The 55163-nt window shown below is 70.7% G+C and carries 57 protein-coding genes and 2 tRNA genes (2 of these 59 only partly in view); 34 read left to right on the forward strand and 25 right to left on the reverse strand.

Annotated elements, in window-relative coordinates:
* A protein-coding gene (locus ACFYPR_RS29040; protein ID WP_354854578.1) for a hypothetical protein crosses the window boundary here: on the reverse strand, window positions 1-305 show its 5' portion. It extends 109 nt beyond the left edge of the window; only the first 305 of its 414 coding nucleotides appear in the window; it begins with the start codon at window positions 303-305; its stop codon lies off the left edge, out of view.
* A gap of 293 nt (window positions 306-598) precedes the next feature.
* Between ACFYPR_RS29040 and ACFYPR_RS29045 the strand changes: the two genes are divergently transcribed.
* The 7 genes from ACFYPR_RS29045 to ACFYPR_RS29075 all read left to right on the forward strand — a co-directional run bounded on the left by ACFYPR_RS29045 (window position 599) and on the right by ACFYPR_RS29075 (window position 7729).
* Window positions 599-671: transfer RNA gene (locus ACFYPR_RS29045), tRNA-Asn, on the forward strand.
* A 362-nt stretch (window positions 672-1033) separates the two neighbouring features.
* A complete protein-coding gene (locus ACFYPR_RS29050) occupies window positions 1034-3157 on the forward strand; it encodes an MMPL family transporter (RefSeq protein ID WP_387263561.1) in 2124 nt (707 codons plus the stop codon).
* Window positions 3147-4385, forward strand: coding sequence for an FAD-dependent oxidoreductase (locus tag ACFYPR_RS29055; RefSeq protein WP_387263563.1), 1239 nt, complete (start codon window positions 3147-3149; stop codon window positions 4383-4385). The genes ACFYPR_RS29050 and ACFYPR_RS29055 overlap by 11 nt, the downstream gene beginning before the upstream one ends.
* 54 nt (window positions 4386-4439) lie before the next feature.
* Window positions 4440-5387: a hypothetical protein gene (locus tag ACFYPR_RS29060; RefSeq protein ID WP_355135250.1), complete on the forward strand. Its 948-nt coding sequence runs from the start codon at window positions 4440-4442 to the stop codon at window positions 5385-5387.
* Window positions 5384-7072 (forward strand): insulinase family protein, encoded by a 1689-nt coding sequence (locus ACFYPR_RS29065; protein ID WP_387263566.1) that lies wholly within the window; start codon window positions 5384-5386, stop codon window positions 7070-7072. The genes ACFYPR_RS29060 and ACFYPR_RS29065 overlap by 4 nt, the downstream gene beginning before the upstream one ends.
* A 61-nt stretch (window positions 7073-7133) precedes the next feature.
* Window positions 7134-7210: transfer RNA gene (locus ACFYPR_RS29070), tRNA-Ile, on the forward strand.
* Between the two features lie 279 nt (window positions 7211-7489).
* The gene (locus tag ACFYPR_RS29075; RefSeq protein ID WP_363940420.1) at window positions 7490-7729 is read left to right on the forward strand and encodes a hypothetical protein; all 240 of its coding nucleotides are present in this window, start codon (window positions 7490-7492) and stop codon (window positions 7727-7729) included.
* Between the two features lie 1366 nt (window positions 7730-9095).
* Here the strand turns inward: ACFYPR_RS29075 and ACFYPR_RS29080 are convergent.
* On the reverse strand, window positions 9096-9251 hold the full coding sequence (locus ACFYPR_RS29080; protein WP_355064096.1) for a hypothetical protein: 156 nt from the start codon (window positions 9249-9251) through the stop codon (window positions 9096-9098).
* 570 nt (window positions 9252-9821) lie between these two features.
* On the opposite strand from ACFYPR_RS29080, the gene ACFYPR_RS29085 reads away from it, so the two are divergent.
* Entirely contained in the window at window positions 9822-10064 is a 243-nt protein-coding gene (locus ACFYPR_RS29085; RefSeq protein ID WP_387263569.1) for a hypothetical protein, read from the forward strand.
* Window positions 10065-10309: 245 nt separating this feature from the next.
* On the opposite strand, the gene ACFYPR_RS29090 is transcribed toward ACFYPR_RS29085, so the two are convergent.
* The 3 genes from ACFYPR_RS29090 to ACFYPR_RS29100 are packed head-to-tail and all read right to left on the reverse strand — an operon-like array spanning window position 10310 to window position 11852.
* Complete coding sequence (locus ACFYPR_RS29090) at window positions 10310-10660, reverse strand: hypothetical protein (protein WP_387263570.1); 351 nt, start codon at window positions 10658-10660, stop codon at window positions 10310-10312.
* On the reverse strand, window positions 10648-10980 hold the full coding sequence (locus ACFYPR_RS29095) for an SUKH-3 domain-containing protein (RefSeq protein WP_363939752.1): 333 nt from the start codon (window positions 10978-10980) through the stop codon (window positions 10648-10650). The genes ACFYPR_RS29090 and ACFYPR_RS29095 overlap by 13 nt, the downstream gene beginning before the upstream one ends.
* Complete coding sequence (locus ACFYPR_RS29100; protein WP_387263573.1) at window positions 10980-11852, reverse strand: PhzF family phenazine biosynthesis protein; 873 nt, start codon at window positions 11850-11852, stop codon at window positions 10980-10982. The genes ACFYPR_RS29095 and ACFYPR_RS29100 overlap by 1 nt, the downstream gene beginning before the upstream one ends.
* Before the next feature lie 253 nt (window positions 11853-12105).
* Here ACFYPR_RS29100 and ACFYPR_RS29105 point away from each other — a divergent pair, with 253 nt between their 5' ends.
* From ACFYPR_RS29105 to ACFYPR_RS29130, 6 genes are all read left to right on the forward strand, one after another.
* Window positions 12106-12498, forward strand: a complete 393-nt coding sequence (locus ACFYPR_RS29105; RefSeq protein ID WP_387263575.1) for a YciI family protein — start codon at window positions 12106-12108, stop codon at window positions 12496-12498.
* 139 nt (window positions 12499-12637) lie between these two features.
* Window positions 12638-15418 carry a BTAD domain-containing putative transcriptional regulator gene (locus ACFYPR_RS29110; protein ID WP_387263673.1) on the forward strand — a complete coding sequence of 927 codons (2781 nt, stop codon included), beginning with the start codon at window positions 12638-12640 and terminating at the stop codon, window positions 15416-15418.
* Between the two features lie 92 nt (window positions 15419-15510).
* Entirely contained in the window at window positions 15511-16233 is a 723-nt protein-coding gene (locus ACFYPR_RS29115; RefSeq protein ID WP_387263577.1) for a hypothetical protein, read from the forward strand.
* Between the two features lie 43 nt (window positions 16234-16276).
* The gene (locus ACFYPR_RS29120) at window positions 16277-17158 is read left to right on the forward strand and encodes a hypothetical protein (protein ID WP_387263579.1); all 882 of its coding nucleotides are present in this window, start codon (window positions 16277-16279) and stop codon (window positions 17156-17158) included.
* Window positions 17159-17372: 214 nt separating this feature from the next.
* Window positions 17373-17897 (forward strand): orotate phosphoribosyltransferase, encoded by a 525-nt coding sequence (pyrE, locus tag ACFYPR_RS29125; RefSeq protein WP_387263582.1) that lies wholly within the window; start codon window positions 17373-17375, stop codon window positions 17895-17897.
* Between the two features lie 126 nt (window positions 17898-18023).
* Window positions 18024-19214, forward strand: coding sequence for a serine hydrolase domain-containing protein (locus ACFYPR_RS29130; protein ID WP_387263585.1), 1191 nt, complete (start codon window positions 18024-18026; stop codon window positions 19212-19214).
* 99 nt (window positions 19215-19313) lie between these two features.
* Here the strand turns inward: ACFYPR_RS29130 and ACFYPR_RS29135 are convergent, their stop codons facing one another.
* Complete coding sequence (locus ACFYPR_RS29135) at window positions 19314-20453, reverse strand: helix-turn-helix domain-containing protein (RefSeq protein WP_387263586.1); 1140 nt, start codon at window positions 20451-20453, stop codon at window positions 19314-19316.
* 312 nt (window positions 20454-20765) lie between these two features.
* On the opposite strand from ACFYPR_RS29135, the gene ACFYPR_RS29140 reads away from it, so the two are divergent.
* A complete protein-coding gene (locus tag ACFYPR_RS29140) occupies window positions 20766-21635 on the forward strand; it encodes a helix-turn-helix domain-containing protein (protein WP_387263676.1) in 870 nt (289 codons plus the stop codon).
* Window positions 21625-21804 (forward strand): DUF397 domain-containing protein, encoded by a 180-nt coding sequence (locus tag ACFYPR_RS29145; protein WP_387180415.1) that lies wholly within the window; start codon window positions 21625-21627, stop codon window positions 21802-21804. Before ACFYPR_RS29140 ends, ACFYPR_RS29145 begins: the two co-directional genes overlap by 11 nt.
* An 87-nt stretch (window positions 21805-21891) precedes the next feature.
* On the opposite strand, the gene ACFYPR_RS29150 is transcribed toward ACFYPR_RS29145, so the two are convergent.
* From ACFYPR_RS29150 to ACFYPR_RS29185, 8 genes are all read right to left on the reverse strand, one after another.
* A complete protein-coding gene (locus ACFYPR_RS29150; protein ID WP_387180412.1) occupies window positions 21892-22320 on the reverse strand; it encodes a hypothetical protein in 429 nt (142 codons plus the stop codon).
* Window positions 22310-22975: a hypothetical protein gene (locus tag ACFYPR_RS29155; RefSeq protein ID WP_387263588.1), complete on the reverse strand. Its 666-nt coding sequence runs from the start codon at window positions 22973-22975 to the stop codon at window positions 22310-22312. The genes ACFYPR_RS29150 and ACFYPR_RS29155 overlap by 11 nt, the downstream gene beginning before the upstream one ends.
* Complete coding sequence (locus tag ACFYPR_RS29160; protein ID WP_387180407.1) at window positions 22972-23232, reverse strand: hypothetical protein; 261 nt, start codon at window positions 23230-23232, stop codon at window positions 22972-22974. Before ACFYPR_RS29160 ends, ACFYPR_RS29155 begins: the two co-directional genes overlap by 4 nt.
* Window positions 23233-23234: 2 nt before the next feature.
* The gene (locus ACFYPR_RS29165; RefSeq protein ID WP_387263591.1) at window positions 23235-23396 is read right to left on the reverse strand and encodes a hypothetical protein; all 162 of its coding nucleotides are present in this window, start codon (window positions 23394-23396) and stop codon (window positions 23235-23237) included.
* A 211-nt stretch (window positions 23397-23607) separates the two neighbouring features.
* Window positions 23608-24105, reverse strand: coding sequence for a hypothetical protein (locus tag ACFYPR_RS29170; protein ID WP_387263594.1), 498 nt, complete (start codon window positions 24103-24105; stop codon window positions 23608-23610).
* A gap of 101 nt (window positions 24106-24206) precedes the next feature.
* Window positions 24207-25394: an NAD(P)/FAD-dependent oxidoreductase gene (locus ACFYPR_RS29175; protein ID WP_387263597.1), complete on the reverse strand. Its 1188-nt coding sequence runs from the start codon at window positions 25392-25394 to the stop codon at window positions 24207-24209.
* Window positions 25395-25476: 82 nt separating this feature from the next.
* Window positions 25477-26421, reverse strand: coding sequence for an RNA polymerase sigma-70 factor (locus tag ACFYPR_RS29180; RefSeq protein WP_387263600.1), 945 nt, complete (start codon window positions 26419-26421; stop codon window positions 25477-25479).
* Window positions 26422-26468: 47 nt separating this feature from the next.
* The gene (locus ACFYPR_RS29185; protein ID WP_387263603.1) at window positions 26469-27137 is read right to left on the reverse strand and encodes a hypothetical protein; all 669 of its coding nucleotides are present in this window, start codon (window positions 27135-27137) and stop codon (window positions 26469-26471) included.
* A 74-nt stretch (window positions 27138-27211) separates the two neighbouring features.
* Between ACFYPR_RS29185 and ACFYPR_RS29190 the strand changes: the two genes are divergently transcribed.
* From ACFYPR_RS29190 to ACFYPR_RS29200, 3 genes are all read left to right on the forward strand, one after another.
* Entirely contained in the window at window positions 27212-28003 is a 792-nt protein-coding gene (locus ACFYPR_RS29190) for a class I SAM-dependent methyltransferase (protein ID WP_387263605.1), read from the forward strand.
* A gap of 535 nt (window positions 28004-28538) precedes the next feature.
* Window positions 28539-28808 carry a hypothetical protein gene (locus ACFYPR_RS29195; RefSeq protein ID WP_354856293.1) on the forward strand — a complete coding sequence of 90 codons (270 nt, stop codon included), beginning with the start codon at window positions 28539-28541 and terminating at the stop codon, window positions 28806-28808.
* On the forward strand, window positions 28808-29845 hold the full coding sequence (locus ACFYPR_RS29200; protein WP_387263607.1) for a hypothetical protein: 1038 nt from the start codon (window positions 28808-28810) through the stop codon (window positions 29843-29845). The genes ACFYPR_RS29195 and ACFYPR_RS29200 overlap by 1 nt, the downstream gene beginning before the upstream one ends.
* 13 nt (window positions 29846-29858) lie before the next feature.
* Here the strand turns inward: ACFYPR_RS29200 and ACFYPR_RS29205 are convergent, their stop codons facing one another.
* Both ACFYPR_RS29205 and ACFYPR_RS29210 read right to left on the reverse strand, forming a co-directional pair.
* The gene (locus ACFYPR_RS29205; protein WP_354856290.1) at window positions 29859-30389 is read right to left on the reverse strand and encodes an SRPBCC family protein; all 531 of its coding nucleotides are present in this window, start codon (window positions 30387-30389) and stop codon (window positions 29859-29861) included.
* Complete coding sequence (locus ACFYPR_RS29210; RefSeq protein ID WP_354856288.1) at window positions 30390-30701, reverse strand: metalloregulator ArsR/SmtB family transcription factor; 312 nt, start codon at window positions 30699-30701, stop codon at window positions 30390-30392.
* Window positions 30702-30788: 87 nt separating this feature from the next.
* On the opposite strand from ACFYPR_RS29210, the gene ACFYPR_RS29215 reads away from it, so the two are divergent.
* Window positions 30789-31718 (forward strand): LLM class F420-dependent oxidoreductase, encoded by a 930-nt coding sequence (locus ACFYPR_RS29215; protein ID WP_387263609.1) that lies wholly within the window; start codon window positions 30789-30791, stop codon window positions 31716-31718.
* Between the two features lie 13 nt (window positions 31719-31731).
* Here the strand turns inward: ACFYPR_RS29215 and ACFYPR_RS29220 are convergent, their stop codons facing one another.
* Window positions 31732-32157 carry a hypothetical protein gene (locus ACFYPR_RS29220; RefSeq protein WP_387180380.1) on the reverse strand — a complete coding sequence of 142 codons (426 nt, stop codon included), beginning with the start codon at window positions 32155-32157 and terminating at the stop codon, window positions 31732-31734.
* Window positions 32158-32258: 101 nt separating this feature from the next.
* Here ACFYPR_RS29220 and ACFYPR_RS29225 point away from each other — a divergent pair, with 101 nt between their 5' ends.
* Both ACFYPR_RS29225 and ACFYPR_RS29230 read left to right on the forward strand, forming a co-directional pair.
* A complete protein-coding gene (locus ACFYPR_RS29225; RefSeq protein WP_387263612.1) occupies window positions 32259-33029 on the forward strand; it encodes a hypothetical protein in 771 nt (256 codons plus the stop codon).
* Complete coding sequence (locus ACFYPR_RS29230; RefSeq protein WP_387263615.1) at window positions 33026-34303, forward strand: FAD-binding protein; 1278 nt, start codon at window positions 33026-33028, stop codon at window positions 34301-34303. Before ACFYPR_RS29225 ends, ACFYPR_RS29230 begins: the two co-directional genes overlap by 4 nt.
* Here the strand turns inward: ACFYPR_RS29230 and ACFYPR_RS29235 are convergent.
* The 3 genes from ACFYPR_RS29235 to ACFYPR_RS29245 are packed head-to-tail and all read right to left on the reverse strand — an operon-like array spanning window position 34288 to window position 37527.
* On the reverse strand, window positions 34288-35433 hold the full coding sequence (locus tag ACFYPR_RS29235; protein ID WP_387263618.1) for a site-2 protease family protein: 1146 nt from the start codon (window positions 35431-35433) through the stop codon (window positions 34288-34290). The genes ACFYPR_RS29230 and ACFYPR_RS29235 overlap by 16 nt on opposite strands.
* 19 nt (window positions 35434-35452) lie before the next feature.
* Window positions 35453-36766, reverse strand: a complete 1314-nt coding sequence (locus tag ACFYPR_RS29240) for a 7-cyano-7-deazaguanine synthase (RefSeq protein ID WP_387263620.1) — start codon at window positions 36764-36766, stop codon at window positions 35453-35455.
* Window positions 36763-37527: a hypothetical protein gene (locus tag ACFYPR_RS29245; RefSeq protein WP_387263623.1), complete on the reverse strand. Its 765-nt coding sequence runs from the start codon at window positions 37525-37527 to the stop codon at window positions 36763-36765. The genes ACFYPR_RS29240 and ACFYPR_RS29245 overlap by 4 nt, the downstream gene beginning before the upstream one ends.
* 172 nt (window positions 37528-37699) lie before the next feature.
* Here ACFYPR_RS29245 and pglW point away from each other — a divergent pair, with 172 nt between their 5' ends.
* The 6 genes from pglW (at window position 37700) to ACFYPR_RS29275 (ending at window position 48622) form a co-directional block, all read left to right on the forward strand.
* Window positions 37700-41830, forward strand: a complete 4131-nt coding sequence (gene pglW, locus ACFYPR_RS29250; protein WP_387263626.1) for a BREX system serine/threonine kinase PglW — start codon at window positions 37700-37702, stop codon at window positions 41828-41830.
* A gap of 93 nt (window positions 41831-41923) precedes the next feature.
* A complete protein-coding gene (locus tag ACFYPR_RS29255) occupies window positions 41924-45196 on the forward strand; it encodes an SNF2-related protein (protein WP_387263629.1) in 3273 nt (1090 codons plus the stop codon).
* Window positions 45197-45260: 64 nt separating this feature from the next.
* The gene (locus tag ACFYPR_RS29260; protein WP_354856274.1) at window positions 45261-45542 is read left to right on the forward strand and encodes a hypothetical protein; all 282 of its coding nucleotides are present in this window, start codon (window positions 45261-45263) and stop codon (window positions 45540-45542) included.
* Window positions 45539-45949 (forward strand): hypothetical protein, encoded by a 411-nt coding sequence (locus tag ACFYPR_RS29265; RefSeq protein WP_387263633.1) that lies wholly within the window; start codon window positions 45539-45541, stop codon window positions 45947-45949. The genes ACFYPR_RS29260 and ACFYPR_RS29265 overlap by 4 nt, the downstream gene beginning before the upstream one ends.
* A 116-nt stretch (window positions 45950-46065) precedes the next feature.
* Window positions 46066-48273: a prolyl oligopeptidase family protein gene (locus ACFYPR_RS29270; protein ID WP_387263635.1), complete on the forward strand. Its 2208-nt coding sequence runs from the start codon at window positions 46066-46068 to the stop codon at window positions 48271-48273.
* Window positions 48164-48622 (forward strand): DUF7008 domain-containing protein, encoded by a 459-nt coding sequence (locus ACFYPR_RS29275; protein ID WP_387263638.1) that lies wholly within the window; start codon window positions 48164-48166, stop codon window positions 48620-48622. The genes ACFYPR_RS29270 and ACFYPR_RS29275 overlap by 110 nt, the downstream gene beginning before the upstream one ends.
* A 3-nt stretch (window positions 48623-48625) precedes the next feature.
* Here the strand turns inward: ACFYPR_RS29275 and ACFYPR_RS29280 are convergent, their stop codons facing one another.
* Genes ACFYPR_RS29280 through ACFYPR_RS29295 form a run of 4 tightly spaced genes read right to left on the reverse strand, consistent with a single transcriptional unit; the run spans window position 48626 to window position 50800 of the window.
* Window positions 48626-48892, reverse strand: a complete 267-nt coding sequence (locus tag ACFYPR_RS29280; protein ID WP_355135192.1) for a hypothetical protein — start codon at window positions 48890-48892, stop codon at window positions 48626-48628.
* A gap of 13 nt (window positions 48893-48905) precedes the next feature.
* The gene (locus ACFYPR_RS29285) at window positions 48906-49310 is read right to left on the reverse strand and encodes a hypothetical protein (protein ID WP_387263641.1); all 405 of its coding nucleotides are present in this window, start codon (window positions 49308-49310) and stop codon (window positions 48906-48908) included.
* A gap of 31 nt (window positions 49311-49341) precedes the next feature.
* Window positions 49342-50289 carry a hypothetical protein gene (locus ACFYPR_RS29290; RefSeq protein ID WP_355135188.1) on the reverse strand — a complete coding sequence of 316 codons (948 nt, stop codon included), beginning with the start codon at window positions 50287-50289 and terminating at the stop codon, window positions 49342-49344.
* Between the two features lie 43 nt (window positions 50290-50332).
* Window positions 50333-50800 (reverse strand): hypothetical protein, encoded by a 468-nt coding sequence (locus tag ACFYPR_RS29295; RefSeq protein WP_387263644.1) that lies wholly within the window; start codon window positions 50798-50800, stop codon window positions 50333-50335.
* A 314-nt stretch (window positions 50801-51114) separates the two neighbouring features.
* Between ACFYPR_RS29295 and ACFYPR_RS29300 the strand changes: the two genes are divergently transcribed.
* From ACFYPR_RS29300 to ACFYPR_RS29325, 6 genes are all read left to right on the forward strand, one after another.
* Window positions 51115-51693 carry a DUF7008 domain-containing protein gene (locus tag ACFYPR_RS29300; protein ID WP_387263647.1) on the forward strand — a complete coding sequence of 193 codons (579 nt, stop codon included), beginning with the start codon at window positions 51115-51117 and terminating at the stop codon, window positions 51691-51693.
* 120 nt (window positions 51694-51813) lie between these two features.
* Window positions 51814-52152, forward strand: a complete 339-nt coding sequence (locus tag ACFYPR_RS29305; RefSeq protein WP_354856267.1) for a helix-turn-helix transcriptional regulator — start codon at window positions 51814-51816, stop codon at window positions 52150-52152.
* Window positions 52153-52167: 15 nt separating this feature from the next.
* Window positions 52168-53034, forward strand: a complete 867-nt coding sequence (locus tag ACFYPR_RS29310; RefSeq protein WP_354856266.1) for an ImmA/IrrE family metallo-endopeptidase — start codon at window positions 52168-52170, stop codon at window positions 53032-53034.
* A 119-nt stretch (window positions 53035-53153) separates the two neighbouring features.
* Window positions 53154-53339, forward strand: coding sequence for a hypothetical protein (locus ACFYPR_RS29315; RefSeq protein ID WP_387263650.1), 186 nt, complete (start codon window positions 53154-53156; stop codon window positions 53337-53339).
* Window positions 53340-53491: 152 nt separating this feature from the next.
* Window positions 53492-53647: a hypothetical protein gene (locus tag ACFYPR_RS29320; RefSeq protein ID WP_387263653.1), complete on the forward strand. Its 156-nt coding sequence runs from the start codon at window positions 53492-53494 to the stop codon at window positions 53645-53647.
* A 335-nt stretch (window positions 53648-53982) separates the two neighbouring features.
* On the forward strand, window positions 53983-54816 hold the full coding sequence (locus ACFYPR_RS29325; RefSeq protein WP_354856263.1) for an exonuclease domain-containing protein: 834 nt from the start codon (window positions 53983-53985) through the stop codon (window positions 54814-54816).
* A 43-nt stretch (window positions 54817-54859) separates the two neighbouring features.
* On the opposite strand, the gene ACFYPR_RS29330 is transcribed toward ACFYPR_RS29325, so the two are convergent.
* On the reverse strand, window positions 54860-55163 hold the 3' portion of the coding sequence (locus tag ACFYPR_RS29330) for a hypothetical protein (protein WP_354856262.1). The gene runs 155 nt beyond the window's last position; the window shows 304 of its 459 coding nt (coding positions 156-459); its start codon lies off the right edge, out of view; the stop codon is at window positions 54860-54862.

Genomic DNA, 55163 nt, shown 5'->3' on the forward strand with positions numbered 1-55163 from the left:
CCCGCCTTGGCGCCCACCGTGGCGGGCGTGCCGGCGAACGCGTCGTCGGCGGCGGTCAGCTCCTGCTTGCCGGTGCTGCCGTTGCCCAGCTTCTCGCCCAGCTTGGACTGGCCGAGCTTGTCCTTGCCCTCGCTGTAGAGCCGGTTGGCCTGGGCCTGCGCGACCCCGGCCGCCTCCTGGACGGTCGGGTGGTCGAGCACCTTGCGGCCCCGAACCACGAGCTCTTCGTACTTCTCCCGGCCGGCACGGGCGCCCAGGACGAATCCCGCAGCCAGCCCGCCAAGAAACATGATCTTTCCGCGCATGGCGGCTCCTTCCGTACCTGACGCGCCGTCGCCCCCGGCGGGTTGCCCCGTCGGGCGCGACAAATTCGCGCCTGCGTCCTCTGTCCGCAGCTAACTACCCATCCTGCTCCCCGCTCAAGCCTGCTTGTGCCGGGATGGCGATTTGCCCCGATTGCGATCAGGCCGTGGCGCTGACCTGCGAATCTGGATCAAGGCGGCTGCGGGTGCAACCCACTGGACCACCACCGGGGGATGTCCTGTACTCTTGTCCCGTCGCAGGGCACCGGCGAGATCCGGTTCCAGGCGGTGCACGATCCCCTGTAGCTCAATTGGCAGAGCAGCCGGCTGTTAACCGGCAGGTTATTGGTTCGAGTCCAATCGGGGGAGCTTCTCCACCAACGCCCGTCGGCAGCATGCCGACGGGCGTTTCTGCTGTCCCCACGTCCCGCGCCCTCCGGCCCCGGCAACTCCTCTCGGCAGGCCCGAACCCCTGCCCGCGCGATCGTGGCAGCAACTTCGGGGATGTTGCTGCCTCCCGCGTGCCTGAGGCAGCAACATCCCCGTTGTTGTGACGATCTTGGGGGCGCGGGGCGCGGGGCGCGGGGCGCGGGGCGCGGGGCGCGGGGCGCGGGGCGCGGGGCGGAATGGGAGGTTTGGGCCGCTTGCGGCTCCCGTGCCCGGCAGGATGGTCGATGTCGACCTAGACTCCAGCTGCGTCGATTGATGCGTCGATTCTTGGGGTGAGCGCAATGTCCGGACGAGGCGGCTTCGGCCGGGCCACACTGGTCGCGGTGGCGGTCGTGCTGGCCTGGCTGGTGATCGGCGGTTTGGCCGGCCCGTACGCCGGGCGTCTCAGCGAGGTCGCCACCAACGACAACGCCGCCTTCCTGCCCACCGACGCCGAGGCGACCCGCGCCCAGGACCTCGCCGGCGGCTTCGTCGACCGGCAGACCGTGCCGGCGCTTGTCGTCTACGAGCGGCCGGCGGGGATCACCGACGCGGACCGGCAGCGGGTGAGCGCCGACGCTGCCCGCTTCGCCCAGGTGCCCGGCGTGGTCAACCCGCTGCCCCCGCCGATTCCCAGCGAGGACGGCCAGGCACTCCAGGTCGTCGTGCCGGTGGACGACGCCGAGGGCGAGGAGATCGGCTCGGTCGTCGAACAGTTGCGCGACATCGCCGGCGGCGACCGGGACGGGCTCACCGTGGACGTCGCCGGCCCGGCCGGCCTGCTCGCCGACCTGATCGAGGTCTTCTCCGCCATCGACGGGCCACTGCTGCTCGTCACGCTCGTGGTGGTGCTGATCATCCTGCTGATCGTCTACCGCAGCCCGGTCCTGTGGATCTTTCCGCTGCTGGCCGCCGGAATGTCGTACGCGCTGGCCTCGGTCTTCGTCTACCTGCTCGCCGACGCCGACATCGTCAAGCTCAACGGCCAGGCACAGGGCATCCTCACCGTGCTGGTCTTCGGCGCCGGCACCGACTACGCGCTGCTGATGATCGCCCGCTACCGCGAGGAGCTGCACCGGCACGACCGCCCGTGGGACGCGATGCGCACCGCGTGGAGGGGCGCCGCTCCGGCCATCATCGCGTCCGGCGGCACGGTCATCGTCAGCCTGCTCTGCCTGCTGCTGTCCAGCCTCAACTCGAACCGGGCGCTCGGCCCGGTCGCCGCCATCGGCATCGCCGCCACCCTGCTGGTGATGCTCACCTTCCTGCCGGCGTTGCTGGTGCTGGGCGGCCGGTGGGCGTTCTGGCCCCGACGTCCCCGAGCCGACCAGGCCGACCCGCGGGCCGAGCACGGCATCTGGAGTCGCATCGCCGGTTTCGTGGCCCGGCACGCCCGACCGATCTGGCTGAGCACCGCCGTCGTCCTGGCTCTCCTCACGCTCGGCCTGACCCAGCTCGGCGCCACCACCCTCGGTCAGTCCGACCTGTTCACCCAGCGCACCGACTCGGTGGACGGTCAGGACGTGATCGCCCGGCACTACCCGGCCGGCACCGGCAGCCCGGCAACCATCTTCACCACCGAGCAGAGCGCACGGCAGGTGGCGCAGGTGGCCCAGGGCGTACGCGGCGTCGCCGACGTCCGTCCGCTCTCCAGCGGCCCGCAGACCGGCCCGCCCGAGGAGAACGCCGCCCCGAAGGTCGTCGACGGGCGGGTGCAGTTGGAGGCGACGCTCGCCGACCCGCCCGACAGCGACGGCGCCGAGCAGACCATCCGCGACCTGCGGGTGGCCGTACACCAGGTGCCCGGCGCGGACGCCGTGGTGGGCGGCTTCACCGCGATCAACGTGGACACCTCGGACGCCGCGAAGCGCGACCAGAACGTCATCATCCCGGTGGTGCTGGTGGTCATCGCGGTCATCCTGGCCCTGCTGCTGCGGGCCCTCCTCGCTCCGGTGCTGCTCATCGGCACGGTGCTGCTCAGCTTCGCGGCGACCCTCGGTCTCTGCGCGCTGCTGTTCCGCCACGTCTTCGACTTCCCCGGCGTGGACTCGTCGTTCCCGCTGTTCGCGTTCGTCTTCCTGGTCGCCCTCGGGATCGACTACAACATCTTCCTGATGAGCCGGGTCCGCGAGGAGTCGGTCAAGCGGGGCACCCGCGCCGGTGTGCTCGCCGGCCTCGCCGTCACCGGCGGGGTGATCACCTCCGCCGGCATCGTGCTCGCCGCGACCTTCTCCGCCCTGGCCGTCCTGCCGCTGGTGGTGCTCGTCGAGCTGGGTACCGCCGTCGCGATCGGGGTACTGATCGACACGATCATCGTCCGGTCGCTGCTGGTGCCCGCGCTCGCGTACGACATCGGGCCGAAGATCTGGTGGCCGGGCCGCTTGTCCCGGGCGAACGGCGAGCGGGAGGCGCGCGATGCTGGCTGAGACCGACGTGGTCGTCGTCGGCGGGGGCCTGGCCGGCCTCGCCGCCGCCCGCCGGCTGCACCGCGCCGGCGTGCCCTGGCGGCTGCTGGAGGCCGGCGGCCGGCTCGGCGGCCGGGTCGCCACCGACGTCGTCGACGGCTACCTGATCGACCGCGGTTTCCAGGTGCTCAACACGGCCTACCCGCGGCTCGGCACGCTGCTCGACACCGACCGGCTCAACCTCGGCTACTTCACGTCCGGGGTGCTGGTGCGCCGGGGCGACGACCTGCTACGGCTGGTCAACCCGCTGCGCGAACCGGCCTGCGGGCCGCGTACCGCGCTGGCCGGCGTGGGCTCGCTGCTCGACCGGCTGCGCTTCGCCGCGCTCGCCACCGGCTGCGCCACGCTGCCGGTGTCCCGGCTGCTCTCCGCGCCGGAGACCAGCGCCGAGACGGCGCTGCGCCGCGCCGGTCTCTCCGACGCGATCATCGAGGAGCTGCTGCGGCCGTTCCTGTCCGGCGTGTTCATCGACCGGGAGCTGGCCACCTCCAGCCACGTGCTCGCGATGGTGCTGCGCTCGTTCGCCCGCGGCCGGATCGGTCTGCCCGCCGAGGGGATGGCCGCGCTGCCCCGGGCCATCGCCGACCCGCTCCCCGCCGACCTGCTCGACCGGGACACCCCGGTCGCGCAGGTCGCGCCCGGCCGGGTCCGCACCCAGGCCGGCGACATCCGCTGCCGAGCCGTCGTGGTCGCCGTCGACCCGCCCGCCGCGGCCGCGCTGCTGCCGGCCCTGGCGGCGGTACGCATGCACAGCTACACCACGTACTACCACAGCGCGCCCGAGCCGCCGCTCGCCGAGCCGATCCTGCTCGTCGACGGCGACCGCCGGGAGATCGTCGCGAACACGGTGGTGCTCAGCAACGCCGTCAGCACGTACGCGCCCGCCGGACGGCACCTCGTGGCCACGTCGGTGGTGGGTCCGACGGCCCCGCCCGAGTCGACCATCCGGGCCGAGTTGACCCGGCTGTACGGTCGATCCACCGCCGACTGGACCCACCTCACCACAGTGGTCGTCCCGGACGCGCTGCCCGCCGCGCCGCCGCCGCAGGGGCGGCTGCGCAAGCCCGTGTCGATGGGGGAGGGGCTGTTCGTGGCCGGTGACCACCGCGACAGTCCATCGATCCAGGGCGCTCTCGCCAGCGGCTGGCGTGCCGCCGGGGCGGTGCTGAAGGAGCTGCGCGCCGGCTGAGCCCGCCTCGAACGAGGGCCCCGCGGCCGTAGTTGATCACCTATGATCGCCGCCATGCCCGCCCCCCTCCCGGCGCCCACCTTCGATGCCGCTGCCGCGTACCCCGAGGTCAACGACCTGCGCAAGGCGCTCGACGCCGCCGACTGGCCCGCCGTCCGGGCCGTGTTCGCCGACCGGGACCCCGCCTTTCACACACTGCTCGTCAGGGAGGCCGGCGACCACGCCGGGTCCGCGGCGTTCCTGCACCGCGTGTACGACGACGACCCCACCGACAGGCTGGCGGGCACCCTGCACGGCACTCACCTCATCTGCGACGGCTGGCGGATCCGCAGCTCCTACCGGGCCCGACACGTCAGCCGGTCGCAGTTCGAACAGTTCCATGAACACCTGCGTCGCGCCGAGCGGGTGCTCATCGACGTCACCGCCCGGTACCCCGACGACGCGGCCGCCTGGACTGAACGGATCATCATCGCCCGGGGTCTGCAACTGGGCCAGAACGAGGCACGCCGCCGCTACGACCGACTCGCCCAGCACCACCCCCACCACGCCCCCGCACAGGCGGCCCTGCTCCAGCAGCTCTGCCCGAAGTGGAGCGGCGACTGGGACCGGGCCTTCGCCTTCGCCCGCGAGTGCGCGCAGGCCGCTCCCGCCGGGGCGCCCAACGCCGTGCTGGTCGCCGAGGCGCACCTGGAACGCTGGCTGGACTTCGACACCGACCGGGAGCGCACCGCGTACGTGCGCAGCACGCCCGTCGTGGACGAGGTGATGCAGGCCGGGCAGCGATCCGTGCTGCACGCGGACTTCGTCGACCGGCCGGGCTGGGTCTGGATCCGCTCGACGTTCGCGCTGATGTTCAGCCTCACCGAGCAGTGGCCCGCCGCCGCCAGCCAGTTCACCGCCCTGGGCAACCTGGGCACCGAATACCCCTGGGCCTACGTCGACGACGCCGAGGGCTTCACGAAGTACCGCGCGAAGGCGTACGCGAAGGGTGGCCAGTCATGATCCAGCACCTGGACGTGGACGGGGTGCCCACGCTGCTCGCCCCCACCGGCGGGCCGATGCGCGCCGGACTGACCTTCCGGGTCGGCACCGCCGACGAGACGCTCAGCCGCGCCGGCATCACCCACCTCATCGAGCACCTCGCGCTCGCACCGCTCGGCCTGGCCGACTACCACGTCAACGGCGTGACCGCCCCGGCGTTCACCATGTTCCACACCCAGGGCTCCGAGGCGGACATCGCGGCGTTCATGACCGCCGTCTGCGGGCACCTGTCCGACCTGCCGGTGGCGCGGCTGGACGTGGAGAAGGACATCCTGCGCACCGAGTGGAGCAGCCGGGGCGCCGCCGCGATCGACGACATCCCGCTGTGGCGACACGGCGCGCGGGACTTCGGGCTGAGCAGCTACCCGGAGTGGGGCCTGGGCGCGCTCACCGCGGACCACCTGCGCGAGTGGGCGGCCCGCTCGTTCACCCGGGAGAACGCGGTGCTCTGGATCGCCGGCGACCGGGTGCCCGCCGGGCTACGCCTCGCGCTGCCCAGCGGCGTCCGTCAGCCGGTGCCGGCGGTCTCGTCGGCGCTGCCGCAGACCCCGGCGTACTTCGTCAACGGCGCCCGCGCCGTGGTGCTCGACTCGGTGGTGCGGCGCAGCACCGCTGCGGCCGTCTTCTCCGGCGTGCTGGAGCGGGAGCTGTACCGGTCGCTGCGCCAGGAGTCCGGGCTCTCCTACACCACCACGACGGGGTACGAGCCGCGCGGCGACGGGTACGCCACGCTGCGGGCGCTCGCCGACGCGCTGGCGGAGAAGCAGGACGCCGTGCTCGGCGGCTTCGTCGACGTGCTCGCGAAGCTGCGGGTCGGGCGGATCGAGCAGGCCGACCTGGACGCGACCATCGCCAAGCGGGAGGACGTGCTCGGCACCGCCGAGATCGACGCCGCGCGACTGCCGGGGTACGCCCTCAACGTGTTGACCGGCGAGCCGAACCTCAGCATCGACGAGCACCGGGCCGAGCTGAAGGCCGTCAGCCTCGCCGACCTGCGCCAGGTGGCCGGTGAGGTGACGTCGTCCGCGCTGCTCATGGTGCCGGGCGGGCTCCGCGCCGACTGGGCCGGCTTCGTCGCGGCGCCCACCCACTCCAGCGACACGGTCGACGGCACCACGTACGCGGCGAAGCAGGGTGCCGGCGCGCTCCGCATCGGCGTGGACGGGGTGACCTACCTGGGCACCGACGGGCCGCTGACCGTCCGGTACGCCGACTGCTCCGCGATGCTCGCCTGGCCCGACGGGGCGCGGCAACTGATCGGCTCGGACGCCATCGTGCTGCACGTCGAGCCGACGATGTTCAACCTGCACCCGGCGGCGCTTCCGGTCATCGACGCCCAGGTGCCCGCCGACCGGCACATCGCCATGCCGGCCCGCACACCGGACTCCATCCCGCAGCCGTCGGCCGCCGAACGACCGGCCGCGACGCCCGCCGACCGCCCCTGGTGGGAGATCGCGGCCATCGTGGTCAGCGGCGTGGCCGTCCTGTTGGCGGGCGCGGTGAGCCTGCTGCTGACGTACGTCATGGTCGCCGCCGGCACCGAGCCGGGCGAGGAATGGCTCTGGGGCGTCGTCGTGGCGGCCTGGCTGCTCACTGTTATCCTCGCGTTGCCCATCGTGCTGCTGTGGCGACGGCGGCGGGGATGAGGCGGGGCCACACCGGTGCTGGCCCGTGATCCACCGAGCGGGATAAGATCCGCGCGGTGTCGGGGCGGTAGCTCAGCCGGTTAGAGCAGGGGACTCATAATCCCTCGGTCGCGGGTTCGAGTCCCGCCCGCCCCACCAGCGGTTTCCCAGGTCAGTCGTGCTGCCGACGACCCGGACGGACCGCGTCGAGGTCCGGACCGACGCCCTCAGTCCGCACTGAGTCCGCAGCAGCCCGACCCGCCGCCCGATCAAGGCGGCCCGCAAGCGGGCCGCGCCGACCGCGCTCGGCCTGCTGGCGGCGCAAGCGTCGGCAATCGGCCGGCGCCCCGGCCGATTGCAGACCGCGCCAAGCACCGGGATCCGACGCCTCCGACGGGGATCTTCGACAGAGATGGGCTTGAGGGGGAGGCGTGGTACGTGCCAGATGAGGTGTTCCCCAGCGATCTCTCCGGCCACTTCTGGGCAACGCTGGAACGCCGGCCGGAACTCGATCGATGGCGCTTCGAGATCCTCGACTATCAGAACAACGTCCTGCTCAGCGGCTTGGCCCGAAGCGAGCGGCAGGCCGCAGCCATCGTCAACGCATGGGACCAGGTGATCGCAACGTCGCACGACGAAGAGGATCCCAGCATGGGTTGGGTTGATGATCCGGAATGACGGGTAACCCGTCGTCCCAGGGACGTGCGGTCCGCATCTGGTCCACAAGAGGCCGGGGCTCGGCTCGGCGGCGGCGGTGTTCGCCGCTACGCTGGCGCGTTTCGAGCGGCACGAGAGGTACCAGCAGTTCCTCCGGAACCCGACGCAGATTGTCAGATTTACGGGATGGACCAATCGAACATCCGCACCGGCAGGAGTACAAGAACGACGGTCGCGGCGACGGCGAGCAGAACGCGCACGGTGCGAAGACCTCGCCACCACGGGATGATCCAGAGCAGCAACCAGTCTGCCGGGCCGGCCGGCCATGCTTATGGAGCACCAGGTCCTAGAAGACCTCGGGGCTCCGCCCCGAACCCCGACCCTCCTCAGCGACCCCGCCGCGAATCACCTCGCCGGGCACCACAAGGGCTACCAGCCTCTCCGGTCGGGGACAAGGTCGTTCGTCCGGTAGGGCGCTCCACCTTGTCCCCGACCGGGGAGGCTGGACGGTCTACGACTGCCCGACGAGGAGATTCGCTCCACCGGTTCCGGTTGATCGCTTGTTGCCCTCGGGTTTGTCGACGGCGGATGGCAGTGGTGAGGCATCCCGAGTGCTCTACTGACGGCATGGCAGAAGATCAACGCTGGAGCGAGTGGCAGCGTGCGAACCGCATGCTGCTCGTGGAGGAGCTAAGGGGCGGCGGTTGCTACTGGCTCGTTCCGCAACCCCCAGTATTCATTCAGGCAGGCGAGCGCTACCGCACCGAGCCAAGCGGACTAAGGATCGAGCACGGCGACGGGAGCCGGACCGTCCACCCGGGGAACTGGGAAACGCGGCTCACGGCGTGGACGCTGGAGGGCGACCCGCCGTAGGGCCAGTGGCCGGCGTGCCATCTGCGTGCCAGTAGCCGCGGCCGCCGGCGGTCACGAGCGGGATCAACGGGTCCACACACCCAGCGCCGTATGCAGGCGTTCTGGGCATCTCACGGCCATGAACCTCGATCTTCCAAACTGACGCTCCGAACCGCGCAGTCCGCATCTAGTCCGCAAGAGGCCGACCGACAGCGGGGAGTGGTGGGAGATGTCGAGAAGGGTTTCCGCTGCTAGACGCCCATCTGCCCAGGTCGGCGGGGCGGGTATTTTGATCTCATAATCGCTCGGTCACCGGTTCGAGTCCCGCCCGCCCCAGCAGCACAACACTGGTTCGCCGATCTTCCGTAGTGCTACTCGTGGTGCGAGCGCTACGGTCGGCCCCAACGCCCCCACCCGGTGGCGCAATTACCGCCTGCCTCGGTCGGCCGCCGCTGCAACGGCATCCGCGCCGAGGTCTCGGACCTGAACACAACCCGCGCGTCGTCCACTGGCACCCGCCGGCCCCGCCGTGCCGTCACCGCCTGCCGCCCTTGGCTGCGTCCAACAACGTGGCCAACCGGTAGCGCAACACCCGGACCTGCCCGATCGACAACACCACACGGTCAGACGCCGTGCCGTCGGTGGCCGTCAACGCCACCACCGGTTCCACCGCCGGGTGGATTACCTGCACCAGACCGACGGTCAGGATCGACGCCTCGGGTCGGTTGGTGTCGACGTCCGAGATCCGTGACCGGTGCTCGCCGCGCCGGACGCACCCGTTCCGGTCACACCACCGAGGGTGACGGTCCGGGGCCGCCAACATGCCAGTGGGAAACACGTGGACACTCCCGCATCCTCGGGTGACCGCCCGCCCTGAGACCGGCGCGACGGACGCCGTGAACCCAGCCGATGCGATCGCACGGGTCGCCGGATCGGGGTGGGTGGGGCAGACGTAGGCCACCGCGTCTGACGACCTGCGGTCCGCCGCGCCGCTGTAGACCTCGATTCGGTGGGTCGCTCGTTCTCCGCAGTCCTTCAGGGTGAAAGGTAGATCCCGCATGGGTCGCACCTCCGATGTGCGATCAAGTCCCCCGGTGAGCGTGCGCAGCGCGAACCGAGGGATGTCGATCAACGCTGCCAACTCACTACGGTATTCGACTTGGCCTTATCTGTAAACAGACAAGTTGGCCTACTGTACCCCCCGGCATGGTTGGCCTGTGCCGTTGCGGGCGAAGATGGCCAAGTGGATCTCGACGGGGCTATGCGTGCGCTGAAGGCCGCCGAGGAGGCGTTGCCACAGGCAGACGAACATGCCGTGCAGGCCGCCCGGCAGATCAAGGCCGATGCCCGTGCTCGGGTCGAGACCGCCCGCACCGAGCTGCACCGCGCCATGGTCGCGGAGTACCGGGCTGGCGCGCGACAGGTGGACCTAGTCAAGCGGACCGGCTACAGCCGTGAGCGCGTCCGCCAGATCCTGCGGGCCGCCGGCATCGGGGCAGAGTAGGTTCCGGCTGGACCAGACTGACCGTCGTGTGGGAGACCGGAGCAGGCCTGACTGGCCTGTTCCGGATCGAGCCGAGAGACCGGGTGCTCCGGCGACCCTACGACGCGACCGACGGGGCCGACCGGACTCCTCCTTGCGTCAAGCGTCTCCTGCCTGCCGGCTGCGCTCAACAGCTCAAACTCCGCGTTTCGAGCGGCGCGAGAGGTACCAGCAGTTCCTCCGGAACGCGACGCAGGCTGTCAGATTTACGGGATGGACCAGTCGAACATCCGCACCGGCAGGAGTACAAGAACAACGGTCGCGGCGACGGCGAGCAGAACGCGCACGGTGCGAAGACCTCGCCACCACGGGATGATCCAGAGCAGCAACCACATGGCACCCGAGATCGCCAGATGCGTGCCGATCACCCCGAGGCTCGTCTCCTCGCACATGTTGTCGGCCACGGCCTTCTTGCACAGGGCCGGCGGGCCGTTGTGGTCCCCGAAGTTTCCCAACACGCCGACGATGCCGGCCAACACTGGAGCCGCCACGAGGGTGAACAGCGGCGTCACCAACCATCCGGCGAGGTCCCGGCGCCGGTTCGCTAGCCGTTCCACTCGCGAAACGGTACAGCCGGGTAGGCGGGTGGCGCAGCCCGTGAGATCAGCTGGGCGGTACGCGGACCGCCTCCGGCGAGGTGTGCCGTGACGGCGAGCCGTACTCCAATGCGGGCGGAGTCCCGACCGGGACCGCTCACCAGCACGACCAGCCCGCGGAACTCGGTCAGGAAGGCACGAGCCGGAGCGTGCATGGCAAAGCCCTCCGGGGCGAGCCCTTGCTTCCGCTCGCCGACGTCCACCCGGCGGCGTGGCGTCCAACCCGCCATCCCGAGTATCTGAGCCGCGCGGTCCGGCAGCGGGCGGTCGTCCCCCCGCATCACCGCACCTCCCTCAGGTCGAACGCGTTGCGCTGGGCCCTCGGGTGGTGGACCAGGCCGCCGATTCTGGCCACGATGCCGTCTCGGGTCTGTGTCGCGGTGGCGAAGACGGCTGACGGACGACCGAGCGCGTCGCCCTGGTGGACTTCAATGTCGCTGGTGCGGGATGTGTCGAGCAGGTGGGCGGCGAGGCAGCCGACGCTGTTGGCGTTGACGATGTCTTCGTCGACACCGATCGCGGGGGCGAACATGCGGGCGCTGGCTGGTCCCGCGGTCGGCGCGAGCACGTAGGCGAAGCAGCCGAGATAGCCGAGCCGGCGACACTCGGCTGCCAGCCGGGCCGGATCAGGCCGCATCGCTGACAGCGTCCGGCGTTCGCGGACACGGACGAGAAGCCGGGGCGTGCCGGGCGAGGCGACCCGCAGGTCGTCGGCGACGATGTCGCTCGGCGTCAGACCGAGGGCCGCGATGATGGCGCTGCTGGCAGGGTCGGTGCGGTCCGACAGGGTGATGATGCCTTGTTCGAACCAGACCTCGATGCCGTCGCGCCGGCGGGTGGCGGTCACGGCGACGAGTCGGTTGCCGGTGCTCTGGAGGCCGTGGTGCTGGGTGCCGCCGGCACGGTGCAGCAGGACGGCCTGCGCGGCGATGGTGCCGTGGCCGCAGTTCTGGAGTTCTCCCTCGGTGGTGAAGAACCGTACGCGGGGCAGGGCCTCGCTGCTGCTGTCGACGAATGCGGTGTGGGAGGTGCCGACCGTCGATGCGACAGCGCGCCGCTCCTCGTCGGTGCGGGTGGCGTCGTCGATCACGACCGCGGTAGGGCTACCGCCTCGTCCGTCGCGAGTGCAGGCATCCACCACGATCAACCCCATGGGGCAACTCCCAGATGATCCGGAGGTTCCAGCGGCACCCGAACAGGTCGAGGGCGGCCAGCAGTGGCCTCTCGATGCTTCGATTCCCGACACGGTAACCAGTAGCCGGGACAGCGCCGGGCACGACCGTCGGGAGCGGCTCGGTGGGACCCCTCGATCCGGCCGCGCGGCGTAGCGTCGAATCCGTGCCGAGCCGTTCGTAGTACAGACAGGAGGCGGTCGGAGGAGACCGCCGGGACGAGGGAGTCGTGTTATGCCGCGGTACCTGATCTCGTTCAACGAGGGCGCGATGGACCACATCCCCGCCGAGGACTGGCCCGACGTGGGCAAGGCCTCGCACGCGGTGGTCGAGGAGGCCGTGAACGCTGGCGTGTGGGTGTTCGGCGCCGGACTGGAGAGGCAGCAGGCGAGCATCGTGGCCACGGACGGAACGGTCACCGACGGTCCCTACCCGGAGACCAGGGAGGTCGTCGGCGGCTTCGCGGTCGTCGACGTGGCCACACGCGGGGACGCGCTGGCGTGGGCTGCCAAGGTCGCGGCCTCGTGCCGTTGCGCGCAGGACGTCCGGGAGCTCATGCCCGATCCCGAGACGGACGAGATGATCCGCCAGGCCGCCAGTCGGGGGCGACGGCCCGACGGGGTCTGATCGAGGACCCGCGTGACCCGCTACGACGGCACGTCAGGCGACACCCGCAACGGCCCGTACACCGGGCAGATCCGGCGTCGTGTCCATTGCGCGACGAACAGATCGAGCCTGCGGGCTGCGGATTTAGCCTGATTCGGTGATGTCGATGGCTGGCGCGGGCGTACGCGTCCGGCTGCTCGGCCCGGTGGAGGTGGTCGCCGCCGACGGCCCGCAGGCGGTGAACGGGTTGCGCCGCAAGGCGGTACTGGCGACATTGGCGCTGCACGCGGGCCGGGTCGTGAGCGTCGACCGGCTCATCGACGTGGTCTGGGGCGAGCGCCTGCCGGCCACCGCGGAGAACACGCTCCAGCGCCACGTCTCCTATTTGCGCGGGGTGCTCGGCGAGCCCGGATCGATCGTGGCACGTCGACCCGGTTATGTGCTCAACACCGGGCCGGAGTCCACGGACGTCCAGGTCGCCGAGCACCTCCTGGAACTGGCCCGCCGCGCGACGGACCGGGCGGAACAGGTGACCCACCTGACGGAGGTGGTGGCACTGTGGCGCGGACCGCCGCTGGCCGACGTGGCCGGGTCCGCCTGGCTCGAGGAGCAGGCGGAACACCTGGCACGCCTGCGGTTGGAGGCCGAACGAGCGCTCGCCGAGGCCCGGCTGTCGGTCGGCGAGCATGCTCGGCTCGTCCCCGGGTTGGAACGGCTCGTCCGGCAGCATCCCTTCGACGAGCACCTGCACGCGCAGCTGATGCTCGCCCTGTACCGGGACGGCCGACAGGGCGAAGCGGTCACCACGTACCGGCGGTTGCGCGACGCCCTGCGGGACAACCTCGGCATCGACCCCAGTCCGCGGCTACGGGATCTGGAGCGCGCCATCCTGCGCCAGGACACCGCGATCGCCGCGCCCGCCCCGACGCCGACGGCACGGCCGGTGGCGGTGGCGGTGCAACTGCCTCCTCCCGTACCGACGTTCACCGGGCGCGAGGCGGAACTCGCCGCCCTGGACGCGCTCGTCGACCGGGGCGGCGCCGTGGTGGTGTCCGGCACCGCGGGCGTCGGCAAGACCGCGCTCGCCGTGCACTGGGCGCACCGCGCGGCCGGGCGCTTCCCCGACGGCCAGCTCTACGTCAACCTGCGTGGCTTCGACCCGGCGGCCACACCGACCGAACCGGCGCGAGCGCTGCACGGATTCCTGGAGGCGCTCGGCGTTGCGGCGGCGCGGATGCCCAGCGAACCGGACCTGATGGTGAGCTTGTACCGCACGGCGGTGGCCGGCAAGCGTCTGCTGGTGGTGTTGGACAACGCGCGCGACGCGGAACAGGTCCGACCGCTGCTGCCCGGCTCACCCGACTGCCTCGCGATCATCACCAGCCGGGACCAGCTCACCCCGCTGGTCGTCACCGAGAGCGCCCAACCGGTGATGCTCGACCTGCTGAGCCCCGACGAAGCCCGCCACCTGCTGGTCCGCCGGCTCGGGGCGCACCAGGTCGCCGCCGAACCCGCCGCGGCCGACGACATCGCCGACCGCTGCGCGCGGCTGCCCCTCGCGCTGGCCATCGTCGCGGCCCGAGCCGCCACCAACCGGCGCCTCTCACTGGCCGCGGTGGCCGGTGAACTGGGCGACCTGAACGCCTTCCACGGAGGCGACGAGGCCACCGACGTCCGTGCGGTGTTCTCCTGGTCGTGCCGAACGCTCAGCCCGCCCGCGGTCCGACTGTTCCGGCTGCTGAGCCTGCATCCCGGCCCGGACGTGTCCGCCCCGGCCGTGGCCAGCCTCGCCGGCGTCACCCCGACGGCGACCGGTCCGCTGCTCACCGAGCTGACCCGGGCGAACCTCCTCACCGAGCACACCCACGGGCGGTACGCGTTCCACGACCTGCTGCGCGCGTACGCCGCCAGCCTCGCCGACGACGCGGAGTCACCGGCCGACCGACAGGACGCCGTGCACCGGTTGCTGGACCACTGCCTGCGCACGGCACACGCCGCGGACCTCGCACTGCACCCGCACTTCAGCGAGATCAGCCTTCCGCCGCCCCGGCCCGGCGTGACGGCGGAGTACCCCAGGAACAAGTCGGCCGCCACGGCGTGGTTCACCGCCGAGGTCCCCGTTCTGCTCGCCGCCGTACCGCTCGCCGCGCGGTCCGGGTTCGAGGGACACGCCTGGCGGCTCGCCTGGGCCATGGCCGGCTTCCTGCACCGGCAGGGGCACTGGCAGGACTGGCTCGGCACGCAGCGGATCGCTCTCGCCGCCGCGTCCCGCATCGGCGACCAGGCCGGGCAGGCCCATGCCCACCGCAGCCTCGGTCTCGCCTGCTCCCGGCTCCGGCGGTACGACGAGGCGGACGACCACCTGCGGCGCGCGCTCGACCTGTTCACCGAGGTCGGCGACGACGCCGGACGGGCACACACCTGCCTCAACCTCGGTCAGCTGGCCGAGCGGCAGGGGCGGCACCACCAGGCGCTCAGCCACTCCCGGCGGGCGCTGACGCTGTTCCGGCGGGCCGGAAACCGGGCCGGGCAGGGGTACACCCTCAACGCCGTCGGTTGGCAGGAGGGGCTGCTCGGCAACTACCACAGTGCCCTCACGTCGTGCGGCGAGGCGCTGCGGATGTTGCAGGAGGTGGACGACGTGCAGGGACAGGCCGACACGTGGGACAGCCTCGGCCACGCCCATCACCAGCTTGGGGACGACCGACGGGCGGTCGCCTGCTACGAGCACGCCCTCGAACTCTTCGCGCAGGTCCACGACCGGTACGCGGTGGCGAGCACGTACGTCAATCTGGGCGGCAGCCACCGGGCGCTCGCCGACCTGGGTGCCGCCCGTGCCGCGTGGCGCCGCGCCCTGAGCATCCTCGACGACCTCGGCGACGCCGACGCCGACTCGCTGCGCGCCGACCTCGAACAGCTCGACGTCACCCGGCTGTCCTGACGCCCCGCGCTTTCAGCGCCGTTTCCGGGCCGTTTCAGCCCGGCCCGGCACTCTTCGGGCACCAGTTTCCCTCGCCAGGAATGGAGCATTCGATGAGTCGCTTGGCACGCAACCTCGCGGTGGTGGGGGTGGTCGGCGCGATGGTGCTGGCCACGTCCTCCGCAGCCGTGGCCCAGACCGACAAGCCGCCGACCAGAGGCACCGACTGTGTGGTCCAGTACCTCGACGACCGCGGCGGGATCGCCCGCACCGAGACCGAACCGGAGGGTCGGGAGCACGGTCAGTTCCGCTGCGTCGCCGCGCAGTGGACATTCGCCTGGGACCCGTTCGGGGCGGACGACATGATCATGGCCGACGAGATCTGGATCGATCCGTCCGGCGCTGTCACGGCCCGGCGGTTCACCGGTCCCGCGCTCGGCAACGACCTCACACTGGGCGAGATCGCCGCCATCACCCAGGCCGTCACCGGCAGCGGGAAGGTGCTGATCGACCGCGCGATCGTGGCGGTCGACGACGGCAAGGAGCGGACCCCGGAGCAGGTCCAGGCGCTGCTCGCCGGCAAGGACACCACCGGCGTACGGGTGCTGGGCACCATCGACAAGCCGGATCCCGCCAAGTCGACGAAGGACATCATCGACGAGGCCGGCGGCACGCCCGAGTCCACCGTCGTCTACTTCAGCATCTTGGGCGCGATCAAGTCCGCGCTCGCGTGGGTCGCGGACACGATCCACGACATCGGTGAGTGGATGGAAGAGCACTGCACCTGGGGGCCCTCTCCCACCGGCCTGGGTGTCGTGATCACGTGTGGCTGGTAGCCCGTACGACTCCGCCGACAGCGGTCACCGAGATGAGGACGCCATGAGAGCTCTGCGGGACATCGCCAAGCGTGCCACCGTCGTCACCGCGGCACTCGTCGTCGGGCTGGTGGCCTCGTACGCGCCGTCGCACGCCGCCGAGGACACGGCCAGGACGACGGTCACCGACCAGCCCGGTGCTCCGGGGATGATGCTGCGGCAGTTCGAGGACCTGACCGGTCAGCCCGTCGGTGATCTGGACACGGTGCTGGCCGTCGACGCCGGAGGCCGGGATCTCACCGCCGACCAGCTCGCGGCGCTCGTCGCCGGCGAGAAGGTCGACGGCGTCACGGTCGTGGGCGCGATGCCGGGCGGCCGGGAGATCCTCGGCACGACGATGGCCGACCTGGCCGACGGCGTGTACGACGGCAAAGGTGACAGCGGGACAGCGACAGCCCTGCTGTTCGCCTCGTCGGTGCCGGGGGGCCGGGAGTGGTGCCTGACCATGTGCATGGCCTCGGGCAAGTCCTACTGGGAGTGCATCCAGTCGCGCCGGGGCGACCAGACCTTCACCCTCGACCTCGGCGGCGACACCACGGTGGGCGGGATGAAGGCTGCCTTCGAGAAGGCCAACGGCGTCGCCGCCGACGGCCCGTACGCCGTGGACACCTTGACCGGCGACCGCGAGCCCTCGGCGCAGGAGATCGAGACGCTGCTCGACGGCAAGGACGTCGACCCGCTGCGCCGGGTGGCGAGCGTGGCGGGGCCGGACGCCGGGTGGGCGCTGGGCGACATCGCCGAGAAGTCGGGCGTGCCGTACCTGAAGACGAGGATCCACATCTTCACCCTCGGGCTGCCCGTTCTCGGGAAGGTCGTCGTGGTCTGCGTCTCGCACAACGACGGAAAGATTTGGAAGTGCTCGGCCCGCCCGTGGAGTGGGTTCTAGCGGTCGATGAAGCCGCTCCGCGTCGACCGGGTCGGTCGACGCGGAGCGGGACCGGTCCGAGGTACGGCCGGGGCTGCGACTCAGCCTTCGCTCAGCGCGCCCGCCACGGCCTGCCGAAGGGCCGTCGGTGGGCGGCCGCCCGAGCCCGCGTCGCCCTTCCTCGTTGACGGGGTCAGGTACTGATCGCGTCAGCTCGGATGCGAGGCTGAGGGGTGTGCCGTCCCTCCTCGCGCGTCGTGTGTACGAAGCCTGTCACCTGACCGGGTCGTTCCGGCTGCGATCCGGTCAGGTGAGCCCCGAGTACTTCGACAAGTATCTGTTCGAGGGGCAGCCCGATCTGTTGCGCGACGTGGCCGAGGCGATGGTCGCCCTGCTGCCGGAGTGCGACGTGCTGGCCGGGATGGAGATGGGCGGCATACCGATCGCCACCGTCATGTCACAGCTGACCGGGCTGCCGACGGTCTTCGTTCGCAAGCAGGCCAAGGAGTACGGCACCGGCAAGGCGGCGGAGGGTGGCCCGGTGGACGGCCGGCGCGTCGTGGTGATCGAGGACGTGGTCACGACGGGCGGGGCGCTACTGGCGTCGTGCCGGCAACTGCGCGCCAGCGGCGCGGTGATCGAAACCGTGGTGTGCGCGATCGACCGTGAGCAGGGCGGGCGGGAGAACCTCGCCGCCGAGGGGCTGGGGTTGCGCGCCGCCCTCAGCCGACGCGATCTGGCGCCCTCCGCGTCGGCCTGACCGCCTCCCGCCGCGCAACGGGGTAGCGCAGGCGGTACCGCAGGAGGGCAGCAGGAGGGATCGTCCCGGCATCGGAATCCTTGAACCATTGATGGCGTCAAGCGAGTCCGATACCGAGGAGCCGTCATGCCCCTGCAAGAGCGCACGTCCACCCGCCGCCGCCGGACCCTGCGGGCAGCCGCCGGGACGCTGGCCGCCGTCGCCGTCCTGACCGGACCCCCGGCGTTCGCCGCCGAATCCGGTCGGCCCGCCGGCCCACGCGACACCGTGCAGCGGCAACTGGACCGCCTGGTCAGCGAGGAGGGCTTTCCCGGCGTGCTCGCCTCGGTGCGGGGGACCGGCGGACGCGTCCGCGACTACACCGCCGGCGTCAGTGACCTCCGGTCGCACGGCCCGGTGCCCCGCGACGGCCAGGTCCGCATCGGCAGCAACACCAAGACCTTCACCGCCGTGGTCGTCCTGCAGTTGGTGGGGGAGGGCCGCATCGACCTGGACGCCACGGTCGAGCACTACCTGCCCGGCGTCGTGCGGGGCAACGGCAACGACGGCGGCGCGATCACCGTACGCCAGCTGCTCCAGCAGACGAGCGGCCTGCCCGACTACGACGACGTGCTGTTCACCCAGCCGCAGGACCTCGTCGACAAGAGTCACTCGTACTACCAGCCGCGCCGGCTGGTGGACGCCGCCCTCACGAACGCCCCGCACTTCGCGCCCGGGGCGAAGTGGGAGTACAGCAACACCAACTACGTGCTCGCCGGGCTCATCGTCGAGCAGGTCACCGAACGCCCCATCGGAGAGGAGATCACCAACCGCATCATCAGGCCGCTCGGTCTGCGGGACACGTACTGGCCGGGCGTCGGGGAGCAGCGCCTTCGGGGCACGCACCCACACGGCTACGTCGCGGTGGCCCCGGGCGCTGAGTGGGTGGACGTCACCGACATGGACCCGTCCCTGGGCTGGGCCGCCGGCCAACTGGTCTCGACCCCGGACGAGCTGCGGACCTTCTTCGAGGCGCTCGTCGGTGGCAGGCTGCTCAAGCCCGCGCAGCAGGCGGCCATGATGACGACCGTGCCCGCGCCCGGCTTCGAGCCGACCGGCGAGTACGAGTACGGGCTGGGCATCGCCCGGCACGAGCTGCCCTGCGGCGGCGACGGCTGGGGTCACGGCGGCGACATCCAGGGCTTCGAGACCCGCAACCTCGTCACCGAGGACGGCCGCGGCGCCGTCGTCGCGGTGACCGGTCTGCCGACCGGTGAGCAGATGCTCGCCGAGGTGAACGAGAGCGTCGAAACGGCGCTGTGCGCCACCGTCCACTGAGGCGGCACAGGCTGCTCCTCGCGCGCTCCACGGACCGGATCTCACCGGTCTGCGGGGCGCGGCGCGCCGCCCGGATCAGGTCGCCGAGCAGATCCGCCCTTATCGGGTGAGTCCGACGAGCGTGGCCAATCGCGCCACGTGGGTGGCTGCGGGGCCGCTGTGAGCGATCTCGGCGATGAGGGTACGGGCGGCAGGGCGGCAGCGGACTTCGGCGGGCGCGATGGTGTCGGCGTCGGCGAGGGAGCGTGCGGCGGCAGAGAGTTCGCCGAGATCGAGGTAGGCGCGGGCAGCGTCGATGAGGTGGGCGGCTCGATGTTCGGCGGGCAGTCGAGGCCAGTCGTCGCGGCGGATTGTCTGCTCGTGGTGGTGCACGGCGTGGTCGGTGTCGCCGAGGTGCAGGGCGGTGAGAAAGCGGGCGAGCAGCACGGCGCTCGGGCCGAACGCGGTGTGGTGGGGGTCGTCGTTCCCGGTGTTGCGGTCAGCCAGGGCGGTGGCGTGGTCGAGCAGGTCCTCGACGCGGCGGCGCTTGGCACAGGCGGCTGCAGCCATGGCGGCCTGGAGGAGCAGTGTTCCGCGTACCCCATTGTGGGCTGCGGTGCCGGTGGCAGCGAGGGCCGCGGTGAGGGCGAGTCGGTCGCGGCCAAGTGCGCGTAGCGCCTGGGCGACGCTGATGGTGGCGGCGCCGACGCAGACGGGGTCGCCGGTGGCGGCAGTGACGGCCCGGTCGGCGGCCAGCCAGGCGAGGTCGGGCTCGCCGAGTTTGATGAGTACGCAGGCGGTGATCCGGTACGTGGGCACCAGTAGGCCGGGTGTGGCGTGAGCGGCGTCGAGCAGCGCGGGTAGCGCCCGCAGCAGTGGGGCGTAGTGAGCGTGCTGGTAGCTGAGCCAGGCGTACGCCACCTGGCGTTGGACCTCGTCGGCGGGCAGGATGCGGGTGGGCCGGTGGTGGTAGTGGGCCAGGGCGGCGCGGACGGCGTCGATGCCGTCGATGCCGGTGACCGGCGCCGGTGGTGTGCGGGGGTGGAGGAGGACGGCCGGGTCAACGCGCAGCACCTCGGCGATGTCCTGCACGACGGAGTAGCGGTCCAGGCCGCGTACGCCGCGTTCGACCTTGTCGACCCAGCTCTTCGACTTGCCGAGTCGGTCGGCGAGCATCTGCTGGGTCATCCGACGGCGCGCCCGCCACCGGGCCACCCGCCGCCCGACGGGCTCGTCGCGCTCCGGCGCTGGCCCGGTCACCGGTCGCGTCCCTCGGGTAGCGGCTGGGTTTGCTGGCCGCAGTGGGGGCACCACCTTGCTTTCACCCTGAACGCCAGCAGCCCGAGCAGAAACCCCGGCACCAGCCCTCCGAATACCATCGCCGTCACTCCGGAAATCACGCATCACCTCACCTCCTGGCGTGGGTCACGCAACGCGACCCTTCACCGACCAGCACACCCTGGAATCTGCTCGTTGCGTGTAGTAATCAGGGTTGCGCATCAAGTGATGCAAGGCAAGCTTTTGCGGTGATCAACATCGACCTGCGTCAGGTTGATGCAAGACAATCGAGTGATGGTGGTGCACCATATGCGCATGCCTCGATTCACTCCTGCAACACCGCGCTCCCGCAGGCTCGGCCGGGAGCTGCGCAAGCTACGTGAAGCAAAGGGACTGACCGGTGACGGCGCCGCGGGGGTCGTCCGCTGCTCGCCGTCGCGGATCAGTCGGATCGAGTCCGGCGAGATCAAGCCTCGCGTCGGCGACGTCATGGAGTTGCTGGTCGCGTACGGCATCAAGATTGACGAGGAGCCCGGCACGTCGTTGCTGGAGCAGGCGCGTGGCCTGCGCGAAGAGGGCTGGTGGCAGCGCCTCGGCGGCAAGTACGCCACCTACATCGCCTACGAGACCGAGGCCATCGAGCTAAAGAACTTCGAGCCGATGCTGGTGCCGGGTCTACTCCAGACCGAGGCGTACGCCCGCGAGGTCAACCTCATCGGCCGGGAGACCGACCCCGAAGGCGTCAAGGAGCGGGTCGCCGCTCGGATGACGCGGCAGGAGGTGCTGCACCGCAAGCCGACACCGCTGCGGATGCACGCCATCCTCTCCGAGGCGTCGGTGCGGACCGAGGTCGGCGGTCCGGCTGTGCTGCGCGAGCAGCTCGACCACCTGGTCACGCTGAGCCGGCTGCCGAACGTCACGATCCAGGTGCTGCGCTTCGAGGCCGGCGCCCATCTGGCGGACGGCAGTGGCTTTGCGCTGCTTGCCTTCGAGCCGGACGATCCGCCGCTGGGCTACATCGAGACTCTTGCCGGCGAATTGTTCCTGGAGTCGAGCCGTGACATGGCGCGGCTGTCGGCGGCGTACGACAATCTGAGGACCCTGGCTATGTCGCCGGCCGAGTCGATCAGGTTCATCAAGGAGTTGAGCGAGGATGCAACGTAGCGCTTGGCGCACGTCGAGCCGGTCCGGCAGCAACGGTCAGTGCGTCGAGGTGCGGGACCGGGGCGCTCAGGTGGACGTCCGCGACTCCAAGGCCCCCGACGCCGGCATGCTGAGCTTCGAACCGGCGGCCTGGGACACGTTCATCGGCAGCATCAGGGCGTCGCACTGACTTGCCAGGGTCTGCGGGGCAGCGGTTGATCCGCTGCCCCGCGCGTCGTTGCGGAAGCTGGTGCTCTGCGTTAGCGACGCCGGATGCCTACAGGTACTCGGCTGCGAGTTGTTCCGCCTCGTTCACAAAACCGTCAAGCTCGGAAGGTGACATCTTTGCCTCAAGAAGTAGTTGCCCGAGGACGAAGACCTCAGCCGCGATCATGGTGTCGGCGGGGATGTTGTCGGCCAGTTCCTCTTCGCCGAGGGCCGCACGGATGAGCCCCTCCATTTCCAGGACTGGCAGGGTGTCGCCTTCCTCGTACTGCGCGCGGGTTGCCGACACCCAGGCAGCCACCTCGCTTGGGGTAGCTTCGGGCTCGAAGCGCCGGTGGACGGCGAGGGCGAAGGCAGCCCCTATGACCTGGAGGCCGCCGACCCAGCCGCTCCCGCCGATCTCGCCTACCAAGGCATCGGCGGCATCCCAGTCAGCTCGGGCCAACGCCCGAATCAGATTGCTGAGTGCACTAACGTCCACGTCTCCAAAACCTCGCAATCAGTTTGCCGGTTACCGCTGCCATTCGGCTTGCCGCCACACCCGCCAGCAAGCCGACTACCACGAGATTTCCCGCAGCCTCCGCACCATCGATCCTTGCCCGAGGTGCCGAACCCGGAACCGTAGGGGTGCCAGTAACCGTTGATTGTGTCCCTGAAGGACCTTTAGGGTTAGTAAGCACTTTGATCAACTTCTGTGTCTTGTCGGTGGCGTTGGCTGCGTGCTCTTGGAGATCGTCAGCTTTCCGTAGGGAGCGGTTGACCCAGCCCCGCGCCTTGGCGCGAGCCAGATCACGGCGATCATTGTCCGCCAGGAGATCCTCACCGGACGGTGGTCCCGTGGCGGCTGCCGTCGATTGCGGCACTGACCCGGGAGCGATGGCGTTCAGGAAGTCGGCGATGTTCCGGGCCGCGTCACTGCTCAGCCGGGCGAGCCGGTGGGCCTTGTCCGCCCCGGCCCGACTCTGGCTCACCGCCGCACGCAGCTTTGGATGGTCGGTGCCCCTGCCTACGTCGGCGTACCGGGCGCTTCCTTCGGCGACATCCGCTGCGGCGCGGTCCGCCTGCAATGCGACGGCGTCCAGCCGCTCGATCGTGGACTTGAGTTGGGCCACCACCTGAGCAAGCAGGCTGCTCACCCCAACGCCTTCCCGAACTCGTTACCACTCTCCTGTGCGGCGGTGACGGCGCGGAGGGTCAGCTTTACCTCGCGCATCGCCTCGGTGACGGCCTTGCGAGCCTTCGCCGCCTCATCACGCTGACTGTCATGCAGGGTCGCAAGCATGAGCCCAGCAGCCTCATTCAGGGAATCGCCGACACTCTCGACCGTGGTCCTGCCCTGGTCGAGCAGTTGGCTCGCTTCTCCGAGCGCGGCCTTGACCTCGCCGATGCTCACGGTCAGCCGAGAATGCTGATGTACTGCCGGGCTGCCGCAGTGCTGCCCTGGAGAGTGGTGGCTGCCTCGATCAGGCGTTGTTTACTCTGCTCGGCTCGGGCGATGGCCTCGGAGAGGGCGGGGTGCCCGGTGCCGGCGGCGACTGCGCGCAGTCGGGCTAGCACCTGCTCCGTGCCCTCGATGGTGGCCCGGATCTGGCTTGTCGTCGTGTTGCTCTGCTCGGCTGCCTGGGCGAGCGCGGCTTGACTTGCTCGATGCTGGCCATGCCGTCCTTCCGATCGACTGCGCGGCGAGGGATGCCGGTGTTATGCACGTGCAGTAGCGACGCAGACACTACCCAACATGAATCCCTTTCCGTAGCCCGTCTCGTGGACGTCAGGCGTGACGGCTCGGATCGTCGTCCGCCGCCGCTCGGGCGGGCGGTATCGGAGAGGGCTCCCAGCGGGTACCGGTAATCCCGGCAGCCTGTTCGTGGGCCCGGTTCAGGATTGTCTCCGCCTCCCGTCGCGCGGCGGTCACGATGCCCTCCGCTTCCAGCCGCGCGACGGCGCGGTGGTTGTCGGCCTGCTTCTCGGCGAGGTCGAGGATCTGCTCCACCCGGGTACCCAGGCCGCTGAGGGTCGGCGTCTGTCGCTTCCGCCGTCGTTGCTCGGCGACCATCGTCGCGCCGGCCGCCGCCTCGCTGCCAGCGTCGCGGTCGACCAGGCCGTCCTCGACGAGACTCGACTCCGTGGTGCCGACCAGGGAGAGCGCCACGCCGAGGGCGGCGATCGCGACACCGGACCAGACGGCGGCCGGCCCGAGGGACGGGCCGGCCGCGGCGCCGACGCCGAGCCCGACGAGGACGGCCGCGGTCCTGACTGGCTTGCGCACGAGTTCTCCTCGGGTGGCGCGGGGACGTGTGTCTCACGTTCCAGCATGACGATCGGGTCAAGCGTGGACCGCAGGGCTCACCGCGAGCCCCGGCTGGCCCGTCACGACACCGTCGCGGCAGTCTCCGTCCGGGTCGCGGTGACGCGGCGGCGACGCACCGGGTACGGGATCGGGTGGGAGATGCTCCAGGCGGCGCCCTTGCAGACGACCTCCTTGTAGCGGGCCGCCAGCCTCCCGGTGAGCAGGGACGGCTTGGCCCGGTCGTCGGCGGTCACGTACTGGATGATGCCGTCGCGCCGGCCGAGGCTGACGCACTGGTTGAAGTAGCGCAGCGGGGCCTTCGGAATCTTCGTCTGACCGGTCAGGCGCGTGGCGATGGCGTCGGCCGCCTGCCAGGCCATCGGAGCTCCCGAAGCGCAGGACATCCGCAGCGGCTTGCCGCCCGGCCCGGCGGCGAGTCCGGCGTCGCCGACGGCGTACACGTCGGGGTGCGAGACGGACCGCATGGTGTCGTCGACGACGATCTGCCCGGTGGCCGCGACGGTCAGACCGGTGGCGGCGGCGATGGGGTGCACGGCGAAGCCGGCCGTCCACACGATCACCTGCGCCGGGATCGTCGCGCCGTCGGTGGTGACCACGCCCGCCGGCTCCACCCGGACGACGTGGGTGTGCTCGTGGACCGTGATGCCGAGCCGGTCCGTGACGCCCCGCAGGTGGTGTCGCGCCCTGCCGTTGAGCCAGTCACCGAGACCGCCGCGGGCGGCGATCGCGACGTCGAGGTCGGGCCGGGCCTCGGCGATCTCGGTGACGGCCTCGAGGCCGGTGAGACCCCCGCCGACCACGAGCACGGTCTGATTGGGCGCGAGGTGGGCGAGGCGGTCACGCAGCCGCAGCGCCGACGGTCGGCCCGCGATGTCGTACGCGTGCTCGGCGACGCCCGGGACGCCATGATCGGCGGAAGCGCTGCCGAGGGCGTAGACGAGCGTGTCGTACGCGATCTCGTCGCTGCCTCGCCCGTCGGTCAGCGCGACGGTCCGGCGGTCGACGTCGACGGCGGTGACCCGGGCGACGCGGACCCGCACGCCGGTGCCGGCGTACACCTGGCTCAGCTCGTGGCGCTTGAGGTCCTGGCCCGTGGCGAGCTGGTGCATGCGGACCCGCTCGACGAAGTCGGCCTCGGCGTTGACGACGGTGATCTCGATGTCGTCGGGGTGCAACCGGCGGGCGAGGCGGCCGGCGGCGATCGCTCCGGCGTAGCCGGCTCCGAGGACGACGATGCGGTGCTTCATGGTGGCACTCCTGTCTCGGCGATTGTCGCTACCTGAACCGAGCAGCGACACGATTGCTGACAGGAGGCGGCTATGACCTGGGTCACCAGACGTGCAGGAGCGGCTCGGAGTGTGCGGAGACGGACCACTGGCGGGTGACGCGTTCGAGCTTGTCCGGGTTGACCTGGACGCGGATCGCCGCGACTCCCTCGGGCGTCACCTCCAGGGACATGACGCCGACGACCTGCTCGCCGGTCACGACCACCACTGCGGGGCCGCCGTTGACGACCTCGGCGTAGAGGGCGGGGCTGCCGCCCACCAGGTTCCGCTTGACGTCGCTGGGCCGGAACAGGCCGCGCAGGAACTTCGCCACCGCCAGCGCGCCGACGACCGCTGTCGTGCGGGCCGGGATCTTGCCGCCGCCGTCGCCGACGCTGGTCACGTCCCCGGTCAGCAACTCCACCAGCCGCTGAATCTGGCCGCTGTTGGCCGCCGTGAGGAACTCCGTGACGATCCTCCGCGCGGCGGCGTCGTCGACGTCGGCATGCGCCCGCTCGACGGTGACGTGCTGCTTGGCACGCCGGTAGATCTGCTGGCAGTTCGACTCGCTGACGCCGAGGATCTCGGCGATCTCACCGTGCGGGTAGCCGAATGCCTCGCGCAGCACGTACACCGCGCGCTCGTTGGGTGACAGCCGCTCCATGAGGGTGAGCACCGCCATCGAGACCGATTCGCGCTGCTCGACCGTGTCGACCGGGCCGAGCATCCGGTCCCCGGCGAGGACCGGCTCGGGAAGCCACGTGCCGACGTAGGTCTCCCGCCGGGCGCGCGCCGAGGTGAGCTGGTTGAGGCACAGGTTGGTGAGCACCCTCGTCAGCCACGCCTCGGGCGTCTCGACGCGCTCCCGGTCGGCGGCCTGCCAGCGCAGGAACGTGTCCTGCACCGCGTCCTCGGCGTCGCTTGCCGAGCCCAGCAGCCGGTAGGCGATCGCCTCCAGGCGGCCCCTGGAGCGCTCGAACACCTCGACCTCATCCGGACGCAGCGGCATGGCTCGACAGTAACCACGTCCGTCGCGTGGCCACGCGTGGTCCCGGGTCAGCAGGCGGAGCGCAGGTGGTTGTTCCGGTACCACGAGCAGATCCTCGTCACGCCGGGCGCCTCCGCCAGTCGGCGGCGCAACCGGTCCTGCCCGTCGGCCGACAGTCCGGGCTCGAACTCGACGAAGCTGGTCGGGCCCTCGTCGCCGTCGGTGTACCGGGTCTGCAGGCCGCGCACGCTCGAGTCTCCCGGCTCGACGAAATTGGTGAACCCGGAACCCGCATCGGTGTGGACGACGAAGCCCACCGGCGGGGACGTCAGCGACTCGTGCACCGCTCCGGCCGACGCCACGACCGGAACGACTACCAGCGCCGCGCCGACGAGCACCGACAGCCGGGCCCGCCACGGCGACCAGCGCGGATCCGCGGTGGTCGCCAGCAGGACCAGCAGCGCCGGCAGGATCCCGGCCGGCACGGGCCCGCAGGCCAGGACGAGCAACGGGACACCCACCGCCAGGCAGGCGTACGTGAACTGCCGCCGCCGCGCGACGAACAACGGGACCACGGTCAGCGCGACCGCGACCCACCCGATCCGGAAACGCAAGGTGTCGCCCCCGGTCTGGTACGTCCAGCCGAGACTGACCACGGAGGCCACCAGCGCGGTCACCACCAGGATGCGCTGCCACGCGTGGACCCTGTGCACCGTCGACGTCCGGATCATCGTCACGGCGGCAGTGTGCCAACCCGGCGCAACGAGGCGCTGCACACCTGCGCCACGGGCGGCTGTCGTATCGTGCGGACATGACACACCCGGTGTGGGCGGACGCCGATGCGTACGAGGCGTACGTGGGTCGGTGGAGCAGCCTGGTCGCGGGCGATTTCGTACGCGGACTGGCCGTGGCACCCGGGCGGCACTGGCTGGACGTGGGCTGCGGCACCGGCGCGTTGACCTCGACGGTCCTCGGCGAGGCCGATCCCGCCCGGATCACCGGCATCGACCCCTCGGCGGGCTTCATCGCTCAGGCGCGTGCCCGCGTCCAGGATGCGTGCGCGAGCTTCCACGTCGGTGACGCCCGCGCTCTGCCGGTGGCCGACCGTGCCGTCGACGTGGTGGTCAGCGGGCTGACGCTCAACTTCGTGCCCGAGCCGGCGCGGGCGGTGGCCGAGTTCGCCCGGGTCGTCCGGCCGGCGGGGGTGGTGTCCGCCTACGTGTGGGACTACACGGAGGGCATGGCGATGATGCGGCACTTCTGGGCCGCCGTCGCCCACCTCGACCCGGCCGCGGCGGGGCGGGACGAGGCGAGTCGCTTCAGCGTGTGCCGGCCCGGCCCCTTGCGGGAGCTGTGGGTGGACGCCGGCCTGCGGGACGTGTCGGTCCGGCCGGTGGACGTACCGACGGTGTTCGCCGACTTCGACGACTACTGGCGGCCGTTCCTCGGCGGGCAGGGCAGCGCTCCGTCGTACGTCACCTCGCTTGGCGAGCCGCAACGGGCGGCGTTGCGGGACCTGTTGGCCGCCCAGTTGCCGATCGAGCCGGACGGCTCGATCCGGCTCACCGCGCGGGCCTGGGCCGTGGCGGGCACGGCGCCGTGACGGGGACGGGTCAGGCCGGCTGCATGAGGCCGGCGCGACAGGCGAAGGACACCACCTGTCGTCGGCTCGCGGCACGCCGGTAGTCCAGCACAGCGCGCTGTCGGCGAGCTTCCGATCGGCTGTCCCGCGCCCGGCGCGGCCCGACACCAGGGCGTATGTCGCTAACCGGACAAGACGGTAAAGCCCCTGGTAGAGCACGCTTAGGGCAGGCGAGAAGGCGGACGGATGTCGGGCCACATCCCAGTCCTCCGGCCCACCGCGGACAGCATCGTCCGCGTCGGTGCCGCCCTCACCCAGCCCGGCCCCGCCCCGGCGGGCACGGCACAGCCGCCGGCCCGACCACCCGTACGGCTCGGCCCCCCACACCGCTGCGGGCGCCAGCGGCGGTGGCCATCGCCCACCGCCGGCGACGCCGCCCACCGGCCGCGCCACCGCTTCGTGCCCCACCAGCCTTCACGCATCGTGGATTCCGCCTGGTCCGGCGTCGCTCACCCGCGCGTCCGCCCCGGCGACCTCATCAGAGAGAGGCCCTGACATGGCGGCTCCTACCGCGACCGCAGCCCTGAACGCGTCCGTCTTCGCGCCGGGTGACCAGATGCTGCTGACCGTCACGTACTCCGACGCCGACACCAAACCGCTGACCGTCACCATCGTGGTCACCGACGCGCAGGGCAACAGCAGCGCGCCGGTCAAGGTCACCGCGGTCATCGATCCGCTGGCCGTGACCGTGACCGACAACTCCGGGCGTACCTGGTCCCGGGTCTCCGACAACGGCTCAGTTGCCGTGTACCGGGCGGTGGCGTGATGCCCCGGGTCACCGTCCAGGTTCGCGACGCGGCCGGCAACACCGCGACGGCCGGCGTCGACTACAGCCTGCGCCAGCCGGTCCTCGGGGGCTACTACCTGTCCGGAGGCGCCGACCCGACGGCCGACATGGCCGGTGGCAACTTCCGCTCGCTGACCCAGTACCGCAGCTTCGCCGACGGGTACATCTTTCCCGGCTACAACCGGCCCTGGCTCATCAACCTGGGCAAGGCCGGGATGCAGATCAACATGGTCCTTGAGCTGAAGCACTACGGCGCTCCGAACGCCGGGCCGCAGACCTTCACGGTGGACGGCGTCACCTACACCGTGCCGGCGCCGTCGATGACCATCCAGCAGCGTCCCGGCACCACCTGGCCGAAGGCGTACGGGTACACCCAGGTGCTCAACGGCCAGTGCGACGGGTTGTTCGCGCGTGCCCTGTCCCAGTACCGGGCGCTCGGTTTCGGGGTGAACATCCAGCTCGCGTCCGAGCTGGACACGGACCACGAGTTCGGCACGACCGAGGCTGGCAAGGCGTACACCTGGGCCGAGTCGGACCGGCGGGCAGTGCAGGCCATGACCTACATCGTCACCTGGTTCAAGGCCCGCACGTTGCCCGCCGGGACGAGCTTCTCGGTCGGGTTGGGCGGCTTCGACCGGGCGTGTTTTCAGCGCACCCACCCGGAGTCGCTGATGTCGCGGCTGGACTACCTGCAGTGGAACGCCTACGCGACAGCCGTCGGCCAGACCGCGCTGGCCCGCTTCCGCCGGACGAAGGACTGGGCGGTGGCGGACCTCGGCCCGGTGGCGCTGTCCCGGCCCGTGATCATCGCGGAGTACGGGGTGCGGGCGGCCCAGATCCCGGACCAGGCGGCCTGGATCCGCACCGTTCCGGCGGCGATCGCCCAGCTCAACGCCGAGCGTGGCCCGCGGATCTCGCGGACCAACTACTTCAACTCCGGGTGGGGCACGCTGTCGCCGAAGGCGGCCGGGTTGGCCGCGCTGCGCACCGCGTACGCCACCCGGCCGTACGTCTGAGGAGGGGCGGCGGTCACTCGGCGTCGAGCTGCTCGGCGTACGTGTCGCGCAGCGCGGGCCAGCCGAAGTCCTTGGCCTCGGCGCCCCGGATCGGGCCGACCGGGTCGCCGTCGAGCAGCCGGTCGGCCACGTCGAGGCAGAGGTGCCAGCCGGCGGCGACCATCGGCAGCATGCCCCGCTCGGCGATGGTGTGCCGCAGGGTGAGCCGGGTGCCGGCACCCAGCGGGGTCAGCTCCCAGCACAGTAGGTCGTCGCCCCAGGTGTACTCCAGTAGGTGAGGCGGCTCGGCCCGGCGTACCGTCGCCGGTTGCTCCTGGGTGGTCTCGCCGTCGACGAGGGTGAGCACGGCGGCGCCGGGGTCACCGAGGTTCCGGTCGGCGAGGAACGGGGCCCACTGGGCGAGTTGGGTCGGGTCGGTCAGCGCCGCCCACACGGTGGCCGGCGGCTGCCGCAGGTCACGGACGAAGACCAGGATGGCGCCGCCGTCGGTGGGCTCGGCGCGCACCTCGGCGGGTGGGCTCGGGCGGAATGCGTCGCGGTTCATTCACTGCTCCTGACTGTCCAGGTGCCGTTGCAGGGCGTCCAGGTGCCGGGTCCAGAGCCGGCGGTACGGGGCGAGCCAGCCGTCCACCGCTCGCAGCGGGCCCGGCTCGAGGCGGTAGATCCGCTGCCGCGCCGCGGTCCGGCAGGAGACGAAGCCGGCCTCGCGCAGCACCCGCAGGTGTTTGGAGACGGCCGGCTGGCTGACCCCCAGCCCGTCGACCAATTCGCCCACACTGCGGTCGGCGTCGCGGAGCGCGTCGAGGATCCGGCGTCGGGTGGGCTCGGCGAGGACGGTGAAGGCGTCGGTGGACACCGACCCAATATGCCTACCCAGTTATATGTCTGTCAAGGTATATGACGAGGACGGGCGGTGCCCGGTGCGGCTACCTATGCTCGGACCATGGAACTGCGGATCTTCACCGAGCCCCAGCAGGGCGCCACCTACGACCAGGTGCTCGCGGTGGCCCGCCGCGCCGAGGATGACGGCTTCGGCGCGTTCTTCCGGTCCGACCACTACCTCAGGATGGGCGAGGTGAGCGGCGACCCCGGCCCCACCGACGCGTGGACCACGCTCGCCGGCCTGGCCCGCGACACCAGCCGCATCCGGCTCGGCACCCTGATGACCGCCGCCACCTTCCGGCTGCCCGGCCCGCTGGCCATCACCGTGGCGCAGGTCGACCAGATGAGCGGCGGTCGGGTGGAGCTGGGCATCGGCACCGGCTGGTACGCCGAGGAGCACACCGCGTACGGCATTCCGTTCCCGGCTCTGGGCGAGCGGTTCGACCGGCTGGAGGAGCAGCTCGCGGTCATCACCGGGCTGTGGTCCACCCCGACCGGGCAGCGGTTCAGCCACGCTGGCCGGTACTACCCGGTCAGCGACTCCCCGGCCCTGCCCAAGCCGGTGCAGCAGCCCCGCCCGCCGATCCTGCTCGGCGGGATGGGCCCGAAGCGCACGCCCCGGCTGGCCGCCCGCTACGCCGACGAGTTCAACCTGCCGTTCGCCTCGCCGGCGGACTCTGCCGCGCAGTTCGAGCGGGTCCGCGCGGCGTGCGCCGAGATCGGTCGCGACCCAGGCGACCTGGTCTGGTCCAACGCCCTGGTGCTCTGCTGCGGGCGCAACGACGCCGAGGTGGCCCGCCGGGCCGCCGCCATCGGCCGCGAGCCGGACGAGCTGCGGGCCAACGGTCTCGCCGGCACGCCCGACGAGGTCCTGGACACCATCGGCCGGTACGCGAAGATCGGCAGCCAGCGGCTCTATCTCCAGGTGCTCGACCTGACCGACCTGGACCACCTCGACCTGGTCGCGACCGAGGTGCTGGCGAACCTGTGAGCCGACCGGCCGGTCAGGCGCCCCGGTGGGCGCCGACCGCGCCCGGGTCGCGCAGCACGGTGTCCAGCCGGCCGTCGCGGTCGCTGTCCACATAGGTGATGTCCGGTACGCCGTCGCCGTCCACATCGATCTGGACGACGTCGGCGACGCCGTCCCCGTCGAGGTCGGTGACCACCTCGACCGAGCCGTCCAGGTGGCGCGTCACGATCGACTGCGGCCCGGCGGCGGGTTCGCGCGGCGGCGGACCGGGCGACGGTACGGGCGTCGGCGCGGGCGCGGGGGCGGGTGTCGGACGGGGGCCGGGCGTGGGCGACGGGTGGCTCGACAACCGGACGCCCGGCGGGGCGCTGGCCGGCTCGACAGCGCTGCCGGTCGGGTCCAGCTCCTCCTCCGACGGATACACGTCGCCCCGCAGGGCCGGATCACGGTAGCTGCTCATGGGCGTAGGGTTCCCCGACGATGGCGAGAACAACCGTGCCCGATCGTCCGGTGTCCGTGGCGCCCGGTCTGTCAGAGGATGCGGGGACCGACGCCACGGTCATGAACGGGGGTCCGAGCGTGGAGCTGCGCCGGAGCCGGGGGGCCCGGGTGCTCGCCCTGGTGTGCGTACTCGGTGGGGTGCTCCTGTTGGTCTACCCCAGCGACGGCGCCCTGCTACGGACGATCGTCGCCGTGGGTGCGATCGCGCTCGGCGCGGTGGCGCTGGTCAGCGCGATGCGGCCGTTCCGCTTCGGGATCACCCCGGAAGGGCTCAGCATCCGGCGGCCCGGCCTGCGCCGGGAGATCCGGTGGGCCGAGGTCGACGCGCTGGTCCTCGACGAGCCGCCCCGCCGCGACGGCTACTCGACACCGCCGCGCCTGCTGCTGGTGCCCGCCCCGGGTGTGACGTTCGAGCCGGTCACCGCCCGCCACCCGATCGACGGCCGGCCCGCCATCGAGCTGCTCGTCTTCGACCAGGTCCGGGAGCAACCCGAGCAGGTGGCCGAGGCGCTGGCGCGCTGCGCCGGGGACCGCTTCGTCGACCTGGTCGCTCTGCGCCGCGCCGCCTTCGCGGCCCCGGACCTCCCGGTCGGCCTGCGCGGCTACCAGATGGATCGGGTCGACCGGTTGATCCGACGCGGCCAGGACGCCCTGATGTCCGGGAACGCGGCGACCCGGCAGGCGGCCCGGGGCGAGATCGAACGCGCCACGGCCGCCGGTCTGCCGATCGCCCAACGCGGCTACAACTCGTACCAGGCGGATGCGGTTCTGGACGCCCTCATCGCCGCATTGGCCGACCACCAGTCCACCGATCGGGAGACCGCCCCATGACCGCGCAGGGACAGCACCTGACGTCGAGCGCCGACGTGCCACGCCGCAACTGGGCCGGCAACGTGCGCTACGCCGCGCGGGAGTTCCACAGCCCCACCACCGTCGACGAGGTGCGCCGGCTGGTCGCCGGCAGCTCCCGGATCCGCGCGGTGGGCACCGGACACTCCTTCAACCGCCTCGGCGACACCGAGGGCGACCTGGTCAGTCTCGCCGGCCTGCCCCCGACCGTGGAGGTGGACCGCGAGCGCGGGCAGGTCACCGTGAGCGGGGCGATGCGCTACGGCGACCTCGCCGGACACCTGCACACCCAGGGGTACGCGCTGGCCAACCTCGCCTCGCTGCCGCACATCTCGGTCGCCGGCGCGGTGGCCACCGCCACCCACGGCTCCGGCCCCACCCACGGCAACCTGGCCACCTCGGTCGCCGCCCTGGAGCTGGTCACCGCCGATGGGGACCTGACGCACGTGGACCGCGACACCGACGGCGACACGTTCGCCGGCATGGTGGTCGGGCTCGGCGCGCTCGGCCTGGTCACCCGGGTCACCCTGGATTTGGTGCCGGCGTTCGAGCTGCGCCAGTACGTGCGCCTCGACCTGCCCGTCGAGGCGCTGGACGAGGCGCTCGACTCGGCGTACAGCGTGAGCGTGTTCACCGACTGGCGTACCCCGCGCCTGCGGGAGGTGTGGCGCAAGCAGCTCGCCGACCAGCCGCCGCCGGAGGGGGACTGGCTCGGCACCACGGCCGCCGACCAGCCGCGGCACCCGGTGCTCGGCATGCCGGCGGAGAACTGCACCCCGCAGCTCGGCGTGCCGGGCCCGTGGCACGAGCGGTTGCCGCACTTCAAGCTCGGCTTCACCCCGAGCAGCGGTGACGAACTCCAGTCCGAGTACCACCTGCCGCGTACGGCGGCGGCCGGGGCGCTCGCCGCGCTGGCCGAGGTGGCGCACCTGATCGCGCCTGTGTTGCACGTGTGTGAGCTGCGGACGGTGGCCGCCGACGAGCTGTGGCTCAGCCCGAACCACAGGCGGGACAGCTTCGTGGTCCACTTCACCTGGGTCGACGACGCCGACGCGGTGCTGCCGGTGCTGGCCGAGGTGGAGGACCGCCTGGCGCCGTTCGCGCCCCGCCCGCACTGGGGCAAGGTCTTCGTCACCGCCCCGACCGAGCTGGCCGCCCGCTACCCCCGCCACGCCGACTTCGCCGCCCTGCTGACCCGCCTGGACCCGACCGGCACGTTCCGCACCGACGGGCTGGACCGCTACTTCCCCCGCTGACCGGCCGGGGTGCGCAGGCTGCCGCGCTGGACGGCACGGCTGATGTCGCTGGGGGAGACGATGCCGGTGAGCATGCCGTCGTCGCTCACCACCAGGGCGCGACCGTCGGCGCACTCGTTGAGCCGGGGGAGCAGGTCGTTGAGCTGTTCACCCGGCCGGGCGAGCACCAGATCGTCGGCCCGGCAGGCCACCTCGGCCAGCGTGGTCGACGCGCGCCGCTCGGCCGGTACGCCCCGCACCCGGTCCACGGTGACCAGGCCGGTAGGTCGGCCATCCTCGGTCAGCGGCAGCGCCGAGTGCCGGTACGCGAAGAGGTAGTGGTCCACGAAGTCGGCGACCGTCATGTCCGCCGACGCGGTCTGCGGCTGCGGCGTCATCACGTCGGCGACCCGGATTCCGCGCAGCGCACTTCCGGCGCGGGCCTGCCGCTCCTCCACCCCGGCGGCGCCGATCAGGAACCAGCCGATCAGCACCAACCAGAGCCCGCCGAAGCCAACACCGGACAGGAACCGCCACAGCCCGAGGCCGATGAGCAGCGCGCCGAGCACCCAGCCGGCCCGGGCGGCCACCACCGAGGCCCGGCTCCGGTCGCCGGTGGCCTTCCACACCGCCGCGCGCAGCAGCCGACCACCGTCCAGCGGCGCGGCCGGCAGCACGTTGAAGACCGCCAGGAGCACGTTGATGCCGGCCAGCCACGCGATCGCGCCGAAGAGCAGCCCACCCTGCCCGACCAGCGCGAACAGCAAAGCGATGACACCGAAGAACGCCCCGAGCAGCAGGCTGACCAGCGGACCAACGCCCGCGATCCGCAGCTCCGCGCCGGGGTCGCGCGGCTCGCCCCGCAACTCGGCCACCCCGCCGAACAGCCAGAGCGTGATGCTCTCGACGGTCAGCCCGTTGCGCTTGGCGACCACGGCGTGCGACACCTCGTGGGCGAGCAGGCCGACGAAGAAGACGACCGCCGCGGCCAGGCCGGCGAGGGTGTACGCCACGGGCGAGCGGTCCGGGTACGAACGCGGGAACTGGTTGGCGGCCAGGGCCCACGCGATCAACCCGAAGATGACCAGGACGCTCCAGTTGACGCCGACCGGCACCCCCGCGATCCGGCCAAGCCGGAAACTGGCCCTCATCCCGGGCGCATACCCCTACTCAGCTTGCCCATGCCAGTCGACGAGGTGGCGTCTCGGTTGGTGTAATCCGTCGACCGTGCCGAGTGAACATCTGTACAAGTTCCGTCCGGCCGCGCTCCACCACCCTTAACAGTGGATCGGGGTCGACGGTGTCCGGCAGCGGCGTGTCGGTCGTCAGGTCGCGAACTGAAAAGGGTTGACACAGCCACCGTTGCAAGGCGCGGCGATCCACGGTCGGATCCCGACCGTCGTCCAGCGCCCAGACATCCGTCTTGTACGGGGTGCTGTCGGTTCCCAGTGCGGTGAGGAGACCGGAATGGCGTACCAGGCAGGGGTAGCAGGTCCCGCAGTGGTAGTGCTCGGCACCCGGCCGGTCCCGTGGTGGGCGCCCACAGCTGATGGTGGCATGGGTGAGGGTCGCCGGAGCCAGACCAGCGTCCAGGGCCTGCCGGCAGACGTCTCCCTTGGTGAGGTGCAGGTACGGGTTGACGACGGCCACCTCGCCGCCGAGGCCGTCGATCAAGGAGTTGAGCAGGTGCAGCGTCCCGGGATGTACAGATTTCGTGGAGCAGGCGGCTGCCCGGGCCGGAGTGAGTGGGGGATTGACGGCCAGTTGCCCGTTCTCCGGCACGATCACCTGTGGCACCCCGTGGGCGGCGGCAAGGTAGATGGCGGTGGCTAGGTAGAGCAGCCCGCGGGTACGGGCCGACTTCTCCAGCGACCTGGTGAGTCTGACCTGCTGCGACGCTTTGAGCTGCTCGATGTCACGGCAGGCCGCGCTCTGGATCGCGGTGAGAGTCCGGTCCTGCTGGCTGCCCCACTGGGGTTCGAAGTAGGAGACGAGCAGCAGTGGACCCGCTGCGACCTTGGCGCGCTCCGCTGCCCATGCCGTGGAATCGAGCCCTCCGGAGAACAGCGCGACCTCTTCGATGTCGGCGTAGGTGGTACGTCCCTGCTGGGGCCACCGCTGCCCGCCGGAAAGAACGGTGATGGTCCACCGATCGGCACTCAACGTCTCCGCGATGCGGGACAGCAGCCGCAGCGTCGGCGGGCTCCAGACGGAGGGGGTGATCACCTCCACGGACAGGTCGATCCTTCGGGTCCAGCCGTCGACGGCGCCTTTGCGCAGCGACAGCTTGTCGGCCAGGTACACGGCGCGGGCGATCTGCAGCAGGTCCTGCGCCCAGTCGGGGCGGTCCTGGGGCACCTCGGCCAATGTCTGCAACCGCTCGTCGGCGTGCTTAAGAAGCGGCCATCCGATCGTCTGCCGATTCCGATCGGTGGTCACTCCGCCCCGGGCCGTGTAGTGAAACGCGAAGCTCGCCCGGCTCACGCCGCCAGCTCCAGCCCGCTGTCACCAAGCCCGAGAGCCTCGGTCACGGTGGTGGTCAACAGGTCCTTGGCGACGTCGGCGAGTCGTGACGGCTCGGGCCCACGTTCGACTGCCTCGGCGCAGGGATTGGGCAGCACCTTGACGACCTGATCGGCGACGAAGCCAGCCACCACGTCGGTCGGGTCGAGGATGGCCAGTGCCGGCACGGCGATCTTGATGTTCTCCGCGATGAAAATGTGTACCAACTCGCCGACCACCTCTCCGAAGAACGCCTGGTACAGCGCGCAGAACAGCTCGCCGCTGACCGGTTTTGGACGGCTGGGATCGGCGAGCGGTCCGTCCGGCATCACCAGGTGTTCCGCGACGCGTCGGGCGGCGCGGCGAACGGCAGCATCCACGATGAGTTGGCCATCGCCAGCGACTTGCCCGACGAACCGCCGGACGAACTCGTCGGCGTCACCCCATGCAGCCACATCCCGTACCAGTGGAGAATCGGCTCGGCCGAGGCCATCGAGCAGCTCGATCAGCCGTGCGCCCGCCTGCTCCGCCGCCGCACGGATGCCGAACGCCTCCGGATCTGCGTTCAGGGCGTCTCGTAACGCTCGCTGGTACTGGGCCGCGATCGCCTCGGCGCGCTCTTGGTCAGGCGTGAGTAGTTGATCAGGTCGGCTGGTGGCGTCCGGTGTCCAGTTGCCCAGCCGGCCTTTGGCGGCGGTCCAGCTGCCGTTCTTCGGACCTGGTAGACGGGTCGAGGTGCCCATGGCGACCTCCCGGAGGGGTTGGGAAGGACGTCGAGCGAAGTCTATTGATACTTACAGTGTTTGACCAGCTGCACTGCGTACGCGAGCGGTGGTCTCCGCTGATCAGGCGCGGAAACGGTAAAGTGCCCAGACTGAGCCGGAACATCAACGGCCGGGGCGGAAGGGTCGGCGCATGCGGGAGGATTCACCGCGCTGGGAGCAGATCAACTCCAGTTCGTACATCTGGGAGCAGGACGGTCTGCGCGAGCTGGCCTGCTATCTGCCCGACGCCGACCCGTACCACGTCTGGACGAACGTCGAGTTCGTCGGCGCCGACGGCTCGATCAACGAGGTCGACGCCCTGGTGTTGACCCCGAGCGGGCTCTACGTGCTGGAGCTGAAGCACTGGCAGGGGGAAATCCGCGGTGACGGCACCCAGTGGCTGCGCCGGGCGCCGAATTCTCGACTGATCCCCGAAGACAACCCGTACATTCTGGCCAATCGGAAGGCGAAGCGGCTGGCCAGCCTGATCCGCTACTACGCCAAGCAACACGGACGGCAGCGCGAGACGCCCTATGTCGGGGCGGCGGTCTTCCTGCACGCGAAGGCGATGCGGGCCGACCTCGACGCGATCGGCAGCCAGCACATCTACGGGCTGGAGCAGCACGACTCCGGGCTGCCCGGCCTGAAGAAGCTGCTGCTCGCCCTGCCGCGAAACCCGGACCATCTGGTGGACGAGGCGCGCGGCCGCGACATCGTCGAGCTGGTGCGCGGCGCGAAGATCCGGCCGTCGGTGGCGGACCGCAAGGTTGGCCAACTGTTGCTGCACCCGAAGCCGTTCGCCGAGGGTCTCGGCTGGCAGGACTTCCTCGCCGGGCACGCGCTGGACACCTCGCTGGTGCGTCGGGTGCGGTTCTACCTGACTAGCCGGGCCGCCGAGCATGAGGTTCCGGCGATCCGCAAGGCGGCGGAGCGGGAGTTCCGCCTGCTGCAGGGCATCCATCATCCGGGCGTGGCCCGGGCGCACGATCTGGTCGAGCATTCCTGGGGCCCGGCGGTCGTCTTCGACCACCAACCGGACTGGGTACGCCTCGACCAGTGGCTGCTGCGCCGCGGCGACGCGTTGACCCTGGCCCAGCGACTGCAACTGGTGCAGGATCTCGCCGAGATCATCGACTACGCGCACTCCCGTCGGCTGGCCCACCGGGCGCTCTCGCCCCGGGCGATCTACGTCGGTAATCCGGACGGGCCACGCCCCACGCTGGTGGTCACCGACTGGCAGACCGGCGGCCGGTTGGCCGGCACAACCCAGCTCACCCGACTGGGCCCGTCGAGCGACCCGGCCAGCCTGGAGCTGTTCTTCGACGACGAGGTCCGTCGCTACCAGGCGCCGGAGGCTGAGAACGCCACCCGGCTGCCGGGCCACCAGCTCGACGTGTTCTCTCTCGGCGCGCTGGCGTACCGGATCTTCGCCGGTGCGGTGCCGGCCGCCACGCCGGAGGAACTCGTCAACGCGGTACGCGACAGTGGCCTGCACCTCGATGCCGCGGTCGACGGCATGCCGCACACGCTGGTCACCTTGGTCTACGACGCGACCCGGGGCGATCCGGCGCAACGGCTGCCCAGCGTCTCCCGGTTCCACAAGGACCTGGAGAAGGTCTGGGAGGAGCTGACCGCGCCGGAGCCCGAGCCGGTTGCCGACCCGCTCTCCGCCCACCGGGGTGACGTGCTCGACGGCGGCCTGGAGGTGAAGGACCGGCTCGGCTCCGGTGCCACGGCCGTCGCCTTCCTGGTCACTCGCGACGGGGAGTCGCGTGACCTGGTGCTGAAGGTTGCCCGCGACGAGCAGCACGAGGAACGGCTGACGGCGGAGGCGCGTACCCTCGCGGGGTTGAAGCACCCCCAGGTGGCCGCGCTGGTCGACGGCCCGGTGCGGGTCGGCGGCCGGACCGCGCTGCTGATGGAGAGTGCCGGGCAGCGGACCCTCGCCGAGGAGCTGCGCGGCGGCCGGCTGGCGCTGGACCTGCTGGAGCGGTACGGCCGGGACCTGCTCGACATCGTCAACTACCTGGACGGCCAGGGTGTCTGGCACCGGGATCTGAAGCCGGCGAACCTGGCGGCCCGACCGCGGCCGAAGGACAAGCAGCCGCACCTGTGCGTCTTTGACTTCTCGCTCTCGTCCGCCCCCGCCGACCAGCTCGGCGCGGGCACTGTCGGCTACCTCGATCCGTTTCTCGGTCCGCCGCGCCGGCTGCGTTACGACGCGGCGGCCGAGCGGTTCGCGGCGGCCGTCGTGCTCTACGAGATGGCGACGGGCGTGCTGCCCCGCTGGGGTGACAACGCCAACCCGGCCGTGGTCAGCGACGAGGTGGCCCTCGACCCGGCGCTGTTCGACCCGGCGGTTGCGGACCGGTTGGTGGAGTTCTTCGGCCGGGCGTTGGCGAGGGACGCGGCGGCCCGGTTCGACACGGTCGACGAGATGACCGACGCCTGGCGGGCCATCTTCCAGCAGGTCCCGCAGCCGGCGGTGACTCCGGTCGGCCCGCTGCCAGCGGCCGTGGGATTGACTCGCGAGTCACCGCTGGAGGTCACCGAGCTGACCGCTCGGGCCCGCTCGGCGCTGCAACGACTCGGCCTGCACACTGTCGGCGAGCTACTGGACGTCGAGCTGTCGGCGCTGACCCGGGCCAAGGGAGTGCCGGACGCGACCCGCAAAGAGATCATCGCCCAGGCGCGGGCGCTGCGCGCCGTGCTGCCCGGCGGCAGCGAGTCGCCCGCCGTCGACGAGCAGCCCCTGGCGCAGGGCGTGGAGGCACTCTGCGCGACCCTGCTTCCCGCCTCGACCTCCCGCAACCACCGGACGCTGGCCGTGCTGCTCGGGCAGACGCCCACCGACGACGGTGAGTTCCTGTGCTGGCCGGCACAGAGTGAGGCGGCCCGGGCCATCGGCCGGAGTCAGCCCCAGATCTCCAAGCTGCTCGCTGCCCAGGCCAAGAACTGGCTGGGTGAGCCGGCGCTGGAGGCGGTGCGCAACGAGATCGTGGCACTGCTCGACGCGCGCGGCGCGGTGATGTCCGCCGAGGAGTTGGCCCAGGCGCTGATCGCCGCCCGCGGCTCGTACACCCCCGCGCCGAAGCGGCTGCCACAGGCGATCGGGCTGGTCCGCGCCGCCGTCGAGGCCGAGCTGAGCACCGGCGGGGACGCCCGGGTGGCCATCCACCGGTTCCGCGCCTCCGGCACCGTCCTGGTCGGCCGGGAACCGGACGATCCGGCGTCCGACGTCACCGCCGCCGACTTCCTGGGGTACGTGGTGGAGCTGGGCAGCCGTGCCGCCGAGTTGGCTGTCGCCGACCCGCTGCCGACCCGGCAGCGCGCTGTCGAGGAGCTACGCCGACTGTCCTTGCCGGCCGGCATGCCGGCGGTGGCTGACCTGCGGCTGCTGCAACTTGCCGCAGTCGGGAGCAACGATCGGGTCGATGTCAACGCGCAGGGGCAGCTCTATCCGGTGGGCATGTCGGCCGAGCGCGCGCTGCGGTTGTCGGTCGGTGGCCTGATCGGCCAGCGGCTGGGGCCGCAGCAGATCCGTGACCGGGTGCACAGCCGGTTCCCTCGCGCGGAGCGCGTGCCGGATCGGCCCGCCCTGACCGACCTGCTCGCGGCGGCCGAGGTGCCGCTGACCTGGCACCCACAGGACCGGTTGTACGGGCCGGCGAGCACGCCTGCGTCGGTGACCGGCACCCGCCTGGCCACCACCCACGCGCCGCTGCTCGGGCTGACCGCCGTCGACGAGGTGGGCGAGAAGCTCGCCGCGGCCATCGACCGGCGAGCCTTCCTGGCGGTGCTGGCACCCCTGCGCAGGCTGGTTTCGGCCCGTCGGGCGCTGCTGGCCCGGCTGCCGCTGACCGAAGTGGACGTCACCGCGATCCTGCTGGACCGGCTGCGCGCGCTGGGCTTCCCCTGGGAGGCGATCGTGGCGGCCGACAACAGCTCACCCCTGGACGCCGACTTCCGCAGCCTGGTGGACCTGGTCCGGCATCAGGTGGTGCCGGCGGTCAACGAAGCGATCGCCGCCGCCGACCGACCGGTGTTGATCACCGAGGCGGCGCCGCTGGCCCGCTACGGGCAGCTCGGGCTGCTCCAGGAGATGGCCGACCCGACCCGACCTCGACCGGCCGCCCGGCTGCTGCTGGTGCCGGCTCGTCGACCTGACCCGGCGGTGCTGGACGGGGTGCAGTTGCCGCTCACCTCCCCGGCCAGCCAGTCGCTGTGGCTCGCCGACGACTGGATGGAGTCGTCGGGCCGGGCGGCATCGCCGACGAGTTGAGAGGGAGACGCTCGGCGCGGTGACGCTTCGTCTGTCGCGTGGCGGCTATCGTTGCTGGGCGCCGGGACCGGTAAGCCAGCGAAGGGATCGAACGTGGCAAAACTCGCCCTGAGCCCGGCCGGGGCCGCGCTCTACGAGCTTGTCGGCTCCCGGACCTTCGTGCGCGCGCGCCAGCTGCTTGAGCGTGGGGAACTGCTGGACGTGCAGTGGGATCCGGAGACCGGTCAGGGGCGCGGTCGGCTCGACGGCAGCGTGGCGGGCCAGGTGGCGGCGACGGTGCGGTCGGACGCCGACGGCATGGTCGAGGCGTTGGATGGTTCGTGTACGTGCGGGCAGACCGGCTGTGCCCACCCTGCCGCGCTGGTGCTTGCGACGTTCGCCACGGCCGAACCCCGGAGACCCCGTCCGGCGCGGTCTGCGCCGAGTTGGGAGCGGGCGGTCTCCGCGTTGGTCCGGGACGTCGCCCCGCCGCCGGTTGTGCCGGAGTCGGAGCCGCCGGGTCTCGGCCTGCAGTTCGACGTCGTTTCCCAGGGCTCGGACGCTGCGGCGGGTTTCCAGGTCGAGCTGCGGCCGGTGGTGCCGGGCCGCACCGGCTGGGTGCGGTCCGGGATCAGCTGGTCGACGTTGAGCTACGCCTATTTCGGCCGATCGGCGCAGACCGAACGGCACCGCCGACTGCTCGTCGAGATCTCCCGACTGGCGAGCACAGACACCGACTCCTACCACTACTACGACGGCCATCGGCGGGCGCTCGCGCTACACGAGTTCGCCAGTCGGCGGATCTGGGACCTGCTGGCTGAGGCGGACGAGGCCGGGCTGCCGCTGGTGCAGGCCGGCAAGCGAGCCGGGCCGGTCGTGCTGGGCCGTCCGGCCCGGCTCTCGGTGCAGGTCGGCCGGTCCGATGGGGAGCTGGTGCTGGCGCCGACATTGTCGGCCGGCGGTGCACCGATCCCTGTGTCGCGCGTACTCCTCATCGGCGAACCGGCGCACGGCGTCGCCGGGGTGGGGGAGCTGAGCGGGCCCGACGCCCGATCCGGCGGACCGGCACTCTGGTTGGCGCCGCTGGCCGGGACATTGCTGCCGGGGATGGTGCGGGCGCTCGCCGGGCCGGCGATCCGGATTCCGGCCGCCGAGGAGCAGCAGTTCTTCGACCGCTTCTACCCGGAGCTGCTCCGCCAGGTGGAGGTGTTCGCCGCGGATCCGGCCGTTCAGCTTCCGATGGTAGGGCCGGCCACACTGACCGCGACGGTGAGACCCGAGCCCGATCACCGTCTCCGGGTGGGCTGGGAGTGGCATCGGGTCGTCGGTGGCCGGCGCCATCCCGAGCCGCTGCGGGACGGGGTGGCCGTCGCCGCGGACGAGCGCCGTGCGGAGCTGTTGCGGCGGGTCGTCGACCTGGTCGCCAAGCCGGCGCCCGAGCTCCTGGAGCCGTCCTCGACCGGGCCCCGGCTGGCCGCCTCGGTGAGCCTCGCCGGTGACGCCCTGGTCCGGTTCGTCAGTGACGTCGTGCCGCGACTGGCCGAGCTCGACGGTGTGGAGCTGGCCACTCCCTCGGATGGGACGCTCGACGACTACCAGGAGACACACGCTGCGCCCGCCATCACCTTCGCCGATGGCGGTGATCCCGGCGAGCATGACTGGTTCGACCTGTCGGTGCGGGTCTCCGTCGGTGGGGAGCAGGTCGACTTCGCCGCGCTCTTCGCGGCGTTGGCGCAGGAACAGCAATACCTCATCCTGCCCAGCGGCACCTACTTCGCGCTCGAACGACCGGAGTTCCAGCAGCTGCGGGACCTGATCGCCGAGTCCCGGGCACTCGCGGATGCCCCGCCCGGGGTGTTGCGGGTGGGCCGGTTCCAGGCGGGGCTCTGGGACGAGCTGGCTGAGTTGGGTGAGGTCACCGGCCAGGCCGCGGCCTGGCAGCGGTCGGTACGCGCGCTCAGCGAGGCGGAACCCGCCGCCGAGCAACAGATCCCAGCCGGGGTACGGGCGCAGCTGCGCCCGTACCAGCAGGATGGTTTCCGTTGGTTGGCCACCCTGCACGACCACGGCCTCGGCGGCGTCCTCGCCGACGACATGGGGCTCGGCAAGACCCTGCAGACGCTGGCGCTGATCTGCCACGCGCGCGCCGAGGCGCCGTTCCTGGTGGTCGCTCCGGCCAGCGTCGTCGCCAACTGGGCGAGCGAGGCGGGCCGCTTCACTCCGGAGCTGGACGTCCGGGCGGTCACCCAGACCGTGGCACGACGCGGCGTGCTCCTGGCCGGGGCGGTGGCCGGCGCGGACGTCGTGGTCACCTCGTACACGCTGTTTCGGCTGGAGTACGACGACTACCGTGCCCTCGACTGGGCCGGGCTGATCCTCGACGAGGCGCAGTTCGTCAAGAATTCGCAGTCCCAGGCGCACCGCTGCGCGAAGCTGTTGCCGGCGCCGTTCAAGCTGGCGATCACCGGCACGCCGATGGAGAACCACCTCGGCGAGCTCTGGGCGCTCTGCTCGATCACCGCACCCGGGCTGCTGCCCCGCGCCGACCGGTTCACCGAGTACTACCGCAACCCGATCGAGAAGGAGCGGGACGCGGAGCGGCTCGCCCAGCTGCGCCGCCGGATCCGGCCGCTGATGCTGCGCCGTCGCAAGGCGGACGTGGCCACGGACCTGCCGGCCAAGCAGGAGCAGGTCATCGAGGTGGAGCTGGACCGCCGGCACCGCCGGGTGTATCAGGCGTACCTGCAGCGGGAGCGGCAGAAGGTCCTCGGTCTCTTAGGCGACCTGGAGAAGAACCGGTTCGAGATCTTTCGGTCGTTGACCCTGCTGCGGCAGGCGAGCCTCGACGTGGCGCTGGTCGACCCGGCGCAGCAGAACGTGCCAGCGACGAAGCTGGACGTGCTCACCGATCGGATCTCCAGTCTGGTCGCCGAGGGGCACCGCAGCCTGGTGTTCAGCCAGTTCACCCGCTTCCTCGACGCGGCCCGGCAGCGGCTGGAAGCGGACGGGATCGAGTGCAGCTATCTGGATGGGAACACCCGCGACCGGGCCGCGGTGATCGACGAGTTTAAAAGCGGCGGCAACCCGGTCTTCTTGATCAGCCTCAAGGCGGGCGGTTTCGGCCTCAACCTCACCGAGGCCGACTACTGCCTGCTGTTGGACCCGTGGTGGAACCCGGCCGCCGAGAACCAGGCAATCGACCGGACGCACCGCATCGGCCAGACCCGCAACGTCATGGTCTACCGCCTGGTCGCCAAGGACACCATCGAGGAGAAGGTGATGGCGTTGCAGGCCCGTAAGGCGGAGCTCTTCAGCAGCGTCCTGGACGGCGGCGAGTTCGCCTCCGCGCAGCTCACCGCGGGCGATATCAGGAGCCTGCTCGAGTGAACGCGGCCGCGTGGCGTGAGCGGCCGGGGGCGCTTAGTCAGTATGCAGCAGGTATGCTCGGAGTATGACGCGCCGCATCACGATCAGCTTGCCCGACGACGTGGCCGCGTACGTCGAGCGCACGCAGGGCAACACGTCCGGTTTCATCGCCGGAGTCCTTCGCCGGAAGATGCGGGCCGACAATCTCCGTGCGCGGTGGGCGCAGCTCGGCTATATCGTCACCGATGAAGACGTGGAGCGGACAAGGGCTCGCCTGGCAGCCCTCCCACCGATCAGTGACGAGCAGCATGCCCGCAATCTCGAGTGGCTTCGCCAGTTCGACGATGAGGGGACTGCGGCCGCGTGAACGGCCTGGTCCTCGACACCTCTGCTCTTCTCGCCTACGCCTCGGGGACCAGCGTCGAACCTGGTGCGATGCTGACCCTCGCGCAGGAGGACCCGGAGCAACAGGTGTGGGTTCCCGCCCTTTGCCTGGGGCAGGCGCAGCTCGAACTGGCGGGCACTCCAGTCGCCACCATGCTTGACCTGTTGTTCACGGAGGACCGCGACATCCAGGTAGCGGTCTACGACGCGGCCACGAGCCGACGGGTTGCCCGTATCGCCGCGCGTTCACACGTGTCGTTGGATGTCGCGCACGCCGTCGCGACCGCCGCGCTCTACCGCTGCTATCTGGTCACCCGAGACCCGAAGACCGTGTCGCCGGCGATGCCCCCTGGGCTGGAGATCCTCGATATCAGCCTGACCTGGGACTAACACTCCGCTGGGACCTCTGTCTCGGCCGTTCGACGGGGCCGGTCAGGTCGGGCAGGGCTCAGTCGCCATGCCGACAATGCGTGGATGGTGGTCACTCGTCGGGGATAGTGGCGAACGTGGCGAGGCTGACCGACGAGGGCGATGACCCGTACCTCTGGCTGGAGGACCTGGATGGCGCGGACGCCGCCGGGTGGGTGCGGGACCGCAACGCGGAGACCCTGGCCACGCTGACCGGAGGCGAGGCGTTCGCCGGGCTGCGGGCCGAGATCCGGCAGGTGCTCGATGCGGAGGACCACATCCCCTACCCGGGCTGGCGCGGGGACGGCTTCTACTACGGCTTCTGGAAGGACGCGTCGCACCCGCGTGGGGTCTGGCGGCGGACGACGCTCGATGAGTACCGCCGGCCTGCGCCGGAGTGGGACGTGCTGCTCGACGTCGACGCGTTGGCGGCGGAGGAGGGCGAGAACTGGGTCTGGAGCGGGGTGACGGTGCTGCGGCCCGGCTACGAGCGCTGCCTGATCAGCCTGTCCCGGGGCGGTGCCGACGCCGTCGTGGTGCGGGAGTTCGACCTGCTTCGCCGGGCCTTCGTCGAGGACGGCTTCACGCTGCCGGAGGCGAAGAGCCGGGTCTGCTGGATCGACGCGGACCACATCTACGTCGGCACCGACTTCGGGCCGGGGTCGCTGACCTCCTCCGGGTACCCACGCGTCGCGAAACGCTGGCGGCGAGGCACGCCGCTGTCGGCGGCCGACACGGTGCATGAGGGGCGGCCGGAGGACGTCGCGGTGTTCGCCTCGCACGATCCAACCCCTGGGTTCGAGCGCGACTTCGTCGTTCGCAGCCTGGACTTCTACCGCACCCAGAGCTACCTGCTGACCGGGGTGGGCGAACTGGCCCGGATCGAGGTGCCGGAGGACGCCTGGTGGGAGGTGCACCGGGAGTGGCTTTTGATCCGGCTGCGCTCGCCGTGGCTGGTCGGTGGGGTGACCCATCCCGCCGGCGTTTTGTTGGCGACCCGATTCGAGGCGTTCCTCGCTGGTCAGCGGGAGTTGACGGTGATCTTCCGGCCCGACGCTCGCACGGCGCTGAGCTACTACCTCTGGACCCGCAACCATCTGATCCTGGCCACGCTCGTCGACGTGCGGAGTCGGCTGGAGGTGCTGACGCCCGGCGAGACGGGTTGGCGGCGGGAGCCGCTCGCGGGGGTGCCGGAGTTCGACCACAGCCGGATCCTGGAGACCGACCCGCACCACGATGATGCCTACCTGCTCGCCTCCGAAGGGTTTCTGCAACCGGCGACGCTGCGGCTCGGCCAGGTCGGCGGCGCGGTCGAGACGCTCAAGCGGGGGCCGGCGTTCTTCGACGCGGACGGCCTGGCGGTACGCCAGTTCTTTGCCACCTCGGCCGACGGAACCCGGGTGCCGTACTTCGTGGTGGGCGACCCGGATGCGCCCGGCGGGCCGACGCTGCTCACCGGCTACGGCGGCTACGAGGTCTCCCTGACCCCCTACTACAGCGGGATCGTCGGGCGGGGCTGGCTGGCCAGGGGTGGCAGCTACGTGGTGGCGAACATCCGCGGCGGTGGGGAGTACGGCCCCGAGTGGCACCGCGCCGCGCTGCGGGAGAACCGGCCCCGGGCGTACGAGGACTTCGCGGCAGTGGCGGCCGAGCTGGTGACGCGCGGGATCACCACGCGGGAGCGGCTCGGCATCGAGGGCGGCAGCAACGGCGGGCTGCTGATGGGGGTGATGCTGACCCGCTACCCAGCACTGTTCGGGGCGGTCGTCGCGAGCGTGCCGGTGCTGGACATGCGGCGGTACCACCGGCTGCTGGCCGGGGCCTCGTGGATGGCCGAGTACGGCGACCCGGACGACCCGGCCGACTGGGCCTACCTGCGGGAGTACTCGCCGTACCACAACGTCCGCGGCGGACGGCCGTACCCGTCGGTCCTGTTCATCACCTCGACGCGGGACGACCGGGTGCATCCGGGGCACGCCCGGAAGATGGCGGCCCGGCTGCGCGAGCACGGCCACGACGTGTCGTACTACGAGAACGTCGAAGGCGGGCACGGGGCGGCGGCCAACAACGAGCAGCGGGCCTTCGTGTGGGCGCTGACGCTGGAGTTCCTGTGGCGAAAGCTGACCGGACAACCCGACAGCCTGCCGCGCCAGGTCTCGCCGGACGACGCGGTTGAGGCGGGAGCGGACCTGGGCGTTGCAGCGCCAGGAGGACGCGGGGGAGAAGGTCGACATCGAGGTGCCGCCGAAGTACAGCTCGGCGGACTTCGCCCGGCCGTCGTACTGGAAGGCGCGCGGCAAGCTTGACGTGCCGAAGGAGCGGTTCATCTCGTACCCGCAGGCGGGGCGGGACAGTGACGGCAGGGAACTGCTCGGCTGGGCCGGGTGGGACCACTTGGCGCAGGCGCAGGCGCTCGCCACCATCTACCTTGACCGGAAGACGCAGGAGGCGTGGCCGGCGCACCGGCGGCTGCCGCTGCTCGCCGGGCTGGTGGAGATCGAGCCGTGGCTGCATCAGTGGCACACCGACGACAATCCGGCCTACATGGGTTCACCCGCAGCGTTCTTCAGCACATTCATAGACGCTGAGCTGGCCCAGCTCAGCTCCGACCGCTCGGCGTTGGCGCTGCTGCGTGGCGTGCCGGAGCTGCCATGAGCATCAGGAATCCGGCATGATCCGACGGTCCGCAAGGAGGGCGTAGAGGTAGCTGGGCCCGCGTACGACGTTGTTCAGTGCGCCGGGCCCAGCCACCGGCCACAGGCCCAGCGCGGCCGTCAGCTGACTGCGGTGGATCCAATGGTGGGTGCGGTCGGTCAGCAGCCGGTCTCCGTCAACTGTGTAGTAGAACTTCAGCCCGCTGACCGTCCGAAAGGTCTGACCGGCGTGCTCGGTGATCGCGGCCCAGACTTCATCGATGTCGTGCATGGACGGCTCCGCTCTACCGGTCGAAGGCGGACCAGTCGACCTCCCACTGTGCGACGTCCTGCGGCTCGATCTTGGTGTGTCGGCTCTCGCTGTTGCGCGGTCTGACGCCCACCCGGGCCATGAACTGCTGGTGGCGCTGCCGCACGTCATGACGCAGCTCGTCGCCAGGTGCGATGAAGAACCGTGGGTGTGCCTCCGAGACGTCGACAAGTACGTACGTCGCAACGGTGCTGTCGGTGAACGTGGCGATGTCCGCGATCATCCAGGCGCCCTTGCCGGCGACCATCACGGCGGCGCGGCGGCCGTCGATGTCGATGAAGGTTTGTGCACCGGCGAGGCTCGCGCGGTGGCCACGTAGCAGGGCCTGGCCAACGGCCAGATGACGGCCGGCTTGGTGGGTCTGCTGATGAGTCGGCATCTTGTCCTCCCAATGGTCCTGTCGGTTGTCGCTACTGCGGCGCGTCCGACCTCGGCCAGAGTGCCCGGAGAGCCTTCGCCTCGGGGGACTGCGCCTCGAAGGGCTTGCGCCAGTCGATCTCACCGCCAACTGCTTGGACAGCCTCATTCACCTTCTCGAACGGGCATGTGCCAAGACCGCCGGAGTTGTGCGGCCATACCAGGAAGGCCACCGGCCGGCGTCGCTCCTCGGTCACCACCCGTGCGACCCGGGCCGGCGGCCAGGCTCGGGAATTCTTCCGTGGTTCCTGCCTGATCGGGCCGACATCGACCAGAACGACCTCGTCTCCCTGACGGACCATGCGCTCGTCGCCCCGGTACATGCGCCACGGCAGGACGGCGCTGTGGCCGTGGCGCTGCTCTAGCCGCTCTGCCACCGCCGCAGCCTTTCCTGAAAGTGCCGTCGGCTCGTTGACGGCCATGCCCACCCACAGGCGCGATAGCCGCCGGCTGGCGTGCGGCGGGGATGCTATTACAGGAGGGCGATAGACCTGCTGTGCGTGCGTCAGCCACGTCGCGTCAATCCGATCGCTGTCGGCCTGCCACACGTCCAACTGCTCGATGACCTGCGCGCACAGCCCCTCGTCGTCTGTGACGACGGCCGCCTCCCGCAGTCGATCGCGAGAGTGAGCGGAGGCGTTGGCCGAGCCGATAACGACCCGCGTGCGCCTGCCCGCCAGGTGCATCACCTTGGCATGCAGGCCCCACAGGGAGCGCACCTCGACACCGGCGGTGAGCCAGGCGCCGATGACGGCTGGGTCTACGAGACCGGCGCCGAGCGCGGCGTCGGAACCGTCGATGATGATCAGATCGCCGGACACGAGGCCGAGCAGGTCCGCGGCGGCCGATCCGACGTAGGCAATGGCGGCGCGTTTGCGGGTCGCCTGCCTCAGATAGCTTTCCAGGCCGTGCCAGGTGTCATCCGCGATCAGCCGGATCATGGTCGCATCCTTGCACTGCGCTGCAACTGCGGTCGATGCCGTCTCAGGCAGTTGATGGGTCCCGAGACCGGCACTTCCTCGTCACCTTGGCGGGTTGACGGATGATGTCCTCGTCCTCCGGCTCCCGCGGCACCAGGTGGAAGCCCTCCTCCGTGTCCGGGTCGTAGTGCACCACGGCGTGCCGCTCCTTCAGATCGCGCAGGAGGGCGTCGACTCGATAGATGTCGTCCTGGTTCAACGTCTTGCCGGCGCGACGTCGCGCCTCTGCACGGAGCAGGACCACCAGGTAGTTGTACTTGTGTCGAGGCTCGACCCCCCACGGGATCAGCTCCTCGTCGCGAACCTGCCTGGGATCCAAGCCGTGCGTGCGTCGGAAATAGCTCCAGCCGGAGGGGCTGATGCGGATGCTGTACTTCCGCTCGTGCTCGGCGGTCATCCACGTATAGGTGCGGCCCTCCGTGATCCATTGGATCGCTTCATCTGCGTTCTGGATCTTCGGCTTCGGTGCCATCCAACCCCCTGTCATCACGCCCCGGCCAGGCGACTCCCCGATCGCGCCGGCGCTGGAACTTACCTCGTCGCCGAGACGAGGCAAGTGGGGACTCCACGCCTTCGCGGACGACCCGGAGCGCATGCCCGTGAACCCCTTATTGGTGAGCGCCGCGAGGTGCCAAGCAGTGCCCAGGCGATCCGGAGAGGGCGCCCAGCCTCCGAAAGATTCGAAGGCTGCGCCGATAACAGTCAGTGGCGGAGGTTCATGCCCCTGACGCCTTGGACGAGGTGGCCCAGGCCGCCGGGGTGAAGGTCAGCCCCGGGGCCGCTTGGATGCTTCTGACCAAGACCTTGGGCCTGCTGATCGCCGACGAGCATGTGCCGTACCTGCCGGCGCAGCGGTACAAGCCGTCCGGGCTGCGCAAGCGGGCGCAGTGGGAGCGGACTTGGGCGTTGCAGCGCCGGGAGGACGCGGGGGAGAAGGTCGACATCGAGGTGCCGCCGAAGTACGCCTCGGCGGACTTCGCCCGGCCGTCGTACTGGCGGGCGCGGGGCAAGCTTGACGTGTCGAAGGAGCGGTTCATCTCGTACCCGCAGGCGGGGCGGGACAGCGACGGCAGTGAACTGCTCGGCTGGGCAGGATGGGACCACTTGAAGCAGGCGCAGGCGCTCGCCACCGTCTACCTCGACCGGAAGACGCAGGAGGCGTGGCCGGCGCATCGGCTGCTACCGCTGCTCGCCGGGTTGATGGAGATCGAGCCGTGGCTGCACCAGTGGCACTCCGGCGATCAGCCCGGATTCCCCGGATCGCCGGCCGAGTTCTTCACCGACTTCATCAACGCCGAGCTGTCCCAGCTCAGCTCCGACCGCTCGGCGCTGGCGCTACTGCACGGCGTGCCGGAGCTTCCGTGACTTTGGCGAGCGCCAGCGTGAATACCCAAGTCAATCCCTGTCAAAGTTGGCGGGCGCATGCGGGCGGTGTGTAGACTGAATCAAACGACATGATCATGATTCACTGCTTGGGGGTAGGTCATGGCCAGGGTCGATGCAGGTGTGTCGATTGAGCGTGCCAGGGTGGCTGCCGGCCTCAGCCAGCGAGCCCTTGCGGACCGGACGGGCATTTCCCAGGCCACCCTGTCACGGATAATCTCCGGCGACCGGGCGGCGAAGATCCCCGAGATTGTGGCGATTGCGTGGGCGACGGGGCAGACGGTGGCCCAGCTCACCGGGGCGCAGACGGTTGCCGACCGCGCCCAGTACGCGGCTCGGGCCACCAACGGTTCGGGGATGGAAGAAATGCGTCAGGCGCTTCTGCACTTCCTGGAGCTGGACGACTACCTCGATGAGCAGGCCATTCCGGCCACGATCTGACCTTGGTGGAAGACCGTGAACGCTGAAGCCGAAGGGTGTGCTGCTGCCACCCTTTTCCGCAGAGAGCACCGCTTGGGCGTGCAGCCTCTGGGTGATCTCATTGCGATCATCGAGCAGGCGACTGGGATTGATGTGGCCGTGCTCGATGCCGGACCGGACGAGCACGGCCTGACGATGCGAGACCCGAAGCGCAACACGATGTTCATCGGGGTTGCCCGCTCCCGGAGACCGATTCGGCAGCGCAGCATGCTGGCTCATGAGCTCGGCCACGTGCAGTTCGGAGACTGGGCGGACGCCGACGCGGGCGACCTGAGCGCTCGGTCCCCTGCCGAGATCCGGGCCGATGCCTTCGCCAGGCACCTGCTTCTCCCCTCGGACGGCCTCCGGGATTTCCTCGGCGACCGAGAGCAGGCTGCGACGCGGTCCACCCTCTCCGTGGTCGTCCAGCGATTCCTGGTCTCACCCGCCGTCGCAGCCATCGCGCTGCACCAGGGCGGGTACATCAACGCCACCACCAAGACGGAGTGGATGGCCCTCTCCACACCCCAGCTTGCGGTGCGCTTCGGGTGGATCGACCAATACCACGCACTGCAGGCCGACTCCGACAAGCGGCGGGCTCCGCAACGTCTGCTCGCCCGCGCGACCAAGGGCTACGTGGAGGGCGTGCTCCCCGTGCAGGCCATCGCCAACCTGCGTGGCATCGCCGCAGAGGCCGCCGAAGCGGAGCTGCGGGAAGCGGGCGTGGTGCCTGTCGACCGTCCGATCGCCTGGGCCGATCCCGCTGAGCTGCCGGAGGTTCCGATCGACCTGGCGGCGCTGGACGAGGACCTGAGCGCGCCAGACGACCCGCCGGACCGGACGATCGAGACAGACGCACGATGAGTCAACGGCCGATCATTGACGCTGGGCCCAGCCTGAACTTCCTCTCGATAAACCGAGAGCGGCTCCTGATCGGCATTCTCGGCCCGCTCAGCGCCCCGGAGACGGTCCAGTCGGAGGTCATGCGCAAGTCTCGGGACGACCCGCGCTTCCGTCCCGCCGCGACAGTGTGGCGAAAGCTGGCACCGCGCTGGCTACAGATTCTCTCCGACGACGAGACACCCGAACTCGCCGCAGTGGTCCACCGGATCACCCGGCAACCCATGCACGAGCGGCTGAAGCAGTCGAGAGACCTGGGCGAGAAGTAATGGTAGTGGCGCACGCTGTGGTCGCTGCCGAAGCTGGCGAGTCGATGACCGTGCTCATTGACGATGGGGCAGGAGCGCGCCTAGCCACCTCGGAAGTAGGCCGACTGCAACGGCTTCGAGCTCAAGGCCGTGCGGTGGGATCGATCAGGCTGGTGAACACGCTGACAGTCCTCGAACGCGCGGCAGGCAGCGAGCACATCCCGGACAAGACTGCGATGCGCGACGTCTACGATCGGCTACGCGGTCTCGATGACGGCCTGCCGCCGGTTGATACGACGAACCTCATATCGACCGCCTGCTGGCGGTAAGCGGCCGCAGTCGAGCCAGCGGGCCGTAGCCACACGACGGCGTTCCCGGCAGCCTTCTCGTGTGGGGCTATCTCGGGTTGATGTATATGCCTCATCCGGTGCGCGCGCTATCGACCACACGCGGGTCGTGACGCCCGAGTTGGCGGGGCCCGCTGTCTCAGCGTTCGCAGTGTCCGTCTACAAAGGTCGACGATCTCGCCCAATCGTCGGGGCCTGCGGGGTCACGTACGCAAGATCGGTGAGCCAAGATCTTTAGCTGTACCGATCAACGCGTAGCTTCCTCGCCTGCTCCATGCGGGAGGCAGCGCGACGAGACTGCCGGGAGACCCCTCAACGTGATCAACAAGTTCGCCGGACGCTGTGGTAAGTGCGGACAGTGGGTGGCAGCCGGAGCCGGGCAGGCTCTCAGGCTCGGCGGCCGCTGGAATTCGTTCCACCACGATTGCGCGCCGATCCAGGCCGCGCCGCCGGTGGGGAATCACCGAGGGTGGCACGACATGCCTGTCGTCGGTTTCGACATCGAGGGCACTGACGGCGAGCCACAGGACACGCGGATCGTGTCCGCAGCCTTGGTCTACGCCGACGGCACGGCCAAGACCTGGCTGATCAATCCGGGGGTGCCGATTCCGGCGGACGCCATCGCCATCCACGGCATCACCGACGAGCTGGTGCGCGACGCCGGGGCGGCACCCCGTGAGGCGTTGGCCGAGCTCAGCACCGAGATCGCCAAGCTGATCGTGAACGGCACACCGCTCGTCGCCTTCTGCGCTCACTACGACGTCACGGCGCTCCACACCGAGTTGGCCCGGCACGGTCTGCCGGCGGTGGAATGGGAGCGGGCCAGCATCATCGATCCGTCGATCCTGCACCGGGAGGTTGAGCCCGACTGGTCCGGAGGGTGGCGGCTGGGCGACCTCTCTAGGTACTACGAGGTCGAGTTGACGAACGCCCATGATGCCGCGAGCGACGCGCGGGCGGCTGCCGAATTGGCGGTATCAATCGCGACCCGCCATGAGCGGATCGCCCGGATGCGACCCGATGATCTCCACCAGGCGCAGGTCACCTGGTTCGCCGAGCAGAAGCGCGAGCTGCAGGCCTTCTTTGACAGGCAGGGGCGAGACGAGAAGGTGAGCCTGGAGTGGCCGTTGGAGACCAGGCGGCGCCGGTAGGCGCTGCGACACCTCCGAGAACAGCGGCCGTCGGTGATGTCGCTCAGCGCCCGATCGCGACTGCCGTGAAGTGGTAGTTGCCGGGGCCGACTGACTTGTCGAGGGCGCGGATGATCCGGTCGGGGTTGTCGTACGGGCCTTGCTGGAAGTAGGGCTTGCCGCCCAGACCGAACGTGATCAGGCTCGGCGGGTCCCACGTTCCGAGGTGGGGTGCGCTGCTGTAGAAGTCGCGATGCGGGTCGAAGCCGAGGCCGTGGGCGTAGTCGACGGCCCCGAAGACCAGGTGTCGGGCGAGGTCGATGGGTGCCTTGACCGCCCCGGATTCGTAAGCCTGGAAGAAGTCGCCG

Source organism: Micromonospora sp. NPDC005254, assembly GCF_042872525.1.
Lineage (GTDB): Bacteria > Actinomycetota > Actinomycetes > Mycobacteriales > Micromonosporaceae > Micromonospora.

Excerpts from the sequence above, each read along its gene's own strand:
- ACFYPR_RS29050 (WP_387263561.1), top strand. The coding sequence starts at position 1,034 with ATGTCCGGACGAGGCGGCTTCGGCCGGGCCACACTGGTCGCGGTGGCG.
- ACFYPR_RS29055 (WP_387263563.1), top strand. The coding sequence starts at position 3,147 with ATGCTGGCTGAGACCGACGTGGTCGTCGTCGGCGGGGGCCTGGCCGGC.
- ACFYPR_RS29060 (WP_355135250.1), top strand. The coding sequence starts at position 4,440 with ATGCCCGCCCCCCTCCCGGCGCCCACCTTCGATGCCGCTGCCGCGTAC.
- ACFYPR_RS29065 (WP_387263566.1), top strand. The coding sequence starts at position 5,384 with ATGATCCAGCACCTGGACGTGGACGGGGTGCCCACGCTGCTCGCCCCC.
- ACFYPR_RS29085 (WP_387263569.1), top strand. The coding sequence starts at position 9,822 with ATGCGTGCGCTGAAGGCCGCCGAGGAGGCGTTGCCACAGGCAGACGAA.
- ACFYPR_RS29095 (WP_363939752.1), bottom strand. The coding sequence starts at position 10,980 with ATGCGGGGGGACGACCGCCCGCTGCCGGACCGCGCGGCTCAGATACTC.
- ACFYPR_RS29100 (WP_387263573.1), bottom strand. The coding sequence starts at position 11,852 with ATGGGGTTGATCGTGGTGGATGCCTGCACTCGCGACGGACGAGGCGGT.
- ACFYPR_RS29105 (WP_387263575.1), top strand. The coding sequence starts at position 12,106 with ATGCCGCGGTACCTGATCTCGTTCAACGAGGGCGCGATGGACCACATC.
- ACFYPR_RS29110 (WP_387263673.1), top strand. The coding sequence starts at position 12,638 with ATGTCGATGGCTGGCGCGGGCGTACGCGTCCGGCTGCTCGGCCCGGTG.
- ACFYPR_RS29115 (WP_387263577.1), top strand. The coding sequence starts at position 15,511 with ATGAGTCGCTTGGCACGCAACCTCGCGGTGGTGGGGGTGGTCGGCGCG.
- ACFYPR_RS29120 (WP_387263579.1), top strand. The coding sequence starts at position 16,277 with ATGAGAGCTCTGCGGGACATCGCCAAGCGTGCCACCGTCGTCACCGCG.
- ACFYPR_RS29130 (WP_387263585.1), top strand. The coding sequence starts at position 18,024 with ATGCCCCTGCAAGAGCGCACGTCCACCCGCCGCCGCCGGACCCTGCGG.
- ACFYPR_RS29140 (WP_387263676.1), top strand. The coding sequence starts at position 20,766 with ATGGTGGTGCACCATATGCGCATGCCTCGATTCACTCCTGCAACACCG.
- ACFYPR_RS29145 (WP_387180415.1), top strand. The coding sequence starts at position 21,625 with ATGCAACGTAGCGCTTGGCGCACGTCGAGCCGGTCCGGCAGCAACGGT.
- ACFYPR_RS29175 (WP_387263597.1), bottom strand. The coding sequence starts at position 25,394 with ATGAAGCACCGCATCGTCGTCCTCGGAGCCGGCTACGCCGGAGCGATC.
- ACFYPR_RS29180 (WP_387263600.1), bottom strand. The coding sequence starts at position 26,421 with ATGCCGCTGCGTCCGGATGAGGTCGAGGTGTTCGAGCGCTCCAGGGGC.
- ACFYPR_RS29190 (WP_387263605.1), top strand. The coding sequence starts at position 27,212 with ATGACACACCCGGTGTGGGCGGACGCCGATGCGTACGAGGCGTACGTG.
- ACFYPR_RS29195 (WP_354856293.1), top strand. The coding sequence starts at position 28,539 with ATGGCGGCTCCTACCGCGACCGCAGCCCTGAACGCGTCCGTCTTCGCG.
- ACFYPR_RS29200 (WP_387263607.1), top strand. The coding sequence starts at position 28,808 with ATGCCCCGGGTCACCGTCCAGGTTCGCGACGCGGCCGGCAACACCGCG.
- ACFYPR_RS29205 (WP_354856290.1), bottom strand. The coding sequence starts at position 30,389 with ATGAACCGCGACGCATTCCGCCCGAGCCCACCCGCCGAGGTGCGCGCC.
- ACFYPR_RS29215 (WP_387263609.1), top strand. The coding sequence starts at position 30,789 with ATGGAACTGCGGATCTTCACCGAGCCCCAGCAGGGCGCCACCTACGAC.
- ACFYPR_RS29220 (WP_387180380.1), bottom strand. The coding sequence starts at position 32,157 with ATGAGCAGCTACCGTGATCCGGCCCTGCGGGGCGACGTGTATCCGTCG.
- ACFYPR_RS29225 (WP_387263612.1), top strand. The coding sequence starts at position 32,259 with ATGAACGGGGGTCCGAGCGTGGAGCTGCGCCGGAGCCGGGGGGCCCGG.
- ACFYPR_RS29230 (WP_387263615.1), top strand. The coding sequence starts at position 33,026 with ATGACCGCGCAGGGACAGCACCTGACGTCGAGCGCCGACGTGCCACGC.
- ACFYPR_RS29235 (WP_387263618.1), bottom strand. The coding sequence starts at position 35,433 with ATGAGGGCCAGTTTCCGGCTTGGCCGGATCGCGGGGGTGCCGGTCGGC.
- ACFYPR_RS29245 (WP_387263623.1), bottom strand. The coding sequence starts at position 37,527 with ATGGGCACCTCGACCCGTCTACCAGGTCCGAAGAACGGCAGCTGGACC.
- pglW (WP_387263626.1), top strand. The coding sequence starts at position 37,700 with ATGCGGGAGGATTCACCGCGCTGGGAGCAGATCAACTCCAGTTCGTAC.
- ACFYPR_RS29260 (WP_354856274.1), top strand. The coding sequence starts at position 45,261 with ATGACGCGCCGCATCACGATCAGCTTGCCCGACGACGTGGCCGCGTAC.
- ACFYPR_RS29280 (WP_355135192.1), bottom strand. The coding sequence starts at position 48,892 with ATGCACGACATCGATGAAGTCTGGGCCGCGATCACCGAGCACGCCGGT.
- ACFYPR_RS29285 (WP_387263641.1), bottom strand. The coding sequence starts at position 49,310 with ATGCCGACTCATCAGCAGACCCACCAAGCCGGCCGTCATCTGGCCGTT.
- ACFYPR_RS29290 (WP_355135188.1), bottom strand. The coding sequence starts at position 50,289 with ATGATCCGGCTGATCGCGGATGACACCTGGCACGGCCTGGAAAGCTAT.
- ACFYPR_RS29295 (WP_387263644.1), bottom strand. The coding sequence starts at position 50,800 with ATGGCACCGAAGCCGAAGATCCAGAACGCAGATGAAGCGATCCAATGG.
- ACFYPR_RS29300 (WP_387263647.1), top strand. The coding sequence starts at position 51,115 with ATGCTTCTGACCAAGACCTTGGGCCTGCTGATCGCCGACGAGCATGTG.
- ACFYPR_RS29305 (WP_354856267.1), top strand. The coding sequence starts at position 51,814 with ATGGCCAGGGTCGATGCAGGTGTGTCGATTGAGCGTGCCAGGGTGGCT.
- ACFYPR_RS29315 (WP_387263650.1), top strand. The coding sequence starts at position 53,154 with ATGCGCAAGTCTCGGGACGACCCGCGCTTCCGTCCCGCCGCGACAGTG.